50 protein-coding genes, 5 pseudogenes and 2 CRISPR repeat arrays (1 of these 57 running past the window's edge) are annotated in these 57,271 nt (G+C 68.0%); of the genes and pseudogenes, 26 read left to right on the top strand and 29 right to left on the bottom strand.

Annotated features, from left to right (window positions below; all coding sequences use genetic code 11):
* The 6 genes from ACQY0Z_RS32325 to ACQY0Z_RS32300 form a co-directional block, all read right to left on the bottom strand.
* On the bottom strand, positions 1–122 hold the beginning of the coding sequence (locus tag ACQY0Z_RS32325) for a YcaO-like family protein (RefSeq protein WP_439813295.1). 1,036 nt of this gene lie to the left of the window's left edge; 122 of the gene's 1,158 nt are visible here — the first part of the coding sequence; the start codon lies at positions 120–122; its stop codon lies beyond the left edge, outside the window.
* Positions 109–1,350 carry a TfuA-like protein gene (locus ACQY0Z_RS32320; protein WP_439813401.1) on the bottom strand — a complete coding sequence of 414 codons (1,242 nt, stop codon included), beginning with the start codon at positions 1,348–1,350 and terminating at the stop codon, positions 109–111. Before ACQY0Z_RS32320 ends, ACQY0Z_RS32325 begins: the two co-directional genes overlap by 14 nt.
* Before the next feature lie 471 nt (positions 1,351–1,821).
* Positions 1,822–2,517, bottom strand: coding sequence for a hypothetical protein (locus ACQY0Z_RS32315; RefSeq protein WP_439813294.1), 696 nt, complete (start codon positions 2,515–2,517; stop codon positions 1,822–1,824).
* A gap of 211 nt (positions 2,518–2,728) precedes the next feature.
* Entirely contained in the window at positions 2,729–3,418 is a 690-nt protein-coding gene (locus ACQY0Z_RS32310; RefSeq protein ID WP_439813293.1) for a hypothetical protein, read from the bottom strand.
* A complete protein-coding gene (locus ACQY0Z_RS32305) occupies positions 3,415–3,801 on the bottom strand; it encodes a DUF6415 family natural product biosynthesis protein (protein ID WP_439813292.1) in 387 nt (128 codons plus the stop codon). Before ACQY0Z_RS32305 ends, ACQY0Z_RS32310 begins: the two co-directional genes overlap by 4 nt.
* Positions 3,802–3,836: 35 nt before the next feature.
* Positions 3,837–4,253: an ATP-binding protein gene (locus ACQY0Z_RS32300; RefSeq protein WP_439813400.1), complete on the bottom strand. Its 417-nt coding sequence runs from the start codon at positions 4,251–4,253 to the stop codon at positions 3,837–3,839.
* A 231-nt stretch (positions 4,254–4,484) separates the two neighbouring features.
* On the opposite strand from ACQY0Z_RS32300, the gene ACQY0Z_RS32295 reads away from it, so the two are divergent.
* Positions 4,485–5,834, top strand: coding sequence for a hypothetical protein (locus ACQY0Z_RS32295; protein WP_439813399.1), 1,350 nt, complete (start codon positions 4,485–4,487; stop codon positions 5,832–5,834).
* Positions 5,835–6,301: 467 nt separating this feature from the next.
* Here the strand turns inward: ACQY0Z_RS32295 and ACQY0Z_RS32290 are convergent.
* Positions 6,302–6,427 (bottom strand): annotated as a pseudogene (locus ACQY0Z_RS32290) (hypothetical protein); the annotation flags it as partial.
* Positions 6,428–6,588: 161 nt separating this feature from the next.
* Between ACQY0Z_RS32290 and ACQY0Z_RS32285 the strand changes: the two are divergent.
* Together ACQY0Z_RS32285 and ACQY0Z_RS32280 are read left to right on the top strand one after the other, a co-directional pair.
* A complete protein-coding gene (locus ACQY0Z_RS32285) occupies positions 6,589–6,804 on the top strand; it encodes a KTSC domain-containing protein (RefSeq protein WP_403277130.1) in 216 nt (71 codons plus the stop codon).
* Positions 6,805–6,857: 53 nt separating this feature from the next.
* Entirely contained in the window at positions 6,858–8,711 is a 1,854-nt protein-coding gene (locus ACQY0Z_RS32280) for an AAA family ATPase (protein ID WP_439813291.1), read from the top strand.
* Between the two features lie 423 nt (positions 8,712–9,134).
* Here ACQY0Z_RS32280 and ACQY0Z_RS32275 read toward each other — a convergent pair whose 3' ends face one another.
* A complete protein-coding gene (locus ACQY0Z_RS32275; protein ID WP_439813290.1) occupies positions 9,135–9,449 on the bottom strand; it encodes a hypothetical protein in 315 nt (104 codons plus the stop codon).
* Positions 9,450–9,989: 540 nt separating this feature from the next.
* Positions 9,990–11,240, bottom strand: a complete 1,251-nt coding sequence (locus tag ACQY0Z_RS32270; protein ID WP_439813289.1) for an IS701 family transposase — start codon at positions 11,238–11,240, stop codon at positions 9,990–9,992.
* A gap of 91 nt (positions 11,241–11,331) precedes the next feature.
* Here ACQY0Z_RS32270 and ACQY0Z_RS32265 point away from each other — a divergent pair.
* Positions 11,332–12,152, top strand: a protein-coding gene (locus tag ACQY0Z_RS32265) for an IS5 family transposase (protein ID WP_439813288.1) whose coding sequence is annotated in 2 segments (ribosomal slippage) — positions 11,332–11,680 and positions 11,680–12,152 — 822 coding nt in all. Because the reading frame shifts where the segments join, the coding sequence is not laid out codon by codon here.
* Between the two features lie 18 nt (positions 12,153–12,170).
* Here the strand turns inward: ACQY0Z_RS32265 and ACQY0Z_RS32260 are convergent.
* The 3 genes from ACQY0Z_RS32260 to ACQY0Z_RS32250 all read right to left on the bottom strand — a co-directional run bounded on the left by ACQY0Z_RS32260 (position 12,171) and on the right by ACQY0Z_RS32250 (position 14,074).
* A protein-coding gene (locus tag ACQY0Z_RS32260; RefSeq protein WP_439813287.1) for an IS5 family transposase occupies positions 12,171–13,006 on the bottom strand; the annotation gives its coding sequence in 2 pieces (ribosomal slippage) (positions 12,171–12,656 and positions 12,659–13,006; 834 coding nt in all).
* A gap of 86 nt (positions 13,007–13,092) precedes the next feature.
* Positions 13,093–13,524: a hypothetical protein gene (locus tag ACQY0Z_RS32255; protein WP_439813286.1), complete on the bottom strand. Its 432-nt coding sequence runs from the start codon at positions 13,522–13,524 to the stop codon at positions 13,093–13,095.
* Positions 13,508–14,074: a hypothetical protein gene (locus tag ACQY0Z_RS32250; RefSeq protein ID WP_439813285.1), complete on the bottom strand. Its 567-nt coding sequence runs from the start codon at positions 14,072–14,074 to the stop codon at positions 13,508–13,510. Before ACQY0Z_RS32250 ends, ACQY0Z_RS32255 begins: the two co-directional genes overlap by 17 nt.
* A gap of 1,581 nt (positions 14,075–15,655) precedes the next feature.
* Here ACQY0Z_RS32250 and ACQY0Z_RS32245 point away from each other — a divergent pair.
* A complete protein-coding gene (locus tag ACQY0Z_RS32245) occupies positions 15,656–17,032 on the top strand; it encodes a tetratricopeptide repeat protein (RefSeq protein WP_439813284.1) in 1,377 nt (458 codons plus the stop codon).
* 8 nt (positions 17,033–17,040) lie between these two features.
* Here ACQY0Z_RS32245 and ACQY0Z_RS32240 read toward each other — a convergent pair whose 3' ends face one another.
* The 4 genes from ACQY0Z_RS32240 to ACQY0Z_RS32225 form a co-directional block, all read right to left on the bottom strand.
* Positions 17,041–18,288: an IS256 family transposase gene (locus tag ACQY0Z_RS32240; protein WP_159674542.1), complete on the bottom strand. Its 1,248-nt coding sequence runs from the start codon at positions 18,286–18,288 to the stop codon at positions 17,041–17,043.
* Positions 18,289–18,536: 248 nt separating this feature from the next.
* Complete coding sequence (locus ACQY0Z_RS32235; protein WP_266476168.1) at positions 18,537–19,469, bottom strand: transposase; 933 nt, start codon at positions 19,467–19,469, stop codon at positions 18,537–18,539.
* A 72-nt stretch (positions 19,470–19,541) separates the two neighbouring features.
* The gene (locus ACQY0Z_RS32230; protein WP_439813283.1) at positions 19,542–21,293 is read right to left on the bottom strand and encodes a helix-turn-helix domain-containing protein; all 1,752 of its coding nucleotides are present in this window, start codon (positions 21,291–21,293) and stop codon (positions 19,542–19,544) included.
* A gap of 1,087 nt (positions 21,294–22,380) precedes the next feature.
* Positions 22,381–23,958 (bottom strand): hypothetical protein, encoded by a 1,578-nt coding sequence (locus tag ACQY0Z_RS32225; RefSeq protein WP_439813282.1) that lies wholly within the window; start codon positions 23,956–23,958, stop codon positions 22,381–22,383.
* Between the two features lie 367 nt (positions 23,959–24,325).
* Between ACQY0Z_RS32225 and ACQY0Z_RS32220 the strand changes: the two genes are divergently transcribed.
* From ACQY0Z_RS32220 to ACQY0Z_RS32200, 5 genes and pseudogenes are all read left to right on the top strand, one after another.
* Positions 24,326–24,496, top strand: a complete 171-nt coding sequence (locus ACQY0Z_RS32220; protein WP_439813281.1) for a hypothetical protein — start codon at positions 24,326–24,328, stop codon at positions 24,494–24,496.
* A 189-nt stretch (positions 24,497–24,685) separates the two neighbouring features.
* Complete coding sequence (locus ACQY0Z_RS32215; RefSeq protein ID WP_439813280.1) at positions 24,686–25,558, top strand: IS5 family transposase; 873 nt, start codon at positions 24,686–24,688, stop codon at positions 25,556–25,558.
* A gap of 29 nt (positions 25,559–25,587) precedes the next feature.
* Positions 25,588–25,959, top strand: a complete 372-nt coding sequence (locus ACQY0Z_RS32210; protein WP_019523804.1) for a hypothetical protein — start codon at positions 25,588–25,590, stop codon at positions 25,957–25,959.
* A 5-nt stretch (positions 25,960–25,964) separates the two neighbouring features.
* Positions 25,965–26,219, top strand: a pseudogene (locus ACQY0Z_RS32205) (hypothetical protein); the annotation flags it as partial.
* Positions 26,216–26,755: a GNAT family N-acetyltransferase gene (locus ACQY0Z_RS32200; RefSeq protein ID WP_439813279.1), complete on the top strand. Its 540-nt coding sequence runs from the start codon at positions 26,216–26,218 to the stop codon at positions 26,753–26,755. The pseudogene ACQY0Z_RS32205 and the gene ACQY0Z_RS32200, both read left to right, overlap by 4 nt.
* A gap of 43 nt (positions 26,756–26,798) precedes the next feature.
* Here the strand turns inward: ACQY0Z_RS32200 and ACQY0Z_RS32195 are convergent, their stop codons facing one another.
* Together ACQY0Z_RS32195 and ACQY0Z_RS32190 are read right to left on the bottom strand one after the other, a co-directional pair.
* Positions 26,799–26,948, bottom strand: coding sequence for a hypothetical protein (locus ACQY0Z_RS32195; RefSeq protein ID WP_439813278.1), 150 nt, complete (start codon positions 26,946–26,948; stop codon positions 26,799–26,801).
* 626 nt (positions 26,949–27,574) lie between these two features.
* Positions 27,575–28,303 carry an NUDIX hydrolase gene (locus ACQY0Z_RS32190; RefSeq protein WP_439813277.1) on the bottom strand — a complete coding sequence of 243 codons (729 nt, stop codon included), beginning with the start codon at positions 28,301–28,303 and terminating at the stop codon, positions 27,575–27,577.
* Between the two features lie 85 nt (positions 28,304–28,388).
* Between ACQY0Z_RS32190 and ACQY0Z_RS32185 the strand changes: the two genes are divergently transcribed.
* The 6 genes and pseudogenes from ACQY0Z_RS32185 to ACQY0Z_RS32160 form a co-directional block, all read left to right on the top strand.
* Entirely contained in the window at positions 28,389–30,122 is a 1,734-nt protein-coding gene (locus ACQY0Z_RS32185; RefSeq protein WP_439813276.1) for a hypothetical protein, read from the top strand.
* Positions 30,119–31,018, top strand: a complete 900-nt coding sequence (locus tag ACQY0Z_RS32180; protein ID WP_439813275.1) for a 5'-methylthioadenosine/S-adenosylhomocysteine nucleosidase family protein — start codon at positions 30,119–30,121, stop codon at positions 31,016–31,018. Before ACQY0Z_RS32185 ends, ACQY0Z_RS32180 begins: the two co-directional genes overlap by 4 nt.
* Before the next feature lie 59 nt (positions 31,019–31,077).
* On the top strand, positions 31,078–31,743 hold the full coding sequence (locus ACQY0Z_RS32175; RefSeq protein WP_439813274.1) for a hypothetical protein: 666 nt from the start codon (positions 31,078–31,080) through the stop codon (positions 31,741–31,743).
* A gap of 305 nt (positions 31,744–32,048) precedes the next feature.
* The gene (locus tag ACQY0Z_RS32170; RefSeq protein WP_439813273.1) at positions 32,049–32,552 is read left to right on the top strand and encodes a hypothetical protein; all 504 of its coding nucleotides are present in this window, start codon (positions 32,049–32,051) and stop codon (positions 32,550–32,552) included.
* Positions 32,540–33,091: a GNAT family N-acetyltransferase gene (locus ACQY0Z_RS32165; RefSeq protein ID WP_439813272.1), complete on the top strand. Its 552-nt coding sequence runs from the start codon at positions 32,540–32,542 to the stop codon at positions 33,089–33,091. The genes ACQY0Z_RS32170 and ACQY0Z_RS32165 overlap by 13 nt, the downstream gene beginning before the upstream one ends.
* A gap of 144 nt (positions 33,092–33,235) precedes the next feature.
* Positions 33,236–33,469, top strand: a pseudogene (locus ACQY0Z_RS32160) (helix-turn-helix domain-containing protein); the annotation flags it as partial.
* 179 nt (positions 33,470–33,648) lie between these two features.
* On the opposite strand, the gene ACQY0Z_RS32155 reads toward ACQY0Z_RS32160, so the two are convergent.
* The 8 genes from ACQY0Z_RS32155 to ACQY0Z_RS32120 all read right to left on the bottom strand — a co-directional run bounded on the left by ACQY0Z_RS32155 (position 33,649) and on the right by ACQY0Z_RS32120 (position 38,979).
* Complete coding sequence (locus ACQY0Z_RS32155; protein WP_439813398.1) at positions 33,649–33,999, bottom strand: DUF6527 family protein; 351 nt, start codon at positions 33,997–33,999, stop codon at positions 33,649–33,651.
* A 50-nt stretch (positions 34,000–34,049) separates the two neighbouring features.
* Positions 34,050–34,418, bottom strand: coding sequence for a hypothetical protein (locus ACQY0Z_RS32150; protein WP_439813271.1), 369 nt, complete (start codon positions 34,416–34,418; stop codon positions 34,050–34,052).
* A complete protein-coding gene (locus tag ACQY0Z_RS32145; protein WP_439813270.1) occupies positions 34,379–35,218 on the bottom strand; it encodes a DUF6791 domain-containing protein in 840 nt (279 codons plus the stop codon). Before ACQY0Z_RS32145 ends, ACQY0Z_RS32150 begins: the two co-directional genes overlap by 40 nt.
* Positions 35,193–35,453 carry a multiubiquitin domain-containing protein gene (locus ACQY0Z_RS32140; RefSeq protein WP_439813269.1) on the bottom strand — a complete coding sequence of 87 codons (261 nt, stop codon included), beginning with the start codon at positions 35,451–35,453 and terminating at the stop codon, positions 35,193–35,195. The genes ACQY0Z_RS32145 and ACQY0Z_RS32140 overlap by 26 nt, the downstream gene beginning before the upstream one ends.
* A gap of 113 nt (positions 35,454–35,566) precedes the next feature.
* The gene (locus tag ACQY0Z_RS32135) at positions 35,567–35,851 is read right to left on the bottom strand and encodes a DUF3892 domain-containing protein (RefSeq protein ID WP_439813268.1); all 285 of its coding nucleotides are present in this window, start codon (positions 35,849–35,851) and stop codon (positions 35,567–35,569) included.
* Between the two features lie 150 nt (positions 35,852–36,001).
* Positions 36,002–37,027, bottom strand: a complete 1,026-nt coding sequence (locus ACQY0Z_RS32130) for an ImmA/IrrE family metallo-endopeptidase (RefSeq protein WP_439813267.1) — start codon at positions 37,025–37,027, stop codon at positions 36,002–36,004.
* Between the two features lie 12 nt (positions 37,028–37,039).
* The gene (locus tag ACQY0Z_RS32125) at positions 37,040–37,948 is read right to left on the bottom strand and encodes a hypothetical protein (protein ID WP_439813266.1); all 909 of its coding nucleotides are present in this window, start codon (positions 37,946–37,948) and stop codon (positions 37,040–37,042) included.
* 80 nt (positions 37,949–38,028) lie between these two features.
* Complete coding sequence (locus ACQY0Z_RS32120) at positions 38,029–38,979, bottom strand: hypothetical protein (protein WP_439813265.1); 951 nt, start codon at positions 38,977–38,979, stop codon at positions 38,029–38,031.
* Positions 38,980–39,700: 721 nt separating this feature from the next.
* Positions 39,701–41,498: direct repeats of the CRISPR family, unit length 29 nt; unit sequence GGGACCATCCCCGCGGGTGCGGGGAGCAG.
* A gap of 284 nt (positions 41,499–41,782) precedes the next feature.
* Between ACQY0Z_RS32120 and cas3 the strand changes: the two genes are divergently transcribed.
* Genes cas3 through cas2e form a run of 8 tightly spaced genes read left to right on the top strand, consistent with a single transcriptional unit; the run spans position 41,783 to position 51,116 of the window.
* Positions 41,783–44,656 (top strand): CRISPR-associated helicase Cas3', encoded by a 2,874-nt coding sequence (gene cas3 / locus ACQY0Z_RS32115; RefSeq protein WP_439813264.1) that lies wholly within the window; start codon positions 41,783–41,785, stop codon positions 44,654–44,656.
* Positions 44,631–46,394, top strand: coding sequence for a type I-E CRISPR-associated protein Cse1/CasA (gene casA, locus ACQY0Z_RS32110; RefSeq protein ID WP_439813263.1), 1,764 nt, complete (start codon positions 44,631–44,633; stop codon positions 46,392–46,394). The genes cas3 and casA overlap by 26 nt, the downstream gene beginning before the upstream one ends.
* Entirely contained in the window at positions 46,391–47,065 is a 675-nt protein-coding gene (casB, locus tag ACQY0Z_RS32105) for a type I-E CRISPR-associated protein Cse2/CasB (protein ID WP_439813262.1), read from the top strand. Before casA ends, casB begins: the two co-directional genes overlap by 4 nt.
* Complete coding sequence (cas7e, locus tag ACQY0Z_RS32100; RefSeq protein ID WP_439813261.1) at positions 47,062–48,258, top strand: type I-E CRISPR-associated protein Cas7/Cse4/CasC; 1,197 nt, start codon at positions 47,062–47,064, stop codon at positions 48,256–48,258. The genes casB and cas7e overlap by 4 nt, the downstream gene beginning before the upstream one ends.
* On the top strand, positions 48,255–48,998 hold the full coding sequence (cas5e, locus tag ACQY0Z_RS32095) for a type I-E CRISPR-associated protein Cas5/CasD (protein WP_439813260.1): 744 nt from the start codon (positions 48,255–48,257) through the stop codon (positions 48,996–48,998). The genes cas7e and cas5e overlap by 4 nt, the downstream gene beginning before the upstream one ends.
* A complete protein-coding gene (gene cas6e, locus ACQY0Z_RS32090; RefSeq protein ID WP_439813259.1) occupies positions 48,998–49,786 on the top strand; it encodes a type I-E CRISPR-associated protein Cas6/Cse3/CasE in 789 nt (262 codons plus the stop codon). Before cas5e ends, cas6e begins: the two co-directional genes overlap by 1 nt.
* A complete protein-coding gene (gene cas1e, locus ACQY0Z_RS32085; RefSeq protein ID WP_439813258.1) occupies positions 49,783–50,754 on the top strand; it encodes a type I-E CRISPR-associated endonuclease Cas1e in 972 nt (323 codons plus the stop codon). The genes cas6e and cas1e overlap by 4 nt, the downstream gene beginning before the upstream one ends.
* Positions 50,751–51,116, top strand: a complete 366-nt coding sequence (gene cas2e, locus ACQY0Z_RS32080) for a type I-E CRISPR-associated endoribonuclease Cas2e (RefSeq protein ID WP_391810783.1) — start codon at positions 50,751–50,753, stop codon at positions 51,114–51,116. Before cas1e ends, cas2e begins: the two co-directional genes overlap by 4 nt.
* 92 nt (positions 51,117–51,208) lie before the next feature.
* A CRISPR array of direct repeats spans positions 51,209–52,942; the repeat unit is 29 nt; unit sequence CTGCTCCCCGCACCCGCGGGGATGGTCCC.
* Positions 52,943–52,946: 4 nt separating this feature from the next.
* Here cas2e and ACQY0Z_RS32075 read toward each other — a convergent pair.
* Positions 52,947–53,606 carry an HNH endonuclease family protein gene (locus ACQY0Z_RS32075; protein ID WP_437070024.1) on the bottom strand — a complete coding sequence of 220 codons (660 nt, stop codon included), beginning with the start codon at positions 53,604–53,606 and terminating at the stop codon, positions 52,947–52,949.
* Positions 53,607–53,867: 261 nt separating this feature from the next.
* On the opposite strand from ACQY0Z_RS32075, the pseudogene ACQY0Z_RS32070 reads away from it, so the two are divergent.
* Positions 53,868–54,106 (top strand): annotated as a pseudogene (locus ACQY0Z_RS32070) (IS982 family transposase); the annotation flags it as partial.
* Positions 54,107–54,853: 747 nt separating this feature from the next.
* On the top strand, positions 54,854–55,363 hold the full coding sequence (locus tag ACQY0Z_RS32065) for an SUKH-4 family immunity protein (protein ID WP_437070026.1): 510 nt from the start codon (positions 54,854–54,856) through the stop codon (positions 55,361–55,363).
* 24 nt (positions 55,364–55,387) lie between these two features.
* On the opposite strand, the pseudogene ACQY0Z_RS32060 reads toward ACQY0Z_RS32065, so the two are convergent.
* Positions 55,388–56,447: pseudogene (locus ACQY0Z_RS32060) on the bottom strand (IS630 family transposase).
* A 243-nt stretch (positions 56,448–56,690) separates the two neighbouring features.
* On the bottom strand, positions 56,691–57,011 hold the full coding sequence (locus ACQY0Z_RS32055) for a helicase associated domain-containing protein (RefSeq protein WP_439813257.1): 321 nt from the start codon (positions 57,009–57,011) through the stop codon (positions 56,691–56,693).
* Between the last annotated feature and the right edge of the window lie 260 nt (positions 57,012–57,271).

Below are 57,271 nucleotides of genomic sequence, written 5' to 3'. Positions count from 1 at the left end.
TCTGCGACCCGGGTGATGCCGAACTCCTCCAGGCGGCCGGCCACCGCCTCCCAGGTGTCCTCAGGCGGCCGGGCCCGTACGGTGCCTGGCAGTGCCACCAGCCGCTCGTCAATGCCCGGCACAGGTCGTCTCCATTCTCTGCGTCTCTTCCAGGAACCCGAGTACGAACCGCTTGGCGGCCTCCACCGCGCTCGCTGCCCGGCCGAGTCCCCGCGCGGCCGCCTCCGTCTCCAGGTGCTCCTCCGGGCAGCGCCACACCGTGAGCAGGAGGTCGCGGGCCGCCTCGTCGCGGACTGCGGCCGCGGACATCCCGGGGCGACGGCGGCGAGCTCGGGCGAGGACGTCGGCGTATCGGGCGACCGCTCGCCGGTCCTCGTCGGTTTCACCGGCCAGCACCAGCGCCACGGTCTCCTCGTCGCGCAGGTCAAGCCAGGGGTGGAACAGGCGGTCTGCGGGCAGGCGCCCGCCGCACGCCTGGGTCAGGCGCTCGGCGAGCGGCAACCCGGGCCCGCCGTCGGCGGGGTGCTGGGAGAGGTGTTCGAGGTAGACCGCCCATCTGCCGGGAAAGTCGGGATCGAACACCTGCTGATAGACGAGACGGTCCTTGGTGGACAGGTTCAGGCCGTCGACTTGCTCCCGCACGGCGGCGTTCGACCAGCGGCGGAAGTAGGCCGTCTCCCACCGCGGCGGGGCGACGGCCGCGCTCGCCGACGAGGCGGTGCCGTCGAGTGCGGTCGTCACGGCGGCGATCGCGTCGGCGCGCTTGAGGTCAGCAAAGTGCCGGTCCTGCTTGCGCCGCTCGTCCAGCCAGTCCGCGAACGTCCTCTCGCCCCGGTTGTGGCATACGGCCCGCACGGCGGCCCACGTCCGTTGCGGGTAGTAGACCGCGCGCAGCGCCTGCAGAAGTCCGGTGGCCCGCAGGGCGTCGAGGACCTCGTGCGCGACCGCGAGCTCAAGGGCGTGCCGCAGGTTGACCAGCGGCCAGGTAAGGGCGCGTGCGTCGTCAGGGGCCTGGCCGACAGCCACCTCGTCATCACCGTCGATGTCCCCGCGTGCATAGGCGGCGTAGATGCGGCCGACGCCGTGCATCCCGTACGGCGCCAGTTCAGCCGCCCGCAGCGCGCCGATGCTCGCAGCACCGACCATCCGGATGCCTCGACCCATCGCGGCCAGAATCTCTTTGTGCCGCAGCGCCGGCGCCTGGTGATACACGCCGTCAATGAGGACCACCGTGTCACCGCTGCTGATCTCGGGGGCGAACAAGTCACCGTGCTGTGCGGGCGGACACACCCGTACACCGGGAGCGGCGAGTTGCGGCTCGGACCGCGGCAGCGACGGCCCGACGAACACGTGAATCACCACAGGCCTCCAGGGTGAAGAGCGAGGGGGTGCTGCTCCCCCCAGCCCCAGGCCGGGCAGGAGCAGCACCAGGTCAGTGCGCGGAAGTGGAGAGGGCTACTCCTCGTCCTCCACGTCGACCGCGACCACGACGGGCCCGGTGACCTCGTCGGGCTCCTGGGCCGGCGTCTGGGCGGCGCTCATGGCGGCGCTGGTGGACTTGGACTGCGTCATGGGATGTTCCTCCTGTTCATTGAGACGGCGGAGCGGGACGGCTGCCCGCATCCGGTGATGCCACAGGCCCTGCGGTGAAGGCTCGCCTGCCCGCACCTGGGAGGGGCGGGAAGCTGATGGGTGTTCAGCCCTGCCGGGCCGGGGACTGCCGTTCGTCGACACCGTCGACGGCGCAGGGTCTGAGCTGGGACAGAGCCGGGAGCCTGCCCGGCGACCCGTTCGGGGGTCTCCGAGTCGCCGGGCAGGCGGTCAGGACGCGGCCGTCGCGAAGGAGACCACACTGATGTCGCACAGCTCGCGCACGGCCTGGCGGGCGACGACGAACCGCTCGTCCGGGGAGCGGCGCAGAACGAGCGCATCGTCGTCCGCGGGGCCGGGGCTGCCTGGCCGGGAGAACAGGTAGGGCTCGCCGCGGAACGGCACCACCTTCACCGACGGCGCGGCGGCCAGGCAGGCCGCACGATCGCGGAAGAGGTCCTCGCTGTGGTGGACGCGGATGTGCGTGAGCCGCCCGCACAGCCGGGCCGGGGCGGTCTCTGAGGTAAAGCGCAGCAGGTGGATGCCCTGGTCGACGCTGAAGGTGTCGTCCGGGCCGAAGAACCGCTCCACCGAGCTCGATCCGTACGTTCCTTGCAGCCAGGTGGCGAAGTCCGCGTCGGCGGGCAGCTGCTGTTCGCGCCGCCGGCAGGCGAGCAAAAGGTCGTGCGCACACGCCTCGGCGTCCTCGGCCGGGAGGTGGTGGAGGTGCTGCTGGAAGGGGCAGGGCACCCACCGGTCGCGGAAGCGGATGTAGGAGGAGCGGTCGTGATGCAGCAGCTCGCCTGCGGTGAACAGCTCGGCCAGCAGCCGGTCGAACTCGCCGAAGTGGGACAAGACCACGTGCCCGCCCAGGTCCCAGGCGAAGCCGGCCGGGTCGACCACGGACGAGTCGAGTCCGCCGGGCACGGGGCGGCCTCCAGCAGCGTCCAGGCGGGGTGGCCTAGCCGCTTCAGTTCGTCCGCGCAGACGAGACCGCAAGGCCCGGCTCCGAGGATGACGACCCTTTCGGACGGTAACGAGTGCGCAGAACAGGGCATGGAGCCCTCCTTCGGTCGGCGTTGAACCTGCTCCGGCGGCCCAGGCCGAGGGGGAACGTCCGGGCCGCCGGGCAGGAGCTTTACGGGGCGTGCTCCAGCGCGGTGAAGAGCTCACCGAGGGTGAGCAGCCGGAAGACGCCGAGCCTGCGCACCATTTGGGAGGCGAGCACGGTCGGCATCAGTGGATGGCCGTACGGGAGCGGCCCGTCGGGACGCTCCACGACCTGCACGTTCCCGTCGCGGACGCCGTAGCCGACACCGTTCACGCCGTACAGCGGGGCGCTGCGGGCGAGGAACACCATCGGCTCGCTGGTGAGGTGCGGGCACAGCTCCGCGGCTGTGCGGGCGTGCTCCGGGCACACGGGCGGCTGGTTGGTGAGGACGGGTTCGGCGCTGGGGTCCACGGTGTCCGGGCCTGCGAGGAAGATCCAGCCGAGCGGGGTCCGCGCGAGCCCCGCGCACACCTGGCAGCGCAGCGTCTGCATACAGCCGCGCTGCCGCAGGGGATGCATCAGCCGCCACTGCGGCCGTCCCGTCGGCTGCTCCACGTCATCGACCGGGCCGAAGCCGCAGCGCGCCCACAGCACGCCCCGCAGGTCGCGGTCGCGGGGGTCCTCGTCGGCATACCCGAGCCGGTAACGGCCGCCGCCGAGCGGGGTGAGCCGCAGGTTGTCCGGGGCGGCTTCCTCCCCCTCGCGCTGGATGACGAACGGGATCAGGCGCGAATCGGGGCGCACGGTGGTCTCTCTCGTGGTGCGGGCGGTGGTCACACGGCCTCCTTGAGGCAGCGAATCGCGACCAGCCGGTCGTGGAGTTCGTTGACGGTCCACCCCAGCCGACGCAGGTGCGCCATCGCCGCCTGACGACCGCGGGGCAGGGAATCGGCGTGCAGGGCGCGGGCGCGCAAGACGAGCTGCGCCGCGGCGGTGTCCTGCTCGGCCTCGCTCGCCACGGCGATGGTGACCAGTCGGGCGAGGTGTCCGCGGAGCCGCTCGGCGAGTTCCGTCGTGTTCTCCTCGGCCGGGGGGACGTCGTCCAGGACGGCGGCGACGTCGTCCAGCAAGGCGCAGCCGTCGAACGCTGTCCAGCGGCGGAGCCGGTTCAGCACGGTGGTGAGCTGTCCGTTGTCCAGGGGCGGCGTCCACGGTCGCACGGCGCGAGTGAAACGGGGGACGGCGCCGGGGCCGGTCACGGTTTGCCGTCCACGGCGAGGATGCACCAAGTGGTGCTGCCGTTCCGTTCGGTCCCCCAGGTGCCGCCGTGAGCAGCGGCAAGGCAGTCGACGAGGAAGAGGCCACGGCCGCACTCGGCGTCGTCGGGGGCGTGGCGGGCGACCGGTTGGCCGGGTGTTTCGCCGTGGACGGCCAGGCGCAGAAACCCGCCCCGCACCGTCATGGTCATGGTGATCTGATCGCCGTCACCGTGCTGGATGGCGTTGGTGACGAGCTCGGAGACGATGAGCGTGGCGTCGTCCACGAGAGCCTCTAGGCCGCAGTAGCGCAGCCGGGCCGCGGTCAGTTTCCGGGCCATCCCCACCCGGCGCGCATCCCGTTCGGGGATCTCATTCCCAGTGTGGGGCGGGCGGACCTCGAAGCACACGCTCATTCGGTCGTCGGTTGGACGAAGACGTTGGGGCTGGCGCTCCCGGCAGAGGTCGCCCGCCGTCTCGTCGGCGCCTCTTCTCAATGGTGGTGCGCTGGTCACCTCTGCTCCCAAGGGCTGAGATCGTGCTTGACTCGTAAGAGGTAACCGTGCGGTCACTGTCTGCGGGTACCGTTAGCAACAGGTGGGACCGTGAACACCGTGAACGCCATGGAGCTGTCGGGAGTTGAGGACATGGCCACGAGAAAACGCACGCCCAACCCTGCCTTGGACAGGCTGCTTGATCAGGCACGATGGACGCGCACGCAGCTAGCCCAGCAGGTGAACAGGCTCGGCCCGCAAGCCGGGCTGCAACTTTCGTACGACCGAACAGCCGTTGCGCACTGGATTGCCGGTACGCCGCCAAAACCCGAGGTCAGGCCCCTGATCCTTGAGGCACTGTCCGCTCGGTTAGGGCGGCCGGTCACTCACGCTGAGGCCGGCTTGCGACCCGCCGTGTCCGCCGACGGCTCCCAACCAGTCGACACTGTCGAGGAGTTGATCGACCTAGGAAGGGCGGATATGGACCCATCCCGTCGCGGCGTCCTGGCCGCGACTCTGTTCTCTGCCGCGCTGTCCGTTCCCGCGTTCCAGCACACGGCGCGGGCGGCGAGTGATCCTGTCATCCCAGGTAAAGCGACCACCCGTATCGGGGCATCTCAAGTCGCGTCGGTTCGCTCCATGACGGAGCGCATCGCCGACATCCTCGATGAGTTCGGCGCCGGCCACGCCCGGCCCATGGCGGCCGCCTTCCTCGTCAACACCGTCGGCCCGTGGCTCAAGGCGCAGGCATCCGAGCCGGTGAAGCAGGACATGCTCGCCGCCGCGTCAGACCTGACGTATCTGACCGGGTGGATGGCGATGTACGAGAAGGCTCACGGCCTGGGACAGAGGTACTACGTTCAAGCTCTCAAGCTCGCTGATGAGGCGAGCGACCACGTGACGTACTGCCGCACGCTGCGCGGTATGTCTCTCCAGGCATCGAACCTGCGACACGGGCGGATGTCGTTGGAGCTGGCGGACTCCGCAGCCGAGGCCGCACCGTCGGCTGGTCCGCGTCTGGTGGCATTCCTGCGCGGGCAGCAAGCACATGCAGCGAGCCTCGTCGGGGACCGTCGCCAGGCCCATGCCCGGCTCCGTGAGGCCGAGACGTCCCTCGCCAAAGCCGACAACCGGCGCGACGCGATCGGCGGTTACGACCAAACCGCTTACCTCTTTCACGTCTCCCACGTGCTGCTGGAGGAGAACGACCTGCCAGGCAGCATCACCGCCCTTCGGCAGTCCATCAAGGTGCAGCCGGCCAAAGAACGGCAGGGCCGGGTTCACGCCTACGCTCTCCTGGCGCAGCGGCAGCTTCGGTACGGGCACGTTGAGGCGTCGTGCGAGTCGTGGGGGCGGTTCCTGGACGAGTACGAGCACGTCTCGTCCGTACGTGGAGACGACCACTTCGCCACGATGCGCAAGGAGCTCACACCGTACGCCAAGACACGTGCGGTGCGGGAGCTGTCCGGCCGAGTGCGTGAAGTGGCAGCGGCCAAGGCCTGAAAGGGGGTGCCTCCGAGGAGCTGTCGACAACTCGGAGGCACCACCCACTTTACGGGCATCTCGGCTTGATCGGACCCCAGCAGCCGCATTGCGGCTCTACCGTGCTGGATTACTGGGCAGGAACCCGTCCGCCTCCTCCACCACCGAGCAGTCCGCGTCCACGACCGTGCAGGAAACCCGGCCGTCCCCGCGGACGATCTCCTGCACCCGTAACTCGCCCACCACCAACCGACCACCCATCCGCCCGCCCCCAGGCCCAGGGCCGCCCCGCTGGCGGCACTCGCGACCCCAAGTCCACCCCCCCCTCCCCCGGCCCCACGGACCACTCCACGCGAACGTCCCACACACCCAGGTGACGGTTGGTAAAGTCCGTCACCCTCACACGCCAGAACGCCCCCTCGGGTCATGTTGGCGGCAGGCGCCCTCAGGGGGCAGGCATGGCCGACGGCCCGCTGGTTCATCCACACCGCCACATCGCACACCCGCAGCGCACTCACCGTCTCGGGTAGCCCCGCGACCTGGCGTAGCACGAGGAACTGACGGTGCAGGCAGCGTCCTCGGCGTGCGAGTGCCTGTGGCTGTGTGCCGCTGATGGGTAAACGGCCAGATCTCTGCGTTCACGCCGATGAGCTGCTGTGCATTCGCCCCGAGCGCCGGAACGGGTCGAGGGCGGGCGTTTTCTGCCAACTCCACCCGGGCGGCGCTATTATCGGTCGATCACGCAACGCCTGACACGTTGGCCGCAGGAGGCGTCTTGTTGCACGAGCAGGTTCGCTCCTCGCATGTCCGGTCGGTGGGCTACAGCCAGCAGGAGCGTGTGCTTGAGGTCGCCTTTCACAGCGGAGGGGTGTACCGCTACGACGGCGTGCCTGCGGACGTGCACACGGCTTTAATGGCGGCTCCCAGCAAGGGCGGTTTCCTGGCCCGCTTCATCAAGGGCCGCTACGTCTACCGCCGTGTCTCGGGCTGACGCACCCGTCGATCCATCCAGGTCCCATCCATCGTTGTCGAGTTGAGGCACGTGTGCAGATCTGTTCCGTTTCCGTCGAAGGCTTTCGCTGCCTTGAGGACGTCGCCGGGGTTCCGGTCCTTTCCCAGACGGTTTTGACCGGACAGAACGAGGGCGGAAAGACCGCTCTTCTGGACGCGCTGAACTTCCTGCTGCACGGAACAGCACTGAGCGAACACGATCTCACCTACCTCGGCGACGGCGACCTCCAGGAACCGGCAGGCAACGCAGCCGCCCCGCACGCGCGTGTGCCCCAGACGGTCGTGACGGGCAGTTTCAGCCTCAGTGCCGAGGAGCAGGTGCGTCTCGGGCTGCCCGAGCAGGTACAAATCCGGCGGCGTTTCCGGCCGGAGGCCGGCATGTTCCTGGAGGTCCGTCGCCGTGTCTGCCAGGACGCTCAACTGCGTGACCTGGCGGCGGTGAAGCTGACGGGGCTGAAGGAGCTCGCGGCCGCGCACGGGGTGGAGCCGGTCGGACAGGCAAATGCCAGAAACAGTTGGGAGCAGCCGCTTCGGGAATTCGCCCAGCAGATGAAGCAGGTGGACGCGTGGGTGCCGGTGGACTCCGAGGCGGCTGCGGCCCTGCCGACGATGGTGTACTTCAAGGGAGACTCCGTCCAGGCGCCCGAGGCCGTGATCCAGAGCCTGCTCAACTCCCGGCTGCGGGAATACACGCGGGCCGACGAGGTGGCCAAGCGAGTAACGGATCTTGAAGACTATCTCGCCGAGTCGCTGAAGGAGGACATCGACAGCATTCGCAGTCACATCGCGCAGCGGTGCACCCTGCCGTCGGTGGAGCTGGCTCCTCAGGTACAGGTGCGTCCGGCGCTGGTCGGCGTCGAGCTGAACGTGATGGACTCCCAGGGCCGCCGCTTCCCGCTGTCGTCCGCCGGCACCGGCCGCTCGCGCCGAATCTCTCTGGCCCTGTGGGAAAGCAGCAACGAACTTCTGGGTCAGCACGACGCCACACAGATGCCAGAGTCGGACGTCGTGTTCGTCTACGACGAGCCCGACACCCACCTTGACTACTCCCACCAGCGGCGCATCATGGCGCTCATCCAGCTGCAGTCCTCACGGCCCAACGCACGCGTCATCGTGGCGACGCACTCGCTCAACCTGATCGACGGAGTCGACATCTCCTCCGTGGTGCACTTGCGTACCCAGGAGGGCCGGGTCAGGGCGGAGGTCCTGAGCGAGGACAGCGCGGACAAGGACGTGCGCCGACACCTGTCGACGATCGCGACAACACTGGGGTTCCGCAACAGCGTCCTCCTGCACGAGCGCTTCTTCGTCGCAGTAGAGGGGGTGTCCGAGACATCCGCTTTCCCCATCCTCTTCCGCAAGCACGCAGGCTTCCCGATCCAGTCCGCCGGGATCTGCCTGTGGGCCGGCGGCAGCAACGAAGGTGCGCTCCGATTCGCCCGGTTCCTCAAAGATCACGGCCGCGACGTCGCCTTCCTCGTCGACAAAGACAGCCGCACCAACCAGAAGCACGTCTTCCGTGACGACAAGCTCAAGGAGCACGGCTTCGACCTCAAGCAGGAGTGCCTCTACCTCGGCTCCCCCAACGAGCTCGAGGACCTGTTCACCAACGACGACTGGGCCGAGACAGCCAACGCGCTGTGGAAGCCGAAAGCCGAACGCGGCCCCTGGCAACCCCAAGAGATCGAAGAACTGCGGGCCGGCAAGTTCAGCTCGCAGTTGCTGAACCTACTCAAAAGCGGCTCCCTCGAGGGACCAAAAAACAAGGAAGACCTCATGGTCGGCATCGCTGCCCATCTCCCCCAGGACCGTATTCCCGCAGCCCTGACCACAGTCTTCGACGCTCTCGTCAGTCGCGCGCAGGACGCGGGGCCGCATCTTTGGTAGCCGCCCCGGTCTGACGCGCCGCGCGCCGCGCCTTCATGCGCATGAGCCGCTGCTGCGACGTCGGTGCCTCCCACGTATGCAGACCGGCCGAAGCCACCCACTGAGACCCGTGGTGACCCGGATCGTCGCCACACCAGCGGCAGCCGTCAGGAGACGGTAGGTCCTTGCGATGCACGCGTATCACCCGACCACCGCCCATGGAGCACCGCCCGTATACGTCGGAATATCTTCGATATGAACACGTTCCCCGGAAGGCCATGCGCAAAGAGTGCCACCTGCCACTGACAACCGTACGGACGCGTATCAGCTCACTGCGTAGTGCCAACTGAGGCTGTAGCACGCATGTCGGCCTGCTTCAAGCAGGCTCCTGTGGTCCGGTCGGCGGCCTCCGCCCGGGATGGCGTCCGGTGCAGAGAAGAGTGGTCAACGAGCCAGCTGTCCAGGTCGCTCTGGGTGGTGTCCTGCAGGGTCGATCTCATTCGCATCCAGCCAGGACATGAGGTCGACGGCGGCCTTGATTTCCCTGATGTCGCCGTCGACGGCCAGGGCGGTGTAGCGGCCGCGGGCCTCGCGCCGGCGGAGGTCGGCGTCATCACCGGTGACCTCACCGTCGCCACCAGCCTCCAGCCCGACGGCCGGGCCTGCGTCGCGGTCCAGTACACCGACGCCGACGAGTGGTACACCCTCACTGGCAGCCCTGCCCCGCTCCCCCACCCTGGCGGTCTGCGACAGCTCCATGACACCGTCCTCAATGCCATCAAGGCCGGAGGTGGCGCCGAAGTACCCACGTGACCTTGCCATCAGGCCGGGGTTCAAGACACCGGCCCTCAGGGGACGCCTTTTTCTGTGGTTGGCCAGACGCTGGGTCGGGAGCGCCTGCCATGTCGTTCCGGTAGGCCAGGCGTCTCCCTCTGGCTGGCGGTGACGCGGGGTGTGCACGGCTGTCGCTGGCGGGATGGTCTGTTGCGCCCGCTCAGGGCTGCTGCGGGAGCGTCCGAGTGCTCCGTCGTCACTCCGCCGGGTCTGGCACATAGCCACTCATTGCACCGTCCGCGCACGCGAGACGCGGCCGAATCAATCGGCCCATGCAGGCAAAGACGGAGCGGCCCGCCACGGTTGTGGTGGCGGGCCGCGGTTGGTCGGGATGAGTCGGCGGTGCCAACCGCCGGCTCGTCAGCCGGTCTTAGTACTCCAGCAGCGGATCGTGTCCTGAGCTGCGTTTTCGATAGTGGCAGCGGCGGGCGACGGCTTGGTGGTGTCTTCTCCAGGCCGACCAGTTCAGTGCATGGCTGACGGGGTCGCGGTCGGCTCGTGGGTGGGGCAGGAGAGCGTCCAGGAGTCTCCGGATCTCTGCCACGGTGAGCGGGACGAAGGCTGATCCGTTTCTGCAACCCCCTTTGCGGACTCGCCGGGCTGGGCGGCGAGTGCGGTCAGGGCCGCGTGGGCGAGCATGGCCAGGGTGATGTGTCGGTACCAGCCGATATAGCGGCGGACCTCGTACTGGTCGAGGCCGCACTCGTTCTTCGCGGCCTGGAAGCACTCCTCGATCGCCCAGCGGGAGCCGGCCACCTGGGCCAACTCGGCGATCTCGACACCCACGGGTGCGTAGGCGAGGTAGTAGGCAAGTTCGCCGGGGTCGGAGATGCTGCGGCGGGCCATCACCCAGCGGTGGTGGGTGGGCGGGTCGGGGTCGAAGATGAGGTTGGCGGGCAGCTTGGCCGCGGCCCAGTCGTAGACGCGCGGGCCCTTGGCCCCGCCGCCGCAGGAGAGCCGTTGCCAGGCATCGGCAGGGGCGTCCTCGATGAGCTGGTCGATGCGCCAGATGCCGGCCAGCGACTTGATTTGCTGCGACTTGGGCACCGCCACCACATAGCCGACGTCGAGCTGCTCGAGCAGGCGGCGGAAGTGCCAGTCCTGCCCGTAGGCCTCGTCCGCGGTGACCCACGTGGCGGGCAGGCCAGCGGCCAGGCACCGGCGGACGATGTCCCGGGCCAGCTCTCCCTTGGTCGCGAAGCCGCGTTCGTCGGGAATCTTCGCCGCCCGGCAGCGGTCACGATCGGACGTCCAGGCCTTGGGCAGGTAAAGCTCCCGGTCCACCAGGGCCCGGCCCGAACGAGTGGCATAGGCGGCGAACACCCCGATCTGACAGTTGTCGATCTTCCCCGAGGTACCGGTGTACTGCCGGCCCACCCCGGCCGAAGTGGTGCCCTTCTTGATGAACCCGGTGTCGTCGATGATCAGCACTCCGTCCGGTCCGAGCCACTCGGCGACGTAGGCACGGACATCGTCGCGCAGGGCGTCCGCGTCCCAGACGCTGCTGTTCAGCAGCCGCTGGAAGCCGTCCGGCGTGCGGTGACCTGCCCATTCCGCGAGCTGCCAGCCGTTCTTCCGTGCCGCTTGGCCCAGCAGACCGCGGACGTAGTCCCGCATCCGCCACCGCAGATCCGCCCGAGCGAACCGGCCCGCCACCCGGGCGAACACCGACTCCAACTCCGCAGCCCAGCAATCGACTTCAGTTATGCCCTCCATACCAGGTCAACGACAATCGCCAGCTCAGGACACGATCCGCTGCTGGAGTATTAGACCGTGTCCTACGTGGTGAGGCGTCGTTGAACTCGACATGGGGCGGGGTACGTGGAGTTGGATTGTTCCGGACGGGTTGTGGGGGATCGCGAAGCCGCTGATCCCGCCGTCGAAGGCGCGGCCGCAGGGCGGCGGAACACAGGACACGCCTGATGAGACGCTGTTCGCCGCGATCATCTACGTCCTGGTGTCCGGCTGCGCCTGGCGTGCGTTGCCACCCTGCTTCGGGATATCGAAGTCGACCGCCCATCGGCGGTTCCTCATCTGGTCGAGAGCCGGTGTCTGGGGGCGGTTGCACGAGGCCGTGCTGCATCGGCTCGACGACGCCGGCCTCCTCGACGTCACCCGCGTCGTGCTCGACACCGCCCACGTGAGGGCGGAAAAAGGGGCGAACACACAGGTCCGAGCCCCGTGGATCGGGGCGAGTCGGGTTCCAAGATGCACATCCTGTCGGACACGAACGGACTGCCCCTCCTCGTCGGCGTCTCGGCCGGCAACATCCACGACAGCGAAGGTCTGAAGCCGATGGTGGAGGGTCACCAATCGAGACACGACCCCTACCGCGGCCGGTACTTCAAGCCCCAGCGCCTGCATGCGGACAAAGCCTACGACCGGGCCGACCTGCGCAGATGGCTCCGGGGCAAGCGGATCGGCGTGCGCATCGCCCGCAAGGGCATCGAGTCCAGCGAACGATTAGGGCGTCGCCGCTGGGTGATCGAACGCACCATGTCGTGGCTGTCCGGCTACCGCCGCTTGAGTCCTCGCTACGAGCGAGATCCCCGCAGCAACTACCTGGCCTTTCTCGGCCTCGCCGCCGCCCTGTGCTGCTACAAGCGGCTCGTCCGCCTCACCACGTAGGACACGGTCTTAGAGGTCCTAACAAAGGCGTTGGACGTGCCGGTGGGTGATTAGGCAGGTCGCGAGGCCGAGGAAGGCTTCGTGGATGTCGTCGCGCCGTTCCCAGCGGACGCGCAGGCGCCGGAAGCCGTGCAGCCAGGCGATGGTGCGTTCGACGACCCACCGGTGCACTCCGAGCCCCGAACCATGAGGGGTGCCGCGGCGGGCGATCACCGGCTTGATGCCCAAAGCCCACACGAGCCGACGGTACTTGTCGTGGTCGTAGCCACGGTCGCCGAGCACCACGTCGGGCCGCCGACGCGGCCGCCCGACCAGGCCCGCAACGGACGGGACCTTGGCGAGGAGGGGCAGCAGTTGCGTGACGTCGTTACGGTTGCCGCCGGTCAGCGACACCGCGAGCGGGACGCCCTGACCGTCGACGAGGACGTGGTGTTTGCTGCCCGGACGCGCACGGTCGACCGGGCTGGGTCCGCTTTTGGGCCTCGTCGAGCGGCCCGCACATGGCTGGAGTCGATCACCGCCCGAGACCAGTGGAGCTGCTTCGCAGCCCGCAACTTCTGTAGCAGGACGACGTGAAGGCGGTCCCACACGCCGGCCTCGTGCCAAGCGGCCAGCCGCCGCCAGCACGTCATGCCAGAGCCGAAGCCGAGCTCCTGGGGCAGGTACTCCCACTGGATGCCGGTGTGCAGGACGAACAGGATCCCGCACAGAGCCTGCCGGTCAGGAACCCTCGGCCGCCCGGCGACCAACTTCGGACCCGGCTCCGGCAACAACGGCTCGATCAGCGACCACAGTTCGTCCGACACGATCCACGGACGAGAGTTCCTCTTCCCCACGAACAGAGCAACGAGCATCTGAGCCGACAGTCACACCATCAGCGACTTCTGTTAGGACCTCTTAGACACCAGGAGGGGCCGCCCGTGGATTGACGCAAGCAAGGTCAGGGGTGAGGGGCGGAAGTGGTGGCCTCCTCCTGGTGACGTGCTCGTCCGAGTCGTTTGAAACTTCGGGTGTCCATCACTGCTGCCACGGCCACTGCTGTCAGTGCGCCCGTGGCGACCGTGGCAGCGAGGTTGGCCCAGCCTTGGGCGTACTGGGTGAGCTTGGCTGCTAGAGCGGCGCAAGCACCGCTCGTGCCGATCCTGCCGAGCGCAGACGTGCGCACGTTGTGCACGATACCGCTGGCACGGGACATGAGAGGCACTGTGGCGAACTTACTCCCGGAGTGCTGCGCATTTCGCTGTTCGACGGTTTCGATGATCTTGTCGAACCTGCGGTCAAGCTCCTCCTCGCTGCCAGTCACTCTGTCTTGGAGGGTGCGGTAGTAGCGGTAGATCATAGGGGCGAGGTCGTTATCAGTCTTGCTGACCATTGCATGCTCCTCTCATGCTCGAGAAAAATGGTTCTAAGAGGTCTAGGTTGACGTCCGCCTTGGCCAGCTTGGCGAGAGCTTTCGCCTTTTGGCCCCTTCGCGTGGCTGGTGCACCGCCGACTGCCTCAGTGAGTCCTTCACAGGTCAGTAGGTGGATGAGTTGGGCTTCCACGGCGCGGCGTTCCCCGAGACTGAGGGCGTCAATCGCACGTAGCACTTCGCGCACTGGCTTCAAGTCCTCAGTGAGGTACTCGTCGAATACTGTCTCCAGTTTGTAATCTGCGTACTCTCGTAGGCCAGAAGTCACGCGCTTTTCACGGACAATCCCCTCGGCGATCTTCCGAATATCGCAGTAGGCATAGGTACGATCGGACTGCGCGAAGACGCGAGCGAACGCTTCGTCCGCGATCTCGAATGGGTCGATCACAAGCGGGGCGCACTCGAAGAGGAGGAACAGCCTTAGCGGCCCCACCTGCTTCTTGTACTGGTTGCGGAGTTCCGCCAACCGGTTCTTCCGGTTCCGCTTTTCGCGTCGTGGACTGATGATCAAGGCGGCTTCTCCTCCCGAAGAACACGCCAGCAGCAGTCGGCGTTGAGGAGGCCGCCCCTGCAGATGCGTCTCGATGACTGTAGCGAGAAGGGGACCTACGAGCGTTTATCGATCGGTGTCCGCTCAGCTTCATGATCATTTCCAATCCCGGGCTGTACCTATGAATACGCAGCAGTGGCGCGTTTTGATCAATACGGTTCGACGTGCAGTGAACCAGGAGTGATGTACGCAGCTTTGAGGAATGTTCTCGGTGTCGGTGGCGGCTCGACGTCGCCCGTTGTGGATCTCGGGGGGTGCAGTGTCTGCAGAGGCAGTGGCCGCGTTAGCTGCGGCGGGTGGCATGGCGGTGGTGCAGGCTGCTGGGACGGATGCATGGCAGTCGGTCCGTCAGGCAGTTGCCCGGTTGCTTGGGCGGGGGGACGCCGAGAGGGAAACAGCTGAGCTCACCCGGCTGGACCAGATGGAGTCCGTCCTGACGGTGCAGGGCGACGTCGTCGATCAAAGGAGGCGGTGGGAGGCGGTGTGGCAGACCCGCCTGGAGATGTTGCTTGAAGCCCTTGACACACAAGGGCGGGCTGCCGCTGCTGAGCAGCTGACCGAACTCGTCGCTGCTGCCCAGAGGAGCCGGGGCGGGATGCAGGCTTCGCCTGGTGGAGTGGCTGCGGGCGGAGATGTACGCATCGCTGCAGACAGCGGCTCGGTGGCGGGAGCTGTGGTGCAGGTGGAGGGCGGTGTGCACCTGACTGGCCCTTTTCCTTCCGGGAGGCGGATTCCGGACTGATTTCAGTCCGGGAGGCCGCTGGGAGGCTGGTGGCGCAGAACGGTGCGGTAGCGGCAGGCCGCTTGGAAGTGGGCCAGTTGGTGATGGCCCCCCCATCCTCCGGCCCGTCCCGGGTTATGACGCTCGCGCCTCCGCTGGGGTTACGTCAGCATCCGTTGCGAGGACGAGAAGCGCTGCTGGAAGCTCTCCGGATGCAGTGTGGCGGGGGCGGGGATGGCCGGTTGCATGTTTTGCACGGGTTGAGCGGCTGTGGAAAGACAGCTGTGGCGCTGGAACTTATACACGAGCTTCAGAAAGACTTCGGAAGGGCTTTCACCCGTTGTGCGTGGTGGATCGATGCCCGGCAGTCCGCGCTGTTCGAGAGCGGGCTTCGGTCAGTGGCCCGGCGATTGGGTCTTCCTGGCGATGTGGTCGACGCCGAGGAGATGCTTGACGCTCTGTGGCACCGGCTGAGCCATAGTACGTGGCCGTGGCTCTTGGTAGTCGATGGAGTAAGCGATCCGTCGTTGCTTGACGGTCCTGGCCAGTTGGCTGTCGGTACCGGCTGGATCAGGCCCCACTCCTGCAACTGTGGACTGGTTGTGATCACCACATATGACGGAACGGCAGATGTCTGGGGTACACGTGCGCAGCTGCACCCAGTACCTCCCTTGCCAGTGGGGGATGCTGCCCGTGTACTGGTTGATCACGCTGGACCGAACGCAGGATCGTGGAGCGGCGCCGTTTGCTTGGCGCGTCGATTAGGCGGCCTGCCTTTAGCTTTGCGGATGGCAGGAGCTTACCTAGCCGAGGTGAATGGGATGCCTGACGCTTTTCGTGACGCTGACATGCCGGCGGAGTTCGATGCCTTAGTACGGGCGTTGGAGGAGCCGGTCGGCCAGAGGCTGAATCCGGCCCCGGTGATTGGGGACACCTGGCGTCTCGCACTTGACATGCTCGAGCATCGAGGCTTCCGGTACGCCTCCGCCGTGCTGGAGTTGTTGTCCGATTTCGCCGATGCCCCTGTCCCCTACACGCGTGTCCTGCATGTTCCGCTTCTCACCGAGCAGCGTGGCTTCGAAGGCATTGATGGCAGTGCCGTGTGGCGCACCTTGCGCGCTCTGGCTGCGCTGAGCCTGATCGACTTTTGTTCTGGGGAGCGCGAAGGCGCCAGTGCAGGCACGTCGGAGGAGGGACCACCCGACAGTGTGCGCGTGCATCCCTTGATCAGGGACCTCAGCCGCAAGGAGCGTTCCTTGCCCCTCATGGTCACTCTGCTGGGGCATGCCTGTACGGTCGAGCAAGCGGGCAAGCCCGAGGAACCCGACACGTGGGCTACATGGTCGCTGTTGGCGCCGCATGCGCTGCGATTGGTGGAGCAGGAGGCGTCCCTGAATAATGCTCCGCTCGAGGTTCTGGTCGCCGGAGCCGGAGCCGCGGAGATGGCCGGCCGTTACCTACAGGCTCGCGGGCTGTCTCGTCAGGCCGGGGCCGTCTTCGAGAAGGTGGTGGAATGGCGTCTGCGCCATCAGGGATCAATGGCCCCAGACACTCTCACAGCGCAACACAATCTCGCCGGGGCCTTGCACGACATTGGTGATCTAACCCGGGCGGAAGCCATCTATACGGAGGTGTGGCAAGGGCACAGCGCCATTCGGGGAGCGGATTACCCACACGCGCTCACCGCCCGGCACGAATTGGGGCGGGTACTGCACGACCTAGGGCGCTTGGCCGAAGCCGCGGAGCACCTGTCCGCTGTTCTCGAGAGCCGGCGACGGACCCAGGGCGACGAGCATGGTCACACCCTGTCTGCTCGGCACGAGCTGGCACGAGTGCTACACAACTTGGGCCATTGGGAGGAGGCGCGTCGGGAGTACAGGCATGTCCTGAACGTGCGGCGACGCAGCCTGGGAGACAATCATCCTCGGACGTTGACCGTGCTGCACAACCTCGCCTGCTTGGCGCAGGATGAGGGTCAGTTGGACACAGCACTACAACAGTTTCGGCATGTGCATGCAGCCAGGGCTCGAGTTCTCGGGCCGGCGCACCCTCAGACCCTGTCGACGGCATACCGGCTCGGGTGCACGCTCCGCGATGCGGGGGACGCCTCTCATGCCAAGGCTCTGTTGCAGCACGTTCATGCAGAGCTTTCGTCCTCCCTGGGCGGGGAGCGAGTAATTGTCAAGACTTGTGGGTGAGTTGAGTTTCAGGCGGCTTCGAGGTCCTCGACGAGGTGGCCGTTTTCGAAGCGGGCGCCGGAGCGGACGAGGGCGACGAGGTGGGGTGCGGTGACCGCCCGCCAGCGGGCCTGGGCGGCCTCGGCGAGCTTGAACACCATCGCCAGGGCGGCGGCCGGGCTGCCCGCTCCTCGGGTGACCTTCGTCCGCAGCCTGATCGTGGAGAACGTGGACTCGATGGGGTTCGTGGTCCGCAGATGGATCCAGTGCTCGGCGGGGAAGTCGTAGAACGCCAGGAGCTCGTCCAGGTCGTCGGTGATCTTCTTCACGGCCTTGGGCCACTTCGCCCCGTAGGTCTTCTCGAACGCGCGGGCCGCCTTCTCGGCGTGGGTGCGGTCCTCGGCGTTGTAGATCTCCTGCAGGGCCTTCTTCGCTCCGGGCTGCGTGGACTTCGGTAGCGTGTTCATGACATTACGGGTCTTGTGGACCCAGCACCTTTGGTGCCTGGCCTGCGGGAACACCTCCGCCAGGGCCCGCCACAGGCCCATGGCACCGTCGCCCACGACGAGGGCCGGATCGCGCATGCCACGCCGTCGGCAGTCCCGCAGCAGGTCGGCCCACGACTCCGTCGACTCCCGCAGCCCCTCGGCCAGCGCGATCAGCTCCTTGGTGCCGTCCAGACGCACGCCCATCAGGACCAGGACGCAGGAGTGGGCCTGGCCGAGGCGGACCTTGGGGTGGACGCCGTCGGCCCACACGTAGACGTAGTCGGTGCCGGACAGGTCCCGGTTCTGGAAGGCCGTGTGGTCGTCCTGCCACTGCTTCGTGAGCCGGTTCACGGTGGCCGCCGACAGGCCGGCCGCGGAGCCGAGGAACTGCTCAAGGGCGGGCACGAAGTCACCGCTGGACAGCCCGTGCAGGTAGAGCAGCGGCAGGACCTCGCTGATCTTCGGGGACTTGCGGCACCAGGGCGGAAGGATTTTCGAGGAGAACCGCTGCCGTTCACCGGTCGCCTCGTCGACGCGGCGGTCGTTCACTCGCGGGGCGCGGACCTCGACCGGGCCGGCCGCTGTCGTCACGGTGCGGGGACGGTGGTGACCGTTACGCACCACCAGACGGTGGCCGCGTTCGTCCCGCTCGGCAGCCAACTCGGCTATGTACTGGTCGACTTCCGCTTCCAGAGCGGCGGCGAGCATCCGGCGGGCGCCTTCCCGCACGATCTCGTCGATCAGCGAACCGGTAGCGGTGGAGCCGTCTTCGTTGACTACGCTGAGCACGGGCGTGCCTTCCCGACCCGCGCTGCGAACGCGGGCCTGACTTGGTGACCGATACAGGATCATTCGGGAAGGTACGCCCTTCGCGTGCCGTCCCGAAGACCGATCCACAAGTCATGAGCATTGCTCGCGGGGAGCACATCTATGCCCGAAGGGCGGAGCAAGCACTGCACAGTCTTCCTTCGGCCTCCAGCTAACGAGCTCGTGCACGGTAGGCGGTGAGGCGTCACGAACTTCGGTGCGACCTGGGTTCACGTCTGCCGTGTCGGCTTCATGTCCACGGTCTGCTGGTGGGACAGCAGACCGGCGACGGCTTGGATGGTGTCGCTCATATGCTCGCGGCGGCCGAGGTGGCGGGCCAGTGCCCGCCAGTTCTTCAGATGGGCGATGCCGTGCTCGACACGGATACGGCGTGAGGAGTGTGCCTTGCGCTGGCGTTCGTGTATCTCCTCGTACCAGTCCGGGGCGTTCTTCTTGAACTTGCGGTGTGGTGGTGTGATCACCCGGCCGCCGGTCTGGGCGCCCAGGCCCTGGTAGCCGGCATCGGCGAGGATCTCCACCGCGGGTCCGTTGACCAGGAGTCTGACCAGCCCTAACTGGCGGGCTTGGGTGATGTCCGCGCAGCTTGCGGGCTTGGCCGGGCTGCAGAACAGCACGCGGCCTTCGCCGTCCGTGACCACCATGGACTTGACGGCGTTCTGCTTGTTCTTGCCGGAGATGAACTTGTCGCGGTCCTTGCTTCCGGCGGCCGGGCGGCGAACCCGGATCTCGGTGCCGTCGACGATGCCGGTCGTCCCGCTCGAGCCGAGATGGTCGATGACCTCGGCCAGAGACCGCAGCCGCACGTCAGGGCTGACGGTGCACCCTCTCTCGGCGAGCAGGGGCCGCACCTCACCGACGGCCCGGGTGATGGTGGAGCGGTCCACTCCGAACCAGCAGGCCAGCACGTCATGGGTGACCCCGTGACGAAGATGGACGAGCGTGGCCAGGAGCCGGTCGACGAACACCAGCCGGTGCTTCGCGCCGGCGCCCACGGCCCGCTTCCGCGGTCGAGCGGCAAGCCTCGCCTGGTGACGCTCCTGCCACAACGGACCGATCTCCTCGACGAGTTCAGCAATCACTCCGGCAGTCAGGCCCGTGATCCGCCGATTACTGATGATCGCCGTACGCGTCGAGTTCCCCACCACCCGACCATGATCAACCATTCAGGCTCGGCCTCTCACCGCCTACCGTGCACGAGCTCGAGCAGCATATTTCTAGGTGCGGACATCCCTGATCTTGCTGACCGCTGCCAGGAGAGTGGCCAGTGTCTCCACGACGTTGGCTGCTCCTGCCTCCTTGAGCATTCGCGCATGGCTTCGTCGGGTAGCGACGCCGATGAATTGCACTCCTGCGGCTCGTGCGGCCAGCGCGTCGGCCAGGGACTCGCCGATAAGGAGCGTTCGGGAGCGGTCACTGCCCAGGCGGCTGGTAGCCAATGAGATGGCGTGTGGATGCGGTTTCATCAGCCGTGGATCTGTGGGGCGCCCGAAGACCCCAAGTTGCGAAGCTGCGCCGGTTTCGGGGTGCAGGTGTGTGAGGAACGTCTGGACTGCCGCGGTTGCGTGATCGGTTACCACCGCCAAGCGCCAGGGCCCTCGACTCAGTGCGCCCAGGAGTTGCGCCGCACCGGGTAATGGCTCCGCTTGACGTGCTGCTGCGGTCTCGTAGTTGGTCAGGATCCCATCGAGCCGGCGGACCTGTTCGGGCGGCGACCCCTGGTCAACTGCTGAGCGGAGCAGGGCCACAGGGTCAACCGTTCCGCTGAGATCGGTGTTGAGCTGCAGGCGGCTGGCCGCTTGGGCCAAATGACCGGACACCGACCGTACGTTGTGGGCGAACAGCCGGCACAGGATGCCATCGAAGCTGAAAAGGACAGTCTGCGATTGAGCGAAACACTGGCGCAGCCAGGCGATCTCCTGAGGGTCGCCCGTAGCCGTCCGTTGTTCGAACTGTCGCACGCTGTCGTTCACCCACGGGTACAGGGCGTCGTACCAGTGTTTGAAGGTGAGGTAGTGGTGCTGGCCGTCCCTGGAGATGTCGCACAGACCCGATCCGGACCCATCGCCGGGTCTGGCCAACGGCCGGGTCAAGGGGGCAAGAGTGGGATCCTGTATGAGTCCGGGAGAGATTAAGGCTAGAGCTTGCTCCCGGGACCGAGCGAGGTGGAGCTGGCACAAGGTCTCCCAACTGCCGGGAGCGAGCTGAGAGCGGAAAAAGACGTCCAGGCGCCGGGGCAGACTGGTGATCAGCTGTCTGATCCGGGTTTCTTCGCTTTCCATGCGGCGGTGGGCGCGCCGTTGATCCTGCGCAGTGGGGCCGTAGAAGGCGGTGGCTGCTTCTATGCTCTGCCGGCGTCGCATCTCCCGGATGGTCTGAGTTTCTTGCCGCAGAACGCGCGCGACGGTCGAGGCTGAGCGCGCGTAACAGGCGGCTATCGCCTTGACGGAAGGATCTTCTGCCTCTGGCGCATCAGTTCGCCCTGGCTCAACATGTGCCTCGATGAGAGCAGCAAGGGGGTCTTGGACGCTGGCCAAGCGCTGACGCACTGCGGGCGCGTTGGATATGTGTCGTTCCAATGCATGCATGGACACGTCCAGGACGGCTGCCAGGCGCAAGCTCAGGCCATAGCCGCCCTCTGCCGTTAATCCCAGTGTCTCCAGGCGGCGGTAGCTGTGGGGCTTCAAGCCGAGCTCGTCGCACAGGTCGCTCGCCCTCAAACCGTTGGCACGGCGGAGATCCGCCAACTGCCAAGTGTGCATGTTGGATTGGTCTGTCAACTCCAGAGGGTGAACGCCCAGTGCGGCGGCAAGCTGCCGGATTCGGGGCGGGTCAGGGAAGCGTTGCCCGTTCTCGTAGGCGAGGATCTGGGCCTTGCTGGCACCGACCTTGTCCGCGAGTTCCTCGGCACTCAGCGTGCCCTCAGTGTTCTTTGCACGTGCCTGGCGCAGGCGGGCGCCGGAAAACATGGTCGCCAAACCTCTCGCCATCAACAGGCCCCTCTCGCTTCGGCACGGTACATTTTACGTGCGTTGCACCCAGGGAACAGGGGGTCATTCGTCCTGCCTGCACGCCCGCGAGCAGGGTGAGTGTGCCATCAATGGGCGCCACCCCTCCCAGGGAGCCACTTCGGACGACGACACTGAAGTCCGAACGGGTGACGACTCCAAGGCCGCCACGAAGGGGTGGGCCCCGCGGGATGTTTGCTAGCGCTATCCGCGGGACCCGGACCGGCGACCACCGTCACGCAGAGCCTCCCCGCGGCCACGGGGGGGCTCTCCGGCTATACGAGCCCAGAGAACCGGCTCAGACGCAACGCTGGTCTCCGTCCCTGGGATCCGGAGGATCAGGGGCGGAGCGCACGGCCACCTCCTTTCCACTGCGGCGGATACGGAAAGGCGAGGTCAGCTGCCCCGCAGGACACCTGCCCCCGCCTCCCGGCAGCCGACGCCGCGGACGAGATGGCCTAAACCCTACCCGGCGGGGTCCCGCACGCGTGCACGGACGATTCCCCCTTCGTGGGTGTGCCTCTCCGGCAGCTCAGGGCCTCCTCCGCTCCCGCCGGTCGCCGCCACACGCCTCGAAACCGGCCGGATCCCCGGAATCATGAGGATGCCACGCCCGCACGGGCCTGAACGACCTGAAGATGAGCAAAGGGTAGTGAAATGGGGCGCACATGGCGATCGCGCGCCCCTTCCGTGCCGCCGCACAACTAGACAGACCCTCAAGGGGCAGGTCCTCGCCCTGCGCGCGAGGCACCCCTCGAGCGGTGCACACTATCTGCATCCCCAAGAAGGGCTCTCCGCGATGCGGGATCAAAGGCCGACCGCGCCGGCCGCTTCGACGTCGAGCGCGAGCGCCCCCGCCTCCGTGGCCGAGCAGCACGAACCCACGGTCGAGCTCTTCTTGCACTCCTGCCAGAGGGAACTCTTCGCTAGAGCAACCGTTCGGGGAACCGCGTGCCGGTCAGTCCGCTGAGCAGCCGTCTGATGGCCACGGCCTACCGGCCCGAGGTCTATGTCACGGTGGTCCGAGTGTCAGCCGTTCCGCCCCTGCCTACAGCAACCCAATGAGCTCAGCCAGCCACCGTCCGCCGCTGCCGGGCCCTGAGAGGGCGGGAAGCAGCAGTCCGGCCGGAATGGCTAGCACACTGACTGTAAGGCTCGTAAGAGCTAAGCGTTTATGCGGGGGAGCATGTTGTCCCTGAGCCTTCAACGCAGCGGCGCGAGCGTTAAGCCGAATGGTGATCAGGCACACCGCGAGAGCCCCGATGCCGTAGAGGACTAGGGCCCACGGGTGGGGCGTGGGGGATGCGTGCAGACAGGAAGCGTAGGTCATGGCCGCAACGAGTGCGACGATCGGCGCGATGATGTGGGTCATCCATCCGGACGACGGTCGCGGTGGAGTGGCTCGAGCGGAAGCACGTCGCCATTTCGTGAACGGAACGAGGTCGGCTAGATCGTTGCCAAGCAGGCGCCATGAGGGGGACGTGCGATAGGCGATCCGACGGTACGCCTGCTCGAATGCTCTGGCCTCGTCCTCAGTGGCACCTAGCAGCATCACAACCGCTTCTAAATGCGCCCACTTGTCGGGAAGGGCATCGCCGTCGATCCAACGTCCGACGGCCAGGTCGACGACGTCGTCCCGTAGGCCGGAGGGGAGAGCTGACGTCAGCTGTTGCACTGACCGGACATGGCCTCGTCGCATCAGCATGGTGAGAGCCTCGGCGAGGGCATCTGGCGTGTTCGCCACACTGAGATTCGTGACGAGTCTCCGTGAGAGCGCCCCTCCGCTGGAGGTGGGGTCTGGGAAGTGCTTCGGTTGCGCCGATGGCGTCTTGTTGTTGGGTTCGAAGGTTCCGCTAGTGACGGGGAGCGCTTCCTCATGGCGGTCCGGGCCGCCCTGTTGGAGGTGCTCAGTCGACTCGCCGGAGTCGATGACTTCCCCCCACACCACGGTGGTTTCGGCATGAGGGTTGCTCGGCGTCTGCCGTGTGTGAAGGCCTAGCTCCTCATCCAGGTAGTCCAGATCTTGGTTCAGCTCCTCCATCTGCTCCTGGTTCGCATCGAGGAATTCTTGGATGCGGTAAAGCGGGGGCAGTTGAAGCTCGTCGGCCAGGTTTCCGGCCGGTGCGGGCGGCAGGACGCTCGTTCCGCGGCTGTCACTATCTGCCCTAAGCACCTCGTGCTGCTCGTGTGCGACTTGCTTGTCTGCCGCTAGCCGCAGGCGACGGGCCCGTTCGACGGCATGGTTGGCCTGCAACAGCCTCTCGCCGGCTTGACGCCGGTACTCCCTGGACAGGTCGAGCTCGTTTTGAAGTTCTGCACGGACCTCTTCTCGAGCTCGGTCACGTTCAGCTTCCAAGACGGTGATGCGTTGCTCCAGGATGGTGACCATGGCCTCCAACTCCTGGCGTCGACGCTCGGAGTCGGCGAGCTTTTGCATCGCCTCGATCTGGCGCAGACGTGCGTCGTCTAGCCGTAGCAGTGCTGTGGTCAGTGGGTCCGTCCGTCGGTGTGCGGCCAGTGTCGCCGAGAGATGCGCACCGGGAGGCTCGGTCTCTTCCAGCGCTTTCACAGAGCTCTCGGCTGCGTCGAGCAACTGCAGTCCGCGGTCGAGCTGCCGTTTACGCATCGCTGGTTCTGGTACGTAGCGGGCCGTGACCTTCTGAACTAGGTCAGGTGGCGGCAATCTGCTGCCATCACGGAAGCCACTCCAGGATGACTTGCCGTACGGGAAGTGCTCTTCGAGAGTCCGTACGGTCACCCCGTGCGTTATCTGGCGTAACCAACGGGCGAACGCGTTGGCCTGTTCGGTCCGCCCCTTCAGCGCTCCTAACGGTCTTCCCATGCGCCCTCCCCCGTAGTTTGTCCCGGAACAAGGACGAGTTGTTCCGGATTAACCTCTCGCCACCTGCAGCGATCGAAGCCGGTCACAGGAGACAACCACATCATGAACGAACCTGAGCCGTCAGTACCCAAGGCTCACTGTGGAGACGCTCATGACCACGTCCAACACCACTCCGCCCAGGCGCCGTTCGTGGCCCTACGTCGTCGTCGCCGCGATCATGCTGACACTTCAGCAGGGGTGGGAGGCCGAGCAGGTGATCGCTCTCGTCACATGTCTATTGGTGCTCATCGCCCTGATCACTTCAGCGTCGGGCAGAGAGTAGGTTCCGCCCGAGCGGGAGCTGTTCTGTGAGCACGGAACACTCCCCGTGTCGGCGGGGAGGACTACGCGCAGATCGAGCCGCGCATCCTTGCCCACGAAACACCCATGCGGAGCGGGGGTGTTCCGGCTCGCCTAGGTCGTGTTTTAGAAGTGGGCTCCGTCTCCCGCCCTGCGCCGTGATGATCTCGGTGTGGGGCGAGGGGATCTTTCTGACGATCAGTGGGCTGTGCTGAAGCCGCTGTTGCCGGTCGCGGTGCGGGGGCGGCCGTCTTTGGGCAGGCGGAAGCTGATCGACGGAATCCGGTGGCGGGTACGGACGGGTGCTCCGTGGCGGGATCTTCCGTCGGAGTACGGGCCGTGGCAGACGGTCTACGGACTCTTCCGCCGCCGGCAGCGTGACGGTACCTGGTCTGAACTGCTGACCCGGCTGCAGGTCCGGGCGGACGCGGCCGGGCTGATCACGTGGGAGGTCAACGTCGACTCCACGATCTGCCGGGCCCATCAGCACGCCGCAGGCGCCCGCCGCGACGGCCAGGCTCAGAACGAACCGCCGGGCGGAACCCGCCGCACCGAGCCCGACGACCACGGCCTGGGCCGGTCTCGGGGAGGCTTCACCACCAAGATCCACCTGGCCTGCGAGCAAGGCCAGCGGCCGCTGTCTCTGCTGGTCACCGCAGGTCAGCGCGGTGACAGTCCTCAGTTCTCAGCCGTCCTGGAAGGTATCCGGGTGCCCCGCACCGGACCTGGCCGGCCCCGCGTCCGCCCGCTTCGAGTGCGGGGTGACAAGGCGTACTCCTCCCGCGGCAACCGGGCCTACCTGCGAAAGCGCGGAATCCGCTGCACCATCCCGGAGCCTGTCGACCAGGCCGCCCACCGCAAACGGCGCGGGAAGGCCGGCGGGCGGCCTCCAGCCTTCGACCGTGAGGACTACAAGGCCCGGCACGCGGTCGAGTGCGGGATCAACCGGCTCAAGCGCAACCGGGCGGTCGCCACCCGGTTCGACAAACTCGCCGTCCGCTTCGAAGCCACCGTCCTGATCGCCGCGATCGGCGAATGGCTGTGACCTGGCCTGAGCCGTCGGATCCGCGTGCCATGCTGACCGCGACCCGGGTCGACAGCGAGGGGAAGGCAACGATGGCGGCTCAGTACTACGGCGCCGACAGCGAGAACGGCGACCGCATCGACGACCCCTCCGAAGACGCGCTGTTCATGATGATCAGCGACCTCAACGACTCCGACAACACCTTCGTCGTCTTCCAGCCCGACGAGGACGATCCCGTCTGGTTCGCCTCCGTGGCCGTCGTGGACGAAGGCGGCTACGAGATCGTCCGCCGTGACACCACCCGCGACGAGCACGAGGTCACCACGGCGACCAGCATCAACGACATCGCCCGCGACCTCACCATCTGGATGGCCGCCCGCGACTTCCCCGGACAGCCAGCCAGGCAGGCCAGCGACTTCTAAAACACGGCCTACGCCCGCACATGCGCCGCTCCCAGGCCATCACCATGACGCGCCTCGCGCACGCCCAGCTTGCGCAGGACGACCTGGAAACAGCGACCGCCACCGCGATGAAGGTTCCCGCCGACGCCGCTACCCAGCACGCCCGGGTGTCCCGCATGCTGCAGGAGTTCGGCGCAGCCCTTCGCGCGAAGGCACCGAGGAGCGACGCCGCGCAAGCCTGGACTGAGCACACACGCGACGCCTGGAGGGCCGCCGCATGACCAGCGCACCGACAACCGAACTCCGTACGCACACCGACCTGGGCCCGATACGCGGCGACATCCTCGACACCTACGCCGAGGTGCGAGCCCCGCTGCTCCACCTGCCGAACTACGCGGTCACCGCGTTCGGGGAGCGGCTGGACCGGCACAGCACCGAGCCCGGATTCGTGGCCGTCCTGGCGTACGCGGAGGGGGCTCCGGTCGGGTACGTCTACGGCAACCGCATCGAGCACGGTGACCGGTACTGGCAGCGGACCGCCCCGGAGCCGTCGCAGGAGTACACCGGTCAGCCGGCCGTGGCGCTCAAGGAGATCGGCGTGCGCCCGGCGTGGAGGAAGACCGGGACGGCCAAGGCGTTGCACGATGCGTTCCTCGCGGCCCGTGACGAGCCGTACGTGACGCTCATGGTCAACCCGGCAGCCGGAGACGGGAAGGTTCACACGCTCTACCGGTCGTGGGGGTACGAGGACATCGGGCAAAGCCAGCCGTCCCCCGCGTCCCCGGTGCTCACCGTGATGATCCGCGCCACCCGCTGACCCTGAACACGGCGGGCCACGAGGAGAGGCCCGCCGTGCTGCACTACCCGTCGAAGCCGCCAAGGGGCACCTGCGACAGCGGGTCGTCCTCCGGGACGATGTAGGTCCGGTCGTAGACCGTGTCAGCGGTGTTCGCCCCCTCCGACCAGCGGTCGCGCCGGTTGCGCTCCCGCAGCGGCACCTTGGCGGCCATCATGTCGGTGTTCGGACCGACCCTCAGGCCGTGCGTGCACCTTCTTCCCGCCCAGGTATGGGACTCCGACACGACTGGCGAGCAGCTGCACGCTCAGGTGGCCGGTATCGATCGAGACCGTGACGCCGTCATCGCCGGCGTGACCCTGCCCTGGAACTCTGGCGTATCCTCACCAGACATGCAGGCCGGGACGACACTGAACCGAAAGATGCCGTATGACGGTCGTGGGATCGGGAAAGAGCCCCAGGCCCATACCCGCCTTCTTGCTGATGTCGCCCTTGCCATGGCCCGGCCCGCAGTGGCAAGCGGAGGCGTCCAAGCCGCCGGGGTTGACAGGACGTCCTGAACGTGGCGCGCCGAGTTGTCTCGGCTCATCCCCGAGGGGGGCGCATCGCGCCGGTCCGCAGCCCGGAAGCGAGAGCGAGAAGATCCGGTTCTGAATGTATCCGGACAGGCAGTGGGTGGCTATGGCCAGCGCTGCTGCCTCTGCGGTTCCTGTGCCGCAGGTCTTCGAAGTCCAATGGTGGTCGGCGTCCTGTCGAGTAATGAGCCGTCTTCTTCGAGTGCTTAGCAGGCACGCACGCCATGACTGGCTGGCGTCCGGCCGCCTGCCGGACAGAGCCGGTTCAGCTTTGCTGACCGGGCGTTTCGGCACGGATCAGGGGCGGATTGAGCAACCATGCCTGTCCACGACGGTACAGAGCGGCCGGACGTCCGGTGGGCGGCAGCCACTGCTCTCCCGTCGGCTGCACGAAGCCCGTGGTGTTGAGTACCTTGCGGCGGAAGTTGCTCGGGTCAAGTTGCTGGCCCCAGATGACCTGATACACCGTGCGCAGGTCTGTGAGCGTGAACGTCTCCCCGCAGAAGGCGGTGGCCGCAGCGGTGTACTCGAGCTTCCTGCGGACTTCTTCCAGGGCTTCCGTCAGGATGGCCCGGTGGTCGAACGCCAAGTCGAGTCTGCCGTCCTCGACGTGCGCCACGGGGGCCCAGAATGCACGTGTGGCGTCGGTCCCGCCGACGGGTGCCGGGAGATCCGGCCCCAGTGCGAGGTAGGCGACCGTCACCACTCGGCCCCGCGGGTCGCGTCCTGGGTCTGCGTAGGCGCCGAGTTGCTCCAGGTGCAGTCGGCTGCCGTCGATGCCGGCCTCTTCCGCCAGCTCGCGCAGGGCTCCTTCACGCAGGGTCTCGTTCTTCTGGACGTAGCCTCCGGGCATCGCAGGCATCCCGTGGAAGGGCTCCAGGCCACGCTCGACGAGGAGCACCATTAGCTGGTCGTCCCTGACGGTAAAGATCGCAAGGTCCACGGTCAGCCATGAAGGGCCGACCTCCTCAGAGTCTTTCAGCCAGTCATCCACCCGCACCCCTAAAGGTCTCATTGACTTAAACTCCGCCCGCACTTATGGTCACAGCAACCATAACTATAGGAGTCGGGGGCGGGACATGGCCACTTCCCACGCGCCACCAGCACAGGAGACAACGCTCGAGCCCACGTCCGCCACCCGCCACCTGAGTGCCGGCGTGTATGTGGACGAGCGATTCCGCGACCTTGTGATCGACGAAGTCTGCACCGCCCCGCACCGCAGGGTCGCTCCGTCCTACGGCTTCGACATCGTCCCTGTCATGCATCACGCGTGGCGTGCCGCCGCGCTGAGCGCTCTACCCCGTGCCACGGTGCTCGCCGTGGTGGTCGGTCCCGTCCTCGCCGGAGCCGTTCCCGCGGCCATCCTCATCGCCGGCGGATTCGGTCTCCTGCTGCTTCTGCGTCTGGCCGTGCTGCTTCGGGGCAGCGAGCGTGAGCCGGTGCCGGCTCGTAAGTCCAGACGTCGCCTGCCGGATCCCTTACGGGCCCATCGCTGTCTCTTCAGGTTCCTTCTCCCGCGCGTCACCACGCCCAGAGCCCGCGCAGTCAGACGCGTCGTCACGGCCGGGCTGTGGCTTGCCCTGATCATCCTGGCCATCGCTCTGATCTATCCCCGGCAGGCACTGACGGCACTTCTCCTCGCCGCGGCGCTCACATGCGTCTACCTGGCCGTCGGAGCCACACGCCAGCTGATCCTCAATCGCATACTGCGCGCAGCTGTACTGCGTCCCTCCCGCCTGTCCGGCCGACAGCGGGCAGCCGACCGGCAGCAGCACCACATGTGCGCCGTGTACCGCCGTTCCCGGCACAGCGACGATGAGGACGACGACCTCACGATGTTCACGCTCTTCGGTGATGAATCACCCTTCATAGGAGCCGGCGAACTGGTGTATCAGTGGAATCCGCCGATGAGCATTCAACTGCTGCGGCCTGATTCCGACGAGGCGCCACTGCACGAGCGTGAGCACTCGGTTCCGCCCTTCAAGGCACATGAACTCGTCGAGTATCTACGCGAAGCCGTTCTGCCGTTGAACGCCGACAGCCATGACGTCCGGCTGCCAGCCCAGGTCCGGGACCGCGTCTATGTCGCCGAAACGGATGTCGCCGCGGACCGGTCGCTCCTTCCGCATCACTTCACCCAGGACGAGCTGCGCGCCATCATCAACACGCCCGAATCGAAGCAGCACCACTTTCTCGAGATCGTCACGCCGGCCGACGGGGCCGAATATGTCGCGACCGTCCTGCTGCACGTCAGCCTGCAGGGACGAACCCTGAGCCTGTCCACAGCAGCATGCGTGCTCGCGCACACCCCACGCTCGTTCCAGCGAGCTGAGGAGTTCGGCCACCACGGCGCCACAGCCGTCATATGGGCGGCCTTCAACGAACTGGGCGCGCTGCCCTCCGACATCCAGCGCTCGTGGCGGATCCTGCGATACCTCTACCGGCTGGCGAAAGCCTCCGCCCTGCCCCGCGACCTCACCACGACTCCGATCCGCAACATCCTCATCGGCAGCCGCGTCAGCGTACGGGAGGAATCGTCCCAGGCGTGGGCCAAGGTCCAACTGGAGAAGAGCGACATCCTCGGACGCCTGAAAACCATAGAGCAGCGGCTGCTGAGCGCCGCCAGCGACTTCCTGCAGACCATGGACGTCGACACGTCCGCCTTCAACGACCGAGCACTCAAGATCATCAACAGTGGGATCTTCAACTTCGGCGACAACAACAGCTTCATCAACAATGCCGTCGGAGACGCAGCCCAGGTCGGCGTCTCCGCAAGCCAAGGTGCACAACCCGACAACGGAGCGACTCCATGACCCACAACCGAGGCATCATCAGCCGGGGCAACAACAACCACTTCAGCAACATCGCGATCGGGACGAACGCTCAAACTGCCGCGACCGCACCGCAGCTCTCCGCCGATCCCGCCCTCGAAGCAGACACCCGGTGGGACCTCGGGATCGTCACCATCCTCAGCGAGGAACTCCGGTCCGTCATCGACGAGCTGCATCTGCACCGGCACAAGAAGCCGAGCGGTCTGTACTTCTACCAGGGTGAACACACCGTGCCCGACACCACGTTACGCGTGGTGGCCACACAAACGCAGAGCCAGGGCCAGCGATCCACCATGGCCGCTCTGGAAAATCTGCGACGGCACTACAACCCCCGCCTGTGGGCCCTCGTGGGCGTCGGAGGCGGAATCCATGACGACCACGCCCGGATCGGCAACGTGATCGTCTCAACGGAGGTCGTCTACTACGAGAACCGCAAGATCAACCCACGTGGGGACGTCCACCGGCGCGGAGAACACAGGCAAGCTCCGGCTCACGTCGTTCACGCCGTGAACGCCTACTTCACCGACCACGGGACGCCGGCGCGCATCACCGGCCAGACGACCGTACACGCCGGCAACCACTACGAGGTGTACCCCGGAGTCATCGGCTCCGGTGAAGCCGTCATCGCCGACCGGGACAGTGACATCCGGACCTATCTCGCCACGTACAACGAGAAGGTCCTGGCCGTGGACATGGAGGCCGGCGGGCTCAGCCAGTACTGGCAGGAGAACTCAGTCGACGGCTCGACCAACCCCGGCTGGGTCATCATCCGCGGTGTCTCCGACAACGCTGATGAGGAGAAGGGCCACAGTCATCACGAACTCGCCGCCAGGAACGCTGCCCACGTCCTGAGCCGGCTGCTGCCCTATCTCTGCTGACCAACGCGGGGCATCGCGAGCACCGTCAGGAAATACCACCTCCAGACTGGAGCCTCAGCGTGAACGCCTTCTTGCTCGGCATCCTCAGCTCTCTCGTGACCAGCGCCCTCTTGCTCGGTCTCAGCCTGCTGCGCGCCTCGCGTCCCCTGTGGTGGCTCACTGCCGCCTGCTCATGGTTCACCGGAACCGGGCTCCGCCGCGTCTACCGCCGTCAAGCCTCCGCGGAACACCACATGAGCCGGGACCTCGCCAGAGCCCAGTGGGTCAAAGTCATGGCCGGACGCGGCAACATACTCACCCGTGAAGCCTTCGCTCCCCTGTGGTCCGGAGACATCTCGCCCGCATCCGTGCAGATCCTGCTTCCCGACCCTGACACACCGCACGACTCCTGGCTCGACCGCCGATCCCAAGACGTTGCCCGCTTCGATCCGGGCTTCACCGCTGACCTGCTCAGAAGCCAGGTCCGAGCCAACATCGACTACCTCACCCAAGCCGCGCAAGCACGATGCGGCATCCGGCTGCGCAGCTACAACCTCCCCCACACATGCCGCATCATCGCCACCGACAAGGTCGCCTACCTCACCTTCTACAGCGACGACGCCCACGGCAGAAATTCACCCTGCCTGTACACACGAGCCCCGGGTCTCCTCTACACCATCGCCCTCCAGCAATTCGACACCGCCTGGGCGAACAGCACGGAGGCCCCCATCACGCAGCACTCCTAACATCACAGCGGCCGCACCACCCCGGTCTCGGCATCCGCAGGCTGCTGGTGAGCGCACAGCTAATGCCCACCTCCATTTCCGTCGGCGGACACCCGGGCCGGATCCGGCGGAGAACGATCTGCAGGACCGTGCGCGTCAGCTTCGGCGAGACGGGCCCGGACACGACCGGCTTGTCCTGGCGCGTACCTCGCTCATGGTGCTCCCGTGGTGACTCAGTCTGCCGACTGGTCGGCGACGCCGACCCACATCACGATCTCCCCCGGGTTGTACTCCGCTGCAGCGTTGAGCGCCTCTACGGGCACAGCGTGCAGTGCGGACAGGAACTCGGTCGGCAGGGTGCGGCCTGCCGGATTCGTGACCAGGGCGACGACCTGGACGCCCTCGGCGGGCTGTTCACCTACGCCCCGGAGAAGCAGCTCTACTACGCCGTGGAGGCAGAGGCCGTCCTCGGCCACGGCGGCGCCCAGCTCGCCCAGCAGGCAGAGCAGGCCGTGCAGGGTTTCAGCGACCCCACCGCCCCGAACTGGGCCTTCGGTGACCTCGCCGGCTCCCAGTGCGACCTGGCGCTCGTCCGCCTCTACGGCGGGGACCTGGACGGCGCGGCCTCCACCATCCGCCCGGTGCTCGACCTGCCCGCCTCGCACCGCAACAACGGCATCGTCATGTCAGCGATGCGCGTCCGCCAGGCCCTGACCAGCAGTCCCGCCCGCGAGGCCGTCGTCGCGCGGGACCTGCGCGCAGAGATCAAGGCCTTCCCCGCCAGCCGACCCGCTCTGCCCACAGGTAAAGTCCGGGCATGCACCCGGTAGAACGTTCCAGCACCCGCCTTGAGCTGCGGGAACTCGCTCCTGACGACGTCGACGCCGTGTTCGCCATCTACGGCAGCGCCGAGGCGACGGAGCACCTGAGCTTCGAGCCACGCAGCCGCGACCAGGTCGAACAGATCGTGACGCGCTCCATCGCCTCAGCCACCGCAACACCCCGCACCGAGTACGCCCTTGCCGTCATCGAGCGGAAGACGGCAGAGCTGATCGGGTTCGTCCGCCTGGCCACCGACCCGCACCAGCAGCGCGGCGCCACCATGGGCTTCGCCCTGCGCCCCGCCTCCTGGGGCGTCGGCTACGGGGTGGAAACGGTGAAGCTGCTCCTCGACATCGCGTTCGACGATCTAGACCTTCACCGCGTCTGGGGTGCACGGTCCCCTCTCAACACCGCCTCCGCCCGCACGATGGAAGCCGCGGGCATGGTCAAGGAGGGGACCATCCGGGAGCACGTGTTCAAGGCCGGCAAGTGGCGTGACTCGGTCGTGCACGCCATCCTCGACCGAGAGTGGAACGGTGCCCGCTGAACTCCCAGCGGGCGGCGCCCCGTTGTCAGGCAGTAAGCCTTTTCCAGCCTGCTTCTGATGTCCGGTAGTTGGGCTGAAAACGTGGTGAAGCCCCTGGTAGACGGGTTCACGACCAAGATTCCCTCGCCCCACCAGAGGCTTCGTGTGCTTGTCTACCCGTCCGGGCTGGACGTGTCCAGCTCCGCCCTGCGCTTCTTGTCCACCGAGCTCCGCCGACGCCATGAGGAGATCGGCACCCGCTGGCGGCGGCTGACTCCGGGCCGACAGGCCCTGCTCACCCTCGCCCATCTCCGCAACGGCCACCCGTATGCCCAGCTCGCGGCTGGGTTCGGCATCGGGACCACGACCGCCTATCGGTACATCCCCGAGGCGGTGGAAGCTGGCCACAATGCCGACAGACTCGGTCCCCAGGGCCCGAGGGGGGCGACAACGAGGCGCGGGACTTGAGCTGTTCCTGCAGCAGTGCAGAATCAGCCGTGCTCAGCTGTCAGGAACGATACGGTCCGATCGCTGAGCGGTATCGCTGAGGTCAGCGCGTTGGGCACCCGCTCGCCAGCCTACGGGTGCCAGAACCGCAGATGGTGACGGACTCTGGACACCCACCGCCTTGGCCGGGGATCCCTCGTATTCCTGGCCAACAGGCGACGATCCCGGTCCCGGTTCTGATCGATCTCCGCCGCCGAGTACCGGTGGCTCCAGTGGACGCGACCGTCACGGATCCAGTAGTGCGACCGGCACGAAAGTGACCAGTTACCGATCGAGGGGGTGAGGGACACGCTCTCGCCGTCGTAGGTGAGGGACCACTGGGCCGGGGAGAGCGGGGTGACGACTTCCTGGCCGCATCCGCAGCAGCACAGGTGACCGCAGGTGCGATAGGGGATCGAGACGTACAGCACCCCTGCGTCCATCGTTGGGGGGAAGGTCTCGGTGAAGACCGGGCGCAGGGTGTCTTGTGCGGTCACGGCAGGTCCTCGTTGGCGATCTCGTTAGTGATCAGTGAGTACGTGGTGTGGCTCTCGTCGGTGGCGTCGGCGTAGATACCGATGGAGCGTTTCCAGCGGATGACGGCCAGGACGGCGTTGAGCGCGTTGAGATCCGCGGTCTGGATGTTGCGTGCGTAGTCGTCGCGTTCGGGCGCCGGCTGGGGGATGCGGCGGCGGGCTGCATCTCGGCGGCCCGGGAGGCTGGTGGTGACGCGCAGGAGTCCGCTGAGGCGACCGTCGATCTCCTCGATGCCCATGCCGACGTCGATGAACGGTACGTCGTGGGCTTCGAGCCAGTCGATGATCACCGGCTTGCTGGCGGCGTCGTCGGAGGCAAGGAACACGAACGTGGCTCCGGTGAGCAGGTCGAGGTTGTCCTCGTCGATGTATTCCTCGCAGGCGGACACGCCTCGGTGCATGTTCGCGTAGGCCGAGGCGAAGTAGGTGGCCTTGGGCGGGCGGTCACGCAGGGTGTCGAGGGTGGGGGCGCCGGGGCCCGGAAGGCATTGTGGTTGTCGAATGTGTCGCCGTCGATGAGGAGGATCGAGTCGACCTCGGTCTTGGCGACCTGGTCGAGGATGTAGCTTCCGCTGCCTCCGAGGCCGACGATCACGATGCGGTGGCCTCGAAATTCGCGGTTGACGGCCGCGATACCGGCGCGGGAGGTGGCGGTGTCGCGGTAGACGAAAGGGCTGTCATCCTCGATCTCCTGCCATGCCGCGCCAGGGGTGGGAGTGGCCGAGGGGTCGAGTGCCTGTGCCTGGTCGGCGATGATCCTCGCGTACGCGGTGATCTTCGTGTACTCGTCGGGGTAGCCGTTGGGGCCGGGCTTGCTGGAGAGCATGAAGTTCGCCTGCAGGCCCTCGGCGATCACCCGGTTCTCCGGATGGGCGAGGGCCAGAGGGCGGCCGTGCTCGGTGCAGGGGGTGGAGCCGCTGAACCAGATGCGGTGGTCGGTTCCGGAGACCAGGCGGTCCCCGCTGACGGTCACGGGGTAGGCGAGGAAGCCGTGTTCGACGGTGCGGTTCTCGGTGACGTAGGGGATGTGGCGGACGATGATGTGGCCTGCGTGGACGACGACGTCGTAGCCGTCGTCGAGGAGGCGGGCCAGGTCCGGGTCACGAGCGAGAAGTGCGGTAGGCATCGAAGACCATCCCCTTCTTCACTCTGACGCTGTGGCCAGCGGTGAGGCTGCCCGTCCCGTGGCCTTCGCGGCCGCGGCTGTAGCGGACGGTGTAGGTGTCCTGGTCGTTCGGCGGCTGGCCGGGGTAGGCCAGGTCGACGACCTGCTCGAAGGTGATCTCCTTCGCCTCCCAGGTGTGCGGTCGGGCGTTGACGATGATCGTGACGGGCGCGGGCCCGTGACTGTCCTCAGACATGGGTCCTCCTGGGTGAGGGGGTTGTGTGTCCACCCGGGGGTGCCCGGGCGGGGCGGGCGTCCGGCGGGTCACCGCAGGGGCGGCGCGCCGGACATCCGTGTTGGTGTGGCGGGTCAGCGCCGGGGAAGGGCGAGGAGGTTGTTGGTCCATACGCCGTCGGCGTGAGTCCGCAGGTACTTCTCGCCTCGGGCGGGCGTCACCACGGCGACTTCCGTGCGGTGTCCGGCTCGGTCGCTGGTGTAGGCCTTGCCGGCCTGGTTCTCGATCCAGTCGACGATCTGCGCCCGCGTGTTGTCGCCGGTCTTGCCGGACGCCCGCTCGGTCCACCACAGGTGGGTGATGTGTTCGTGCGTGGTGCCGCCGGTCGACAGGCGCACCGCGGTGATCTGAATAGCCATCGTTCTTGGTTCCTGCCGGCGAGGTTCCGACGGCGCCCGCGGCCGGCGCCCGGGTTCCGTGATCACCCCTGGGTGGGGTGCTTCGCCTGGGACGGACGACGTAACTCGCGGGTAGGGGTGACTGTGGTGCAGATGGGAAGTGGCGAGGCGTCAGTCGCAGTCGAGACAGCGGTCGCTGCCTGCAGGGAACATCGCGGGCGGGTGCCGCATGAAGCATCCTGGGCAGAGGCGCTCGGTGCCCCGGGGCGGGCAGGCGCAGCGGCCGCAGTCGGGGCACGGGGGGATGCGGCAGCGCCGGCAGGCGGGGTCGAAGGAGCGATACTCCTCGTCGCAGTTCGCGCAGATGTAGTCGCGTGACTGGGGTCCGGTGTCGGGGGTGGGTGGGGTGAAGGTGCGCCAGGGGGCGGAGTCGGTGACGAGGACGGCGACGAGGTAGCCGTCCATGGGCGCGGTGTCGGTGTGAAGTTGCCGTCCGAGGATGCCGTCGCGGTAGCGGACCTGGGTCAGCCCTCGTGCGTGACCGAAGCCGGTGAGCGCGCGGTCGATGACCGCTATGTCGCCTTGGAAGCTGCCGCGCCGCAGGGGCGGAAGGCCGTGGGATGCGGCGAAGGCGAGGTGACCTGTGGCGTCGAGGAGGAGGATGTGGCCAGGGGCGGAGAGATGCTGGACGGCTCGAACGCAGACCGCCATGCGGGAGGCGTTGCTCGCCTGCCACAGCTGGGTGACCGTCGACGCAGTGGGTCCCTTGATGTCCAGGTGCTGGTTGACGAAGGGCGGGGGGAGCAGGATCTCGGCTGCGAACGCGTCGCAGGCTGCATCCTCCAGGAGGAGGCCACCGTCGGGTTGCCTGTCAAAGGGCTCCATGAGGGCGAAGCTGTTCTTCTGCAGGTGGTGGCCCAGTTCGTGCAGGGCGGTGAAGTCCCGCCGTGCACGGCTGGCGGACGTGGCGACGGACAGGTGGGGTGGCGGGCCGAAGTCGTAGGCTCCGGCGACGCTGCACCCTTGTTCCGTCAGATCCTCGTCGACCTCCAGGACTGTCAGCTCGGGCCAGGTTCTCAGCTCCGCGAGGGCACCTTGCGCCAGGCGCTCGACCGCGCCGGGCCGGGCCGCTTCGAGTTCCTGGATCATCGCGGCGGCCTGGGTGCGGGCGGCGTCGGCGAGCACGTAGTTGACCACGCGGTGGGCCCCCTATTCGCCCAGACGCAGTTCGAAGTAGCGGTTCGTGCGTGCCGTCCAGTTCGGCTGCGTGCGGCCCTCGTCACGTGCTGCGAGCGTGTAGATACCGTAGGCGGCGCGCAGCCGGGCGTCGCGTTCGGTCTCGTCGTGCTGAGCGGCGAGCGCCTTCACCTGCTCGCGGCGCAGGGGGCGGTTCAGTTCGTGCACGACGGCGGGTGGCAAGGCGGGGTTGGCCGCGAGCAGCTGGCTGGCTGGCTGCTCGAGGCGGTCGGCGAGCGTGGCGGCCTGGTCAGCGGTCAGAGCCAGTTGCCCCCTCCACACGGCGAGAGCCTGGGGCGGCGGCAGTTTCAGTTCGGCCCCGAGCTGCGGGGCGGTGATGCCGTGGTCACGAAACAGCTGGTTGAGGCCTCCCGATCCTTGGGGAGCCCACTGCGCCGAGGCAAGGAACGCGAGCTGATCGGCCAGGACTGCGCGGTACTCGATGGTCGGCGCGGACAAGGCTGTGCCGCTCCCCCACTGCGTGCCCGGCACGGCGGCGGCAAGCGTACGGGCGGCGAGGGCGGGAGCGCGGCTGGTCAGCTCGCTGACCTGCCGGTCCAGCACACACCACGGAAGGGTGGCTTCCAGGCCCCACCACATGGCCAGTGGCTGTTCCAGGGTGGTCGCGGGAGCGGGCAGGAGCAGGGTGTCGGGGTCGGCGTACCGTTCGAAGGATGCTGGCACGGCACGCAGGGTGTCATCGTCGCCGGCCGCTGTGATCAGCAGCAGCTGGATGGTGTCCTCCCATACTGCGCGCCAGATCTGGCCCGGCTGCGGGTCCTGGGGTGGTGCGGTGGCCACCTGGCGGACGGCGTCGGGCACCTTCAGTCCCGCTGCGGCAGCCACCAGCCGTTGGTAGGCAGTGGTGTGGACAGAGTTCATACCGTCTCCCCCGTCTCCTCGGCTGTGGTCCATCAGCGCATTCTCTTCTCACTGGATCCAGACGACGTAACTGGGGCTGTTCACGAAGAAGCGTCGCCGCAGCGCCGCAGCAGGGCGGCCATGACCGCCTGGGCGTCACTGTCCGCAGACAGGGCGGTACGGAGCACTGTCTTGAGGTTCGACAGGACGGCAGGCGCGTGAGCTTGCCGGGTCTCCAGCAGCTGCGCCGCGTGATGGGCGTCCTTGTCGAGGTAGGGAAGCAACAGGCGTTCGTTGGGTGAAAGGCGCTGCCAGATGTCCTCGGCCACTCCGTCGACTCCCGTGGGGTCCGGTGCGGTAATGGCCGCGTGCTGGTCGACGAGTTCGGCGACGCTCCCTTCATCGGCGTACAGCGCGGTGAAGCGGGCCGGCGCCAGGAGGTCGAACCGGGCCTCGAGGACCTTGGCGAGGTCTTCCTCCCGCACCGCTCCTTGGGCGTACTGGAGCACACGCAGGAGGATGGTCTTGAGGGCGTGGACCGTCTGCTTGGGTGTGGGGCCGGAATGGTTCCAGCGGGTGATACCAACACCTGTCACGCTTGTCGCCTGTGCGATGAGATCGTCGAGATCTCCCTGCCACACGGCCTCCTCAGCAAGGTCGGCCAACGCCCAGCGCGGCGGTGAGCCCTTGTTCTTCCGGTAGGCCGTGTCCTCGTCCATCAAGCGGGCGATGCGGCGCCGGAGCTTGCCCCGCGGCGTCTTCTTCGCCTCATCGATGAGGAAGTTCTTGATCGACGTGAGGAACAGTCGCTCCAGGGAGGCCTCGTCGGCGGCCCGGGCGAAGCAGACGGTCACGAACCGTTGTCCCGCTCCCTCCTGAGACAACATCGCACTGATCACGTCGTAAGCCGCGTCATCGCTCCAGGCAGTGCGCCCTTCCGGGGGCGGAAAGCCGGAGGCACGGCGCACCTGGTGAACCAGCCGCCGCAACAGATCAAACGTGGCCGGCCCGAACTCACCGGTCTGCAGCTCCTCGAAAGCCCCGCTTGCCACGAGCCACCCCCGATCCCCTGCTCGCCGCTCGGCACCTGCAGCCGCGGGGCTTCGGGTCTACATACACCAACATCCACGCCCCAGGCGCGCGACGCGCCCAAGGAATGAGGTGGGCACGGTGACCAGAGGGTCCGTAGCGCCGTCGAGAAGGCCGCGCTCGCCAGATCGGTGCGGCCTCGCCGAACGCTCACGGGCGAACTCCTCCTCAGCCTCTGGGGCTACTGGGCTTCCGCACCGGTTGCACCCTCGCTCCGCCGTCCTCACAGCAGCCGCACCGGCCGCATGGCCATCTACCGACCGCTACACCCCGCAGCGGAATGCACACCCTCGGCATCACCCTCAGCCACGCACCCGGACGCTACAGCCGCTGCACAGAAGCGATCGACCAGTTCCCGGCCGACACCCCAGGGCCCCTCCGCAACTGGACCGCCCGCGACTTCGACGCTGCCCTGTACTGGCTAAACCACCCCAGCAACACCACATACCAACAGTCAACGAACCTGAACAGCATGCAAGAAAACTGACCACTCCTGACCAACACTCACTCCACCTGACAAAGCGACAGCTCAGGAAACAGCCCAAGCCACGCTCCACCACCGAGCCTGGCCTGAGCCCCCACTACCAGCAACACCAAACTGATCAGCCCAGGCCACCCCCCAATGATCAGAAATACCGCTCGTGGACAGCAGGCAGCGCACCTGCGCAGCCCCAATGATCCGCCGGGACCATCCTCGCGGGTGCGGGGAGCAGGTCGCCGATGTCGGAGGCCAGCATGTCGATTCGGGACCATCCCCGCGGGTGCGGGGAGCAGGGTGAATGGGCGGGTCCGGGAGATGGTGGCTGGGGACCATCCCCGCAGGTGCGGGGAGCAGGGTGAATGGGCGGGTCCGGGAGATGGTGGCTGGGGACCATCCCCGCAGGTGCGGGGAGCAGTGACCGGCTAGGAGGGGTGTGATGGCTGCACGGGGACCATCCCCGCGGGTGCGGGGAGCAGAGGTTCGCGTCACCGGCCCGGGTGTCGTTCTCGGGACCATCCCCGCGGGTGCGGGGAGCAGTCTGATGAAGGTGGTTCTGCGGAGAACCTGTAGGGACCATCCCCGCAGGTGCGGGGAGCAGCCCTCGAACAAGATGCCCGGTTCGTCGGGGGTGGGACCATCCCCGCGGGGGCGGGGAGCAGACGCCCTGTGGGTGGTCTTCCAGGCCACGGAGGGGACCATCCCCGCGGGTGCGGGGAGCAGTGCGCAGCGGACAGCCAGGCGTGGCGGGTTGCGGGACCATCCCCGCGGGTGCGGGGAGCAGGTCAGCGGCATCCAGGAACGCGGCCGGGAAGCGGGACCATCCCCGCGGGTGCGGGGAGCAGCCGAGCAGTATCGGCCGCACCCTCCAGGACGCAGGACCATCCTCGCGGGTGCGGGGAGCAGTCGAACGAGGTCGGCCGGCCCATCGGCCAGGCGGGACCATCCCCGCGGGTGCGGGGAGCAGGCCCCGAAGTTCGTCGTCGCCCCGAACGTGATGGGACCATCCCCGCGGGTGCGGGGAGCAGACCTTTTCCGGCTTGAGCTCCCGAATGTGCCCGGGACCATCCCCGCGGGTGCGGGGAGCAGCACGTTCCGGAAGAAGCGCCGCGACGCGCGGCGGGACCATCCCCGCGGGTGCGGGGAGCAGTTTCAGCGGCGCCCGGATGAGTGCGCGTACCTGGGACCATCCCCGCGGGTGCGGGGAGCAGGGCAAGCCCGAGGGGTTCGACTACGCCACCACGGGACCATCCCCGCGGGTGCGGGGAGCAGTCGCCGTAGCCCATCGCGGCGAGCTTGATCAGGGGACCATCCCCGCGGGTGCGGGGAGCAGTCAACCGCAAGGGTGTCACCCGGATCTACTTCGGGACCATCCCCGCGGGTGCGGGGAGCAGAGGAGATGCTCGCCGCGGGGGTGGCCCGGGAGGGGACCATCCCCGCGGGTGCGGGGAGCAGGTCTGTGGGCCGCGACGCAGAGGCCGTCGCTCGGGACCATCCCCGCGGGTGCGGGGAGCAGGCGTACCGGCTGCGTACCGGGCAAAAAGCGGGGGGACCATCCCCGCGGGTGCGGGGAGCAGCCGTCCAGTGTGGTGGTGCGCTCTCTGGTCTTGGGACCATCCCCGCGGGTGCGGGGAGCAGCAGCTGCACCGCCTGGTCCAGGTTCCCGCACAGGGACCATCCCCGCGGGTGCGGGGAGCAGACTGGCACCGGTGCCACCGGCGGCAGCTTCCGGGGACCATCCCCGCGGGTGCGGGGAGCAGAGGTTCTCCGCCTCAAACCCGTAGTAGTGCGTGGGACCATCCCCGCGGGTGCGGGGAGCAGGTGGGGGAGGCGGCGTTGCCCTTGTAGTCGCGGGGACCATCCCCGCGGGTGCGGGGAGCAGCACGCGCCCGTGCAGTCCTTCGCGGGGTCCGCGGGACCATCCCCGCGGGTGCGGGGAGCAGACCGGGATCTCTACGTCAAGGGTGACGCGATCAGGACCATCCCCGCGGGTGCGGGGAGCAGACTGCATGACGTGCACGTTTACCGCTGGCGAGGCGCACTTTCAGCAACTATCTCGGATTCCGGCAAATGGGATGCTGGGTAAAAATCCATACCGCAGAGTACTCCCCGCTCGATCAAGGCGAGCCGATCACTGTACTCCTCAGGGACGCTGTTCCAGCGGCGAACAGTTGTATCCCCTCATACCGGCCCACTGGAGCCCATCTCTCCTGTATCAATCCCTCATGAGCGTTGGGGGGAGTGCTCGTACGGGCCTGTTGAGCCGGCTGGGGGAGCCCGCTCGGTCCGTGTGGGCCAAGCATGATCGTGACGGCGACGGTTGGTTGCCGCTGTGGCGGCATATGGAGGACAGTGCCGCGGTGGCCGGCCTGCTCTGGGACGAGTGGCTTCCCACGGGGGTCCGGAGACTGGTCGCTGAGGCGTTGCCGCAGGGTGAGCAGGATGCACGCGCACTTGCCGTGTGGCTGGCGGGAGTCCACGACATCGGGAAGGCCACTCCGGCATTCGCCTGCCAGGTGGATCAGCTCGCCGACGTGATGCGCGACCAAGGGCTGGAGATGCGCTCGGCGAGGGCGATGGGGCCGGATCGCCGGATCGCGCCGCATGGTCTGGCGGGGCAGGTTCTGCTGGGGGGATGGCTGGAGGAACGCCACGGGTGGGTGCCTGCTCTGACCGGCCAGTTCACGGTTGCCGTGGGCGGGCATCACGGAGTACCGCCCGAGCACGGTCAGATCAAGGCCCTGTACGCGCGTGAGGAGTTGCTGCGCACTCCTGGTACGAGCAATCGTGTCTGGCGGCAGGTGCAGACCGAGTTGCTCGATGCCTGCGCCGAGCGTTTTGGCGTGGTCGAGCGGCTGGAGGGATGGCGGGCAGTCAAGCTGCCGCAGCCGGTGCAGGTGCTTCTCACCGCGCTGGTCATCGTCTCCGACTGGATCGCCAGCAACCCGAACCTCTTCCCGTACTTCCCCGAGGCGGCGGCCCACAACGACCAGGACCGTCTAGCCGCGGCCTGGGAAGGGCTGGATCTGCCGGCCCCCTGGCTGGCCGAGGAACCGGACAGAAGCGCCCGGGACCTGTTCACCTCCCGGTTCGAGCTGCCTGCGAACGCGCAGGCGCGGCCTGTTCAGGAAGCGGCCGTGGAGCTCGCCCGGGACATGGAGACGCCCGGCCTGATGATCGTCGAGGCGCCGATGGGCGAGGGGAAGACGGAGGCGGCGCTCGCCGTTGCCGAGATCTTCGCGGCCCGCTCGGGTGCGGGCGGGGTGTTCTTCGCCCTGCCCACCATGGCCACCGGCAACGCCATGTTCCCCCGCCTGCTCGACTGGCTGGACCGGCTGCCAGGAGTGGCGGGCTCCCGCCACTCAGTGCATCTGGCCCACTCCAAAGCGGCACTCAACGAGGAGTTCACCGGCCTGATGTCCCGCAAAGGGCAGGTCACGGCCGTCGGCGTGGACGAAGCAGCACCCGCCTCGGGGCAGAAGTCGGACGCTCGGCACCGCGCGGGTGCCGAGCTCGTTGCGCATACATGGCTACGAGGCCGTAAGAAGGCCATGCTGGCCTCGTTCGTCGCGGGCACCATCGACCAGCTGCTGTTCGCCGGGCTGAAGAGCAGGCACCTGGCGCTGCGTCACCTCGCGGTGGCCGGCAAGGTCGTCGTCATCGACGAGGCGCACGCCTACGACACCTACATGAGTGTGTACCTGGATCAGGTGCTGTCCTGGCTGGGCGCGTACCGAGTGCCCGTGGTGGTGCTGTCCGCGACTCTGCCGGCCACGCGCAGACGCGAACTCGTCGAGGCCTACGCCGGCCAGGCCGGTGCAAACACTCCTTGGGACGCGGACATGCCGGACGCCTATCCGCTGGTGACGGCCGTAACTCCGGGAGGGACAGCACCACTGGCCCGCCGCCCACGGGCATCGGCCCGATCGACGGCCGTGCACGTGGAGCCCTTCGTCGACGACCTGGACGTCCTAGCCGGCCGGCTGGAGAACGAGCTGGTCGACGGCGGATGCGTCCTGGTGATCCGCAACACGGTCAAGCGGGTACTGACGACGGCTCGGGTGCTGCGCGACAGGTTCGGCGCCGAGAACGTGACTGTCGCCCACTCGTGCTTCGTCGATCTCGACCGGGCGGACAAGGACAGCACACTGCTCCACCTCTTCGGACCTCCGGAGAAGGCGGACGCCAGGCCGTCGGGCCGGCACATCGTGGTGGCCAGCCAGGTCGCCGAGCAGTCCCTGGACGTCGACTTCGACCTACTGGTCAGCGACCTGTGCCCCGTCGACCTGCTGCTGCAGCGCATGGGCCGCCTGCACCGGCACCGACGCGGGAAGGGCCAGGAGAGGCGGCCTGCAGGGCTCAGGACGGCGCGCTGCCTGGTGACAGGAGTGGACTGGACGGCGGACGTACCGACCCCGGTGCAGGGGTCGGTTGCGGTGTACGGGCGGCACGCGCTGTTGCGGTCAGCTGCGGTACTTCTCCCCCATCTCGACGGCGGGCCCCAGCAGCCGGTGCGGCTCCCGGAGGACATCAGCCCCCTCGTGCAGAGCGCGTACGGGGCGGGACCGATCGGTCCGGAGCACTGGCAGAAGGCGATGAAGGAGGCCGCCGAACAGTTCGAGCGGCACCGCAGCGACCAGGCCGAGCGCGCTGCCGTCTTCCGGCTGGGCGATGTCGGCAAACCGGGGCGGCCGCTGTTCGGCTGGGTCGCTGCCGGGGTGGGGGACACGGATGACACCCCTACTGGTCGTGCTCAGGTCCGCGACAGCCGGGACAGCTTGGAGGTCGTCGTCGTCCAACGGCGCGGTGACGGGGCTCTCACCACCCTGCCCTGGCTGAAGCCGGACCGCAGAAATCGGCAACGCGCCGGTGTCGAACTGCCTCAGGATGCGACACCGACGTCGTTTGCGGCTCGTACCGCGGCGAGTTGCGGACTGCGGCTTCCCCTGCAGTTCTCCGGAGAGACCATGGACCGGGCCGTCGCGGAACTGGAGCAGCTGTATCTGCCCAAGTGGCAGGGCAAGGACAGCCCTTGGCTGTCCGACCAGCTGATTCTCGCGCTCGATGAGGACTGTCAGACCCGACTGGCAGGATTCTCGCTCCGGTACAGCCCTGAAGACGGTCTTGAGGTGACCCGTGACGCAGACGACCGAATCACCTGATGCCGCAACGAGCGAAGTGCGGTCTTTTGATCTGCTTGGCCAGCCGTGGATCCAGGTGCTGCGCAGTGACGGGTCGCAGGACGAATTGTCGCTGCTTCAGGTCTTCGCACAGGCCGACGATGTGCGGCATGTCCTGGGCGATCTGGCCACCCAGGAGTTCGCCCTGGTCCGTCTTCTCCTGGCCGTCGCCCACGACGCCCTGGACGGCCCCGCCGACATCGAGAAGTGGGCGGAGCTGTGGGGGGACCCCGACTGCTTCGCTCCCGTCAAGACATACCTGGCCGAGCAGCGTGAGCGGTTCGACCTGCTGCACCCCGTCACGCCGTTCCTCCAGACACCCGGCCTGCGCACGGCGAAGGACGAAGTGTTCTCGCTCAACCGGATCGTGGCCGACGTGCCTGCCGGTGAGCCGTTCTTCAGTGCGCGACTGCCGGACGTGGGCAGGCTGACCTTTGCCGAGGCCGCCCGCTGGATCGTTCACGTCCATGCCTACGACACCTCTGGCATCAAGACCGGCATGGTGGACGACGACCGGGTCAAGGGCGGCAAGGTGTATCCGCTCGGTACCGGCTGGGCGGGCGGACTCGGCGGCGTCTTCGTCGAGGGCAGAACCCTCCGTGAGACGCTGCTGCTCAACTTGGTGGCGGCGGACACCGAAGAGCTCGACTTCTCCGCCGACGACCGGCCGGCCTGGCGTCGTGAACCCTGCGGTCCCGGCTCTGACGGGCGTTCCGCGACCGGTCTGCGTGACCTGTACACCTGGCAGTCGCGCCGGGTGCGCCTGCACTACGACGCGGACGGTGTCCACGGAGTCGTCCTCGGCTACGGCGATCCGCTCGTCTCCCGGAACAGGCATCGTCTCGAGCCGATGACATCGTGGCGGCGCAGTCCCGCGCAGGAGAAGAAGCTGGGGCAGTCGCCTGTGTACCTGCCCCTGGAACATGATCCGGCCCGTTCGGCCTGGCGGGGCATCGCCGCGCTCCTTGCCGACCGGCTGGAGGAAACGAGCAGCACTGAGGGGCCCTTGCGCCTGCGGCCGCGGATCCTGGAGTGGGTCGCCCGGCTTGTGACCGAAGGCCACCTCTCGCGCCGTTTCCTCGTCCGTGCCCGGGTGGCGGGCGTCAGGTACGGGACGCAGCAGTCCGTGGTCGACGAGGTCGTCGACGACCGTCTGGTGATGCCGGTCGTCATGCTGCACGCGCAGGATCCCACGTACGCCCAGCAGGCCATCTCCGCGGCGGAGGACGCCGATCGAGCCGTACGGGTCCTGGGTGACCTCGCGGCCGACTTGGCCCGAGCCACCGGATCCGAGGAGGAGGGCCCGAAGTCCGCGGCTCGTGCCGAGGGGTTCGATGCGCTGGACCAGCCCTACCGTGACTGGCTCTCCGCGATGGCGGAGGTTGTCGATCCGTTCGAGCACCGTAGTGCGTGGCAGCGCCAGGTTCGGCAGACGGTGGGCCGTCTTGGCGACCGCATTGTCGCTGCCGCCGGTGACGCGGCTTGGGAGGGTCGGATTCACAGCGACACCAAGGGCGGCACCCTCTGGCTGAACGCGAGCCTGGCCGATGTGTGGTTCCGGGCACGGCTGACCAGAGCACTGGGCGACCCCGGTTCCCCCGGCTCCCCGGGCTCCGGCGAAGGGGACGCCACATTCGGCGACGACGGTTCGCATACGCCCCAACCGACGCCTTCGTCGGACACCGATGACGCCGTGACCGCCCCGGAGGTGCACGCATGACAACCACATCCGCTCCGCTCGCCACAGCCCCGGTACACCAGCGAGTCGCGGAGCTCGCCGCCACTCACATCGGTCCCTGGCAGGAGGGCTACCTCAACGACCGGTCTCAGGCTGTCGCCGCTCTGGCCCGCCTGCGTCGCGGTGCAGGCCGTGAAGCGGGCGAGACTCCGGACCTGTGGAATCTGATCGACACCGATGCGCTCCACACCTCGGAAGCGGGAACGCGAGCGCTGGGCGAGCAGGAACTGGGACGTGCCGAGAATGCGCTGCACGCGGCCCTCACCCTCTGGGCTTTCCATCAACAGTCGCGGGGCACGCCCATGCACCGTCGGCACACGAGGGAACGGCCAAGCGGCCTGGGAGCAGCGGTCCGGCGCCTGATGCCGGCGGACGGCATCGACGAACCCGTCCGCAAGCGCCTGGTCCGCGCAGGCACCGCCCCCGACCTCGTCTCCCTCACCCAGCGGCTGCGCGACATCGTGGCCCTGCTGCGCCGCGAGGACATCCCGCTCGACTACGCCCTCCTCGCCGGCCAGCTCTACTGCTGGCAGTGGCCGGACGGCCCGGCTGCCGTCCGCCGCCGGTGGGGGCGCTCCTTCCACGAGCAGCGGTGGCCCCGGCCCACCTCCGACGACAACACCACCTCGGACACCGACAAGGACGCCTCGTGAACCGCATCTTCCTGGACGTGCACGCCCTGCAGACCGTCCCGCCCAGCAATCTCAACCGGGACGACACGGGCGCGCCCAAGACGGCCGTCTACGGTGGAGTCCCGCGCGCCCGGGTCTCCAGCCAGGCATGGAAGCGGGCCATCCGCACCTACTTCAGGGACGAGCACCTGCTCGACCCCGCCGAACTCGGCGTGCGGACGAAGAAGATCGTGGAACTCCTGGCCGACCGGATCACCGGGCTCGACGAGTCCGTCGAACGGGAAACGGCGCTGAAACTCGCCGACGAGACGGTGAAGGCCGCCGGCTTCAAGACCGAGGTACCCAAGCGGAAGGCCGACCAGGCCAAGAAGGACGGCGGCCCCGCACCCGCCCCCGAGAGCAAGTACCTGGTCTTCCTCAGCTCCCGGCAGCTCGACGGCCTGGCTCGCCTCGCTCTTGACGGCGCCGCCGACATCGGGGCGTTCCTGAGGACGAAGGAGAACAAGGCCAAAGCCAGGGAGCTCGCGGACACCCGCCACTCCGTGGACATTGCTCTCTTCGGCCGGATGGTCGCCGACATCGCCGACATCAACGTCGACGCCGCCGTACAGGTGGCGCACGCGCTCAGCGTCCACCGGGTCGACAACGAGTCCGACTACTACACCGCCGTCGACGACGAGAACACCGACGAGGAGACCGGCGCCGGAATGATCGGCACCGTCGACTTCAACTCCGCGACCCTCTACCGCTACGCCGCCCTCGGCGTGCACCAGCTCGCCGCCAACCTCGGCCAGGGACTGCGCGAGGACGAACCGCGCACCGAGCCGGTACGCCGCGCCGTCGAAGCGTTCGTGCAGGCCTTCGTCGCCTCTCTGCCCACCGGGAAGATCAACACCTTCGGGCACCACACCGAACCGGATGCCGTGGTCGTCAAGCTCCGCACCACCCGGCCGATCAGTTGCGTCGCCGCATTCGAGGACCCGGTCCGCAGCAACGGCGGCGGGCACCTGCGCGAAGCCGCCGACCGGCTCGCCGCATACGCTTTCGACGTCGAACGGGCCTACGGCGACCTGGAGACCACCCTCACCTGGGTACTGCGGGTCGGTCCCGCCACGCAGAAGCTCGCCGATCTCGGCACCGAGGCCGGCACGCTCCGCGAACTCGCCACCGCGGTCGGCCAGGCCGTCGCGGAACGCCTGGAGAAGCCCGCATGAGCCGGACGAGCGTGCTCGCCCTCCGCCTGGCAGGCCCCCTGCAGTCCTGGGGGGCCTCCTCCCGTTTCACCCGACGCACCACCGAGTCCGCCCCGACCAAGAGTGGCGTCATCGGCCTGCTCGCAGCTGCAGCCGGCATCGAACGCGGCGACGACGAACACCTCGCCCCGCTGGCGGCACTCCGGTTCGCCGTCCGCATGGACCAGCCCGGCACCCGCATCCGGGACTTCCACACCGCCCATCACGGTGTCACCGGCGCGTCGATGCCGCTGTCCGAACGCTTCTACCTCGCCGACGCCGTCTTCGTAGCCGCCGTCGAGGGCGACCACGCCCTGCTCACCGGTCTGCGCGATGCTCTGCGTACCCCCGTGTACCCGCCCTACCTCGGCCGGCGCTCGTGCCCGCCCGCCGAACCGGTCGACCTCGCTCTGTACGAGGACACCCGCCTTGAGGACGTACTGGCGAGCGTGCCCTGGCAGGCCTCCACCTGGTACCGCAAGCGAGGCCGGACCCCGCAGACCCTGACCGTGTTGCGCGAGACAGCCTCCGACGAGTCAGCCGCAGCGGCCGACGTCCAGCGTGACCAGCCGGTCACCTTCGACGCCGCCGGCCGGCGGCACGCGCTGCGCACCGTCGTCACCGACTCCGTGTCCACTCCGATCACGTCGGGCAGCGGCGGTCCACAGGAGGCACACGATCCGTTCGCCGCCCTCGAGGCCCTGGAGAATGAGAGCGCCTGATGTTCCTCTCCCGCTTCCGCGTCAACACCGCGCGGCCCGGCGCACGCCGCCTGCTGTCCTCCCCACAGGCCATGCACGCAGCCGTCATGTCGTCCTTCCCGCACATCCTGCCGTCCGACAGCCCGGCGCCCGACGCCCCGCGCGTGCTGTGGCGGCTGGACCAACTCGCCCGCGCGGAAGTGCTGCTGTACGTGGTCAGCCCCGACCGCCCCGACCTGACACATCTGGTCGAGCAGGCAGGATGGCCCGCCGTGGCCGGCCCGGAAAACCCGGGCTGGCAGACCCGGCCCTACGCTCCGCTCCTCGACCGGCTGGCCGCGGGCGAGCGCTGGGCGTTCCGCCTGACCGCCAACCCCGTACACACCATCCGCCGCAAAGAAGGCGAACCCCGCAAACTCACCGCCCACCTCACCCCCGTCCACCAGATGGGCTGGCTGCTCGACGAGAAGCGCCAGGAGCGCTCCGGCTTCCGCGTCTGTGAGAAACCCGTGGACCGGCGGCTCCTGCCCGAGGGCACCACCCACCAGAAGCGGCCTCACCCCGGTGACCGGTACGAGCTGGCCATACGGGACACGCGGTCCCTCACCTTCGACAAGTCGCGCTCAGCCGACGCCCGTCGGGACAGGCCGGTCACCGTCGTCACCGTCACCTTCGAAGGACGCCTGGAGGTCACCGACGCCGACCTGCTGCGCCGCACCCTCACTCAGGGCATCGGCCGGGCCAGAGCGTACGGCTGCGGCCTCCTCACCCTGGCGCCGGTCACAGAGCCCGACCGGCACACCGCATGAGCACGGTCTCACGCCGCCCGGCGCTGACCCCCCGGCAACTGACACGCACCGACGAACGTCTCTCCTTCGTCTACCTGGAACGCTGCACGGTCCACCGCGACGCCAACGCGATCACCGCCCAGGACGCGGAAGGCACCACCCACATCCCGTCGGCGACCATCGGAACCCTCCTTCTCGGCCCAGGCACACGCGTCACCCACCAGGCCATGAGTGTGCTCGGCGAGACCGGCGCCGCGGTCTGCTGGGTCGGGGAACACGGCGTGCGCTACTACGCCTCCGGCCGTGCCCTCAGCCGCTCCTCCGCCCTCATGGAAGCCCAGGCCCGCCAGTGGGCCAACCCCCGCAGCCGCCTCGCCGTGGCACGCGCGATGTACCGGCTCCGCTTCCCCGACGAGGACCCCGCCGGCCTCACCCGGCACGAACTCCTCGGCCGGGAAGGAAGACGGGTCAAGGACTGCTACCGGGCCCAGGCCGCCCGCACCGGCGTCTCCTGGCGGGGCCGGCGCTACGTCCCCGGCGACTTCACCAGCGGCGACCCGGTCAACCAGGCCATCACCGCCGCCGCCCAGTGCATGTACGGCATCGCCCATGCCGTCGTCACCTCCCTGGGATGCAGCCCGGCACTCGGCTTCGTCCACTCCGGCCACGAGCTGTCATTCGTCCTGGACATCGCCGACCTCTACAAGACGGAGATCGGCATCCCGGTCGCCTTCGACGTCGCCGCACAGGACGAGGAGGACGTCGGCTCCCGCACACGCCGCGCACTACGGGACCGCATCAACGAAACGTCCCTGCTCAACCGGTGCGTCGACGACATCAAACGCCTTCTGATGCCAGAGACGACCGGCCCTTCTGCCCCCGACCGCGATCGGGACGTGGTCACGCTGCAAAGCGACCACGGCCACCAGGTCACCTCAGGCGTCAACTACGACGGCCCTGACGAGAACTACGGAGACGAACTCTGGTGACCGTCATCGTCCTCACCAACTGCCCCGCCGGACTACGAGGCTTCCTCACACGCTGGCTGCTGGAAATCTCCGCAGGCGTGTTCGTGGGCAACCCCTCGGCCCGCATCCGCGACGTGCTCTGGGAAGAGGTCCAGCAGTACGCAGGCCAGGGCCGCGCGCTGTTGGCCCACACCACGAACAACGAACAGGGCTTCACGTTCCGCACGCACGAGCACGCCTGGCACCCCGTCGACCACGAGGGCGTCACCCTGATCCGTCGCCCCGACCCGAACGCGCCCTCCCGGGGAACTACGACGACGGGACAGGCTCCCCCTCCCGGCTGGAGCAGGGCTGCAAAGCGCAGACGCTTCGGGAGAGGCTGATGCAGGTGAAGTGTCTTACACCCCATATGCCGGACTCTGTGAAAGTACTCGAAAACCGCTGCCACCCCGGCTAAAACAGCAGGTCATCCAGTCTGCTCCCCGCACCCGCGGGGATGGTCCCCGCGTCAGGTCCTCGCTCGCGTACCGGAACGGCCTGCTCCCCGCACCCGCGGGGATGGTCCCCCCCGGTGCGGAGTGTCCCCCCCGCACCGGGGCTGCTCCCCGCACCCGCGGGGATGGTCCCTGGAGAGCGTCACCGTCGCGGAGTAGGTCTCGCTGCTCCCCGCACCCGCGGGGATGGTCCCTCGGCCAGACGCTCCAGGAACCGGGTTCCGGCCTGCTCCCCGCACCCGCGGGGATGGTCCCATCGCCTCGCACGACGTGCAGTCGATGTACAGCTGCTCCCCGCACCCGCGGGGATGGTCCCCCGCAGCAGTGCCCGGCGGGGAAGCACGCCGACTGCTCCCCGCACCCGCGGGGATGGTCCCTGGCCGAGGTCGGAGCCATCGGCGGAATCGACCTGCTCCCCGCACCCGCGGGGATGGTCCCTCGAGCGGGGTGGGGCCGCCGCCGATGTTGCCCTGCTCCCCGCACCCGCGGGGATGGTCCCGCGGCGAGGGCCTCGGCGCCGGTGGGCGTGGGCTGCTCCCCGCACCCGCGGGGATGGTCCCTCTGCGGCTTCGAGGAGGGCGAGGGCTCGGGCCTGCTCCCCGCACCCGCGGGGATGGTCCCCGAAGCGGTTCAGGGTGTAGAGCTGCCACTGCTCCCCGCACCCGCGGGGATGGTCCCGACTCCGTGTGGGTCCTCGACGATCCCGTGTACTGCTCCCCGCACCCGCGGGGATGGTCCCGGTGTTCGCGCATGGCACTATGTGCGTCATGACTGCTCCCCGCACCCGCGGGGATGGTCCCGCCCGCCGGCGCACGAACCAGTGGGGCTACACCTGCTCCCCGCACCCGCGGGGATGGTCCCTGACGCCCGCGCCGCTGCCCGGCTCCAGCACCCTGCTCCCCGCACCCGCGGGGATGGTCCCAGGTACGGAGACATGGCGGTGCCCTTTCGGGGCTGCTCCCCGCACCCGCGGGGATGGTCCCGCCGGCAGCCCAGGACAGCCACACCCGGTATTCTGCTCCCCGCACCCGCGGGGATGGTCCCGCGGAGCGGTAGTTCGGGTTCTCCGTGGCCAGCTGCTCCCCGCACCCGCGGGGATGGTCCCGTCGTTCGGCCACCCTCAAGAGCTCGCGGCGACTGCTCCCCGCACCCGCGGGGATGGTCCCTCAAAGACGTATTCGGTGTCCCTGGTGGCAAACTGCTCCCCGCACCCGCGGGGATGGTCCCGGTGCGGCCCCGGCGGTCCGTCAGGCGGGACCCTGCTCCCCGCACCCGCGGGGATGGTCCCGGCCTCGTGGTCGCCGGGGTGTCGCTGGCGAGCTGCTCCCCGCACCCGCGGGGATGGTCCCCGTTCTCGCTGCCCGGCTGGAGACCGAAGTCGCTGCTCCCCGCACCCGCGGGGATGGTCCCGCCTGGGGGTTGACCACGCCGGCGCCGACACGCTGCTCCCCGCACCCGCGGGGATGGTCCCTGCTCGTCGCCCGCAACACCACGCACGGCCACCTGCTCCTCGCACCCGCGGGGATGGTCCCTCCTCGCCGCCGCCCGCCGACTGGAAGCCATGCTGCTCCCCGCACCCGCGGGGATGGTCCCCAGACCAGGGCCCCGGGGACGCCGGGTGCGCCCTGCTCCCCGCACCCGCGGGGATGGTCCCGGCGCGGGCGACGTGTGGGCGGACGTCACCGGCTGCTCCCCGCACCCGCGGGGATGGTCCCAGGTCTATGGAGCCGGCTCGTAGGTCACGGTCTGGGCCTGGCAGCCAGCCGCCACCCCACGCAGAGCCACTACCTCGGCATCGTCGGCCGCAAGGCTCCAGCGGAGCTTGGTTGCGACCCACTCCGCGACGTACCGGCAGTGCACATCAGCAGCGGGGGGCAGCCACTCGGCAGGGTCTTGATCGGCCTTGGACCGGTTCGAGCGCGCGGTGACGGCTACCAGACTGGCGTCGGCGCCCTGGTCGTTGGCGTAGGCCTCACGGCGTTGTGCCGTCCACGCCGATGCCCCGCTGTCCCAGCTCTCCGCAAGGGGCACCATGTGGTCGATGTCCAGGCCGGAAGCCGACGTCACCCACGTCTGGTCGTAGTAGGACCACCAGCGCCCGCCCGACAGTCGGCAGCCGGATCCGGCCACAGGGGGCTCGACGGCCTCCGAGAGCAGGACCTCGTTGCGGGTGTTGCAGCCATCGTCCGGGATGTCCCCTGTGTTCCAGTGGCGGAAGGCACTGCGGTCGTAGCCGTCGCGGGGCTCGGCCTCCACCGGCAGCCGGGTGACGGCCTCGGTCAGCGGGAGTGTTTCGGCGGCGTGGACGGGAGCGGGAAGGGTGAGCGGCAGGAGGGCGAGGGAGACGGCGGCCAAGCCGCGCAGCACAGTTGTGAGCATGAGCCGTTGTTACCGGCCCCCGTGGGGGCGCTGTCGGGCGTTCCTCGAGTGCGCCGCCCTTGTGGGTGCAATGGTCGTACCGGAAACGGCGAGGCATAGCGCTGGTGCAGCACGCGGCGGACGGTCAGTACGCACGTCTCTCCGTACCCGGTCGGGTGACGCTGCCGGGACGCGAAGACTTCGGCGGGCACCGGTGCATCGTGCCGGGTATGAAGCCGGTCAACGAGGCGTATGCGACAGAGCCGGGCCGCCCGCGGCAAGGGCATCATGCTCATCTCCGACAAGGGCTTCGCCTCGAAGGTGTTCGAGCAAGAACTCGCTGAGCTGGGCGTCGAGTTGCATCGGCCGTCGTTCAAGCGCGAGTAGCAGCGGTACGGCGAGCCGATACTCAAGAAGGTCCCCGCCAGCTCATTGAGTCGGTCAACGACACCCCCGGGGATCTGGCACAGCAACCAGATCGGTGAACCCTCACCCGCTCGCTGATCGCGTTTGACCACTGACGGCGTTCGGCGGTGTCCGCAGGCAGTCTCCCGCCGAGTCAGAGGACCTCGGTCATCTCGTCACCACGCGGGGTGCCGGCGGCTGTGCGGTGACCGGTCGCGGTGAGGTGCGCTTTTCCCGCAGTAGGCGCTGACCCTGCCGTAGCTTCCTCGGTAACCCAAGGGAAACGATCTCTTCCCAGAGCTTCCAGGCGTTGGTGCAGCCCTCGTCCCAGCGGTCGTAGGCAGGGCTTGTACTCGTCGAGGACGGAGGTTCGGTTGTGCTGCCACTGGCCGCGGAAGAGGTCTTCCGGCCTGGCCGCGTCGGCGAGGCTCTTGACGGTGCGGGGGGTGCAGTGGAGCCGGCGCCCGATGGAGCGGCGGCTGTGGCCGGCTTCCAGCAGGGCGTGGACGGTGGCGTGCCTGGCCCGGATGCGGTTGGCGAACCGGTCGCTCTTCCACGGCGAGGTGGGTGCTTCCTCGAGCGGAGTGGGATCATCGGTTTCCTTTCCGGCCGGCTCGGGGACGAGGACGCGCAGTCACTGGCGGTGCCGGGCGACGGCCCGCTCGGCGGCCTCGCCGAGGTTGTGCCACAGGTGCCACCGGTCAGCGACCTGGATCGCCTGGGGTGCCCCGGCCGTGGCGCCAATGCCCGCCCCGCTACTGAACTTGAATGGGTGATGCCGGAACCCGGCCCCCCAACGTGAGGCGCCCGTCTCGCGGGCCTCCGGGTGTTGCCGGGGCAGCCCTTCGGGAGAAGATCTCCCCGTGAGCCAGCCTCTGCCGCAGTTGCCGAAGCCCGAGTTCGTCTTGATCCGCGTCGAGGCTCCATCCGAGGCGCCCGCCCAGATCGCTATCGATCTCGGTGAGACCGGCATCCCAGCCGGGTTGATCGGATACGAGTACCGGCCGCTGAGTAAGCCGGTCTTCCTCGCGGGGATCGGTGAGCGAGGGCTGATCGCCTTCGCGACGAGTGGCCTGTTCGGACGCATCGCCGTCGACGTTGCCACTGGTCACGTGGTGCAGATTCCCACGATCGACTCAGCGAGGGCCCGTCACGTGAACAGCGATCTCGGCTCATTCAGCCAATGCGTGGCCGCGGTGATCGCACGCTTCCCGTTCTACACGGACGACGACGAGGACAGGTACGAGGAGGTGGCGGAAGAGCTTCGCGATCTCATCTCTGACATCGACAAGACGGCTCTCGCGGACAACGGGTTCTGGGAGACGTTCTGCGACGACGTGGCGATCGGGGACTACGCGGACTGGGATGCGTGATCCAGCAGCGAACTCCGCCTTTGGTCAGCCGTCCATGATCAGGCCGGTGCCGGCCAGGCAGCCGTCGACCAGGTCCGGTACTGGATCTGCCTGAGCCTGCGCTTGACGGCACGGGTGATCTGGCCGAGGTCGGCCGCGGCGAGGTTGCCGATGTCACGCTTGACCAGCGACCAGATACCCTCTTGCGGGTTCAAGTCAGGCGAGTAGCTCGGAAGTTGGAACACCGTGAGCCAGGCCGCATGGTCGGCGATGAACTCGCGCATCGGTTCGACCAGGTGCATGCGCAGGTTGTCCCACACGAGCACGATCGGGCCGCCGAGCTGGATGTGGGCCCTGACCAGCAGGTCGCGCAGGTCGCGCCAGCCGATGCCCTTCGGCTCGCCCTTGCGGCCCCGGTACTCGCGGACCGAGTAGAACATCCTCGATCGCTTCCCCGGCTTGTAGCAGGTCAATCCGGCCATGGACACCCGGCCCAAGCCCCGGCCACGCACCCGGACCACCGGCGTGGAACCCCTGCGGCCCCAGCTTCTCGCGCGCGGCGGCGTCATCGACTGTCCGGCTTCGTCCTCAAAGACGATCCAGCCGTTGCACGCCGCCGCGGTGCTCTTACCCGCGGCCAGGTCTCCTTCCTCCAGACCTCGACCGCCGCGTCCTCGCGCTCGATCGCCCGCCGGGCGGGCTGCTGCCAGGACCAGCCGTGCCGCTTCAGCAGCTGCCAGGTGCCCTCCACCGTGTAGCTCACATGGAACAGCCGGCCGATCAGCGTCTTGATCCGCGCCAGCGTCCACCGCTGGTCCGCCCAGCCGTGGACCAGCGGCCCGCGTTCCAGCTCCAGTTCCAGCCTGGCGATCTGCGCGTCGCTGAGCCTCGGCCGCCCCGGCGATCCCTTCGACAGGACCCCGGCTTCGCCGCGCTCGCGCCACTGGCGGCGCCACCGCTCTACCGACCGCTCACTGACCCGCAGCGCGGCAGCGATCTCGCTGTTCTTCTGCCTGCCCTCGAAGCGTTCCACGGCCTGCAGCCGGACCCGCTCTCTCGCGGCCCTCCCGGCGTCGGTCAGCCCGCCGCCCTGCGCGTATCTCACGCCCAAGGGCTACCGGAACGGACCCGGCACCGTCAGGCGAACGGATCCGACATCACTCAATCAAGTTCAGTAGCTGAGACATGCGCTCCGGGCGCTCAGAATTCGTCGTCAGGGCGGCACGATACCGAGCTGCTCTAGGTGCCCGCGTTGTCCGTCCATCAGCCCCTGCCAGATGGTGTTCTGTCGCGCCAGCCACTTCCCGACGTCCATCCCGTGGACTGTGATCCCCGGCAGGACCTCCGTCTAGTCTTCCTCGCGTAGCAGCTCGCGCACGGCGGCATAGTGCCGCTGCCAGTCCGTTGTCCACGCCGGGTTCCAGTCCTCGTCGACTTCGCGTAGCGCTGTCTCCCATTCCGGGTGCCCCTCCAGCGCTTCGGGACAGCGCGGATTGGACAGCCACTGTCCGATCGGCCTGTCCAGCGCGGTCGCAGTCCGAGGCGCGTACAGCGTCCAGTGCTGCTCGTAGTAGATCCGGGCCGCCGCCAGGTTCTCCTGGAACCGCTCGTCCGCCGGGCTCCAGACCATGCCCAGCTTTTCCAGCCGCTGGGCGCGCTGGCCGGTCATCTGCCTGGCCCCGTACGCCCTTCGCTGTTCTGCGACCCACTATCCAAGGGGATAGGCGCCTTCCTTGTGCTCGTATGGGACTCGGGCGTGACCTTCACGTTCGGTGAACCTCTTGAGCGCTGCCCAGCCACGCGCCCAGTCCTGCTTCTCCGTGTCGATCACGTCGAAAGACACCCAGTCCGCGATCATCACCGGGTCACGCGAAGCCGCAAAGCGCAGCAGCAGGCGGGACTCTTCCTCACCTTCCCGAACCGACGTTG

Source organism: Streptomyces sp. P9-2, from assembly GCF_051903975.1.
In the GTDB taxonomy this organism is placed as follows: domain Bacteria; phylum Actinomycetota; class Actinomycetes; order Streptomycetales; family Streptomycetaceae; genus Streptomyces; species Streptomyces cellulosae.
Note: the sequence above shows the minus strand (reverse complement) of the source record. Positions and strands in the feature narration are given on the sequence as shown.

Coding starts and splice junctions, on each gene's coding strand:
- ACQY0Z_RS32200 (WP_439813279.1), top strand. CDS start 26,216: ATGACCAGCGCACCGACAACCGAACTCCGTACGCACACCGACCTGGGC.
- ACQY0Z_RS32225 (WP_439813282.1), bottom strand. CDS start 23,958: ATGCGTAAACGGCAGCTCGACCGCGGACTGCAGTTGCTCGACGCAGCC.
- ACQY0Z_RS32165 (WP_439813272.1), top strand. CDS start 32,540: ATGCACCCGGTAGAACGTTCCAGCACCCGCCTTGAGCTGCGGGAACTC.
- ACQY0Z_RS32125 (WP_439813266.1), bottom strand. CDS start 37,948: ATGAACTCTGTCCACACCACTGCCTACCAACGGCTGGTGGCTGCCGCA.
- ACQY0Z_RS32195 (WP_439813278.1), bottom strand. CDS start 26,948: ATGGCCGCCAAGGTGCCGCTGCGGGAGCGCAACCGGCGCGACCGCTGG.
- cas5e (WP_439813260.1), top strand. CDS start 48,255: ATGAGCCGGACGAGCGTGCTCGCCCTCCGCCTGGCAGGCCCCCTGCAG.
- ACQY0Z_RS32185 (WP_439813276.1), top strand. CDS start 28,389: ATGGCCACTTCCCACGCGCCACCAGCACAGGAGACAACGCTCGAGCCC.
- ACQY0Z_RS32075 (WP_437070024.1), bottom strand. CDS start 53,606: ATGCTCACAACTGTGCTGCGCGGCTTGGCCGCCGTCTCCCTCGCCCTC.
- ACQY0Z_RS32295 (WP_439813399.1), top strand. CDS start 4,485: ATGGCCACGAGAAAACGCACGCCCAACCCTGCCTTGGACAGGCTGCTT.
- casB (WP_439813262.1), top strand. CDS start 46,391: ATGACAACCACATCCGCTCCGCTCGCCACAGCCCCGGTACACCAGCGA.
- ACQY0Z_RS32210 (WP_019523804.1), top strand. CDS start 25,588: ATGCTGACCGCGACCCGGGTCGACAGCGAGGGGAAGGCAACGATGGCG.
- ACQY0Z_RS32145 (WP_439813270.1), bottom strand. CDS start 35,218: ATGCCTACCGCACTTCTCGCTCGTGACCCGGACCTGGCCCGCCTCCTC.
- ACQY0Z_RS32140 (WP_439813269.1), bottom strand. CDS start 35,453: ATGTCTGAGGACAGTCACGGGCCCGCGCCCGTCACGATCATCGTCAAC.
- ACQY0Z_RS32275 (WP_439813290.1), bottom strand. CDS start 9,449: ATGGAGCTGTCGCAGACCGCCAGGGTGGGGGAGCGGGGCAGGGCTGCC.
- ACQY0Z_RS32135 (WP_439813268.1), bottom strand. CDS start 35,851: ATGGCTATTCAGATCACCGCGGTGCGCCTGTCGACCGGCGGCACCACG.
- cas6e (WP_439813259.1), top strand. CDS start 48,998: ATGTTCCTCTCCCGCTTCCGCGTCAACACCGCGCGGCCCGGCGCACGC.
- ACQY0Z_RS32220 (WP_439813281.1), top strand. CDS start 24,326: ATGACCACGTCCAACACCACTCCGCCCAGGCGCCGTTCGTGGCCCTAC.
- ACQY0Z_RS32230 (WP_439813283.1), bottom strand. CDS start 21,293: ATGTTTTCCGGCGCCCGCCTGCGCCAGGCACGTGCAAAGAACACTGAG.
- ACQY0Z_RS32180 (WP_439813275.1), top strand. CDS start 30,119: ATGACCCACAACCGAGGCATCATCAGCCGGGGCAACAACAACCACTTC.
- ACQY0Z_RS32255 (WP_439813286.1), bottom strand. CDS start 13,524: ATGGTCAGCAAGACTGATAACGACCTCGCCCCTATGATCTACCGCTAC.
- ACQY0Z_RS32300 (WP_439813400.1), bottom strand. CDS start 4,253: ATGAGCGTGTGCTTCGAGGTCCGCCCGCCCCACACTGGGAATGAGATC.
- ACQY0Z_RS32270 (WP_439813289.1), bottom strand. CDS start 11,240: ATGGAGGGCATAACTGAAGTCGATTGCTGGGCTGCGGAGTTGGAGTCG.
- ACQY0Z_RS32245 (WP_439813284.1), top strand. CDS start 15,656: ATGCCTGACGCTTTTCGTGACGCTGACATGCCGGCGGAGTTCGATGCC.
- ACQY0Z_RS32055 (WP_439813257.1), bottom strand. CDS start 57,011: ATGACCGGCCAGCGCGCCCAGCGGCTGGAAAAGCTGGGCATGGTCTGG.
- ACQY0Z_RS32155 (WP_439813398.1), bottom strand. CDS start 33,999: ATGGACGCAGGGGTGCTGTACGTCTCGATCCCCTATCGCACCTGCGGT.
- cas1e (WP_439813258.1), top strand. CDS start 49,783: ATGAGCACGGTCTCACGCCGCCCGGCGCTGACCCCCCGGCAACTGACA.